50 protein-coding genes are annotated in these 57,671 nt (G+C 50.8%); 34 read left to right on the top strand and 16 right to left on the bottom strand.

The genetic code is table 11. The annotated features are described in order from the left end of the window. The first annotated feature begins 232 nt into the window (after window positions 1-232). The 7 genes from BUE76_RS05110 to BUE76_RS05140 all read left to right on the top strand — a co-directional run bounded on the left by BUE76_RS05110 (window position 233) and on the right by BUE76_RS05140 (window position 5,158). Window positions 233-802: a hypothetical protein gene (locus BUE76_RS05110; protein WP_073047750.1), complete on the top strand. Its 570-nt coding sequence runs from the start codon at window positions 233-235 to the stop codon at window positions 800-802. Between the two features lie 5 nt (window positions 803-807). Beyond that, window positions 808-1,491 (top strand): hypothetical protein, encoded by a 684-nt coding sequence (locus BUE76_RS05115; RefSeq protein WP_073047747.1) that lies wholly within the window; start codon window positions 808-810, stop codon window positions 1,489-1,491. Next, window positions 1,484-1,768 carry a winged helix-turn-helix domain-containing protein gene (locus BUE76_RS05120; RefSeq protein WP_073047744.1) on the top strand — a complete coding sequence of 95 codons (285 nt, stop codon included), beginning with the start codon at window positions 1,484-1,486 and terminating at the stop codon, window positions 1,766-1,768. The genes BUE76_RS05115 and BUE76_RS05120 overlap by 8 nt, the downstream gene beginning before the upstream one ends. Before the next feature lie 98 nt (window positions 1,769-1,866). Then, window positions 1,867-2,310, top strand: a complete 444-nt coding sequence (arr, locus tag BUE76_RS05125) for an NAD(+)--rifampin ADP-ribosyltransferase (RefSeq protein ID WP_073047741.1) — start codon at window positions 1,867-1,869, stop codon at window positions 2,308-2,310. A 330-nt stretch (window positions 2,311-2,640) separates the two neighbouring features. Then, window positions 2,641-3,576, top strand: a complete 936-nt coding sequence (locus BUE76_RS05130) for an ABC transporter ATP-binding protein (protein ID WP_073047773.1) — start codon at window positions 2,641-2,643, stop codon at window positions 3,574-3,576. Continuing rightward, complete coding sequence (locus BUE76_RS05135) at window positions 3,554-4,393, top strand: ABC transporter permease (RefSeq protein WP_073047738.1); 840 nt, start codon at window positions 3,554-3,556, stop codon at window positions 4,391-4,393. Before BUE76_RS05130 ends, BUE76_RS05135 begins: the two co-directional genes overlap by 23 nt. Window positions 4,394-4,468: 75 nt before the next feature. Continuing rightward, entirely contained in the window at window positions 4,469-5,158 is a 690-nt protein-coding gene (locus tag BUE76_RS05140; protein WP_073047735.1) for a hypothetical protein, read from the top strand. 123 nt (window positions 5,159-5,281) lie between these two features. On the opposite strand, the gene BUE76_RS05145 is transcribed toward BUE76_RS05140, so the two are convergent. Both BUE76_RS05145 and BUE76_RS05150 read right to left on the bottom strand, forming a co-directional pair. Beyond that, the gene (locus tag BUE76_RS05145) at window positions 5,282-6,211 is read right to left on the bottom strand and encodes an NmrA family NAD(P)-binding protein (RefSeq protein WP_073047733.1); all 930 of its coding nucleotides are present in this window, start codon (window positions 6,209-6,211) and stop codon (window positions 5,282-5,284) included. Window positions 6,212-6,427: 216 nt separating this feature from the next. Next, window positions 6,428-8,542 carry a heavy metal translocating P-type ATPase gene (locus BUE76_RS05150; protein ID WP_073047729.1) on the bottom strand — a complete coding sequence of 705 codons (2,115 nt, stop codon included), beginning with the start codon at window positions 8,540-8,542 and terminating at the stop codon, window positions 6,428-6,430. Between the two features lie 446 nt (window positions 8,543-8,988). On the opposite strand from BUE76_RS05150, the gene tsaE reads away from it, so the two are divergent. The 7 genes from tsaE to BUE76_RS05185 all read left to right on the top strand — a co-directional run bounded on the left by tsaE (window position 8,989) and on the right by BUE76_RS05185 (window position 17,498). Next, window positions 8,989-9,405 carry a tRNA (adenosine(37)-N6)-threonylcarbamoyltransferase complex ATPase subunit type 1 TsaE gene (tsaE, locus tag BUE76_RS05155; RefSeq protein ID WP_073047726.1) on the top strand — a complete coding sequence of 139 codons (417 nt, stop codon included), beginning with the start codon at window positions 8,989-8,991 and terminating at the stop codon, window positions 9,403-9,405. A gap of 134 nt (window positions 9,406-9,539) precedes the next feature. Further along, window positions 9,540-10,754 carry an alanine dehydrogenase gene (locus tag BUE76_RS05160; RefSeq protein ID WP_073047722.1) on the top strand — a complete coding sequence of 405 codons (1,215 nt, stop codon included), beginning with the start codon at window positions 9,540-9,542 and terminating at the stop codon, window positions 10,752-10,754. 135 nt (window positions 10,755-10,889) lie between these two features. Further along, the gene (locus tag BUE76_RS05165) at window positions 10,890-12,539 is read left to right on the top strand and encodes a flavin monoamine oxidase family protein (RefSeq protein ID WP_073047719.1); all 1,650 of its coding nucleotides are present in this window, start codon (window positions 10,890-10,892) and stop codon (window positions 12,537-12,539) included. A 161-nt stretch (window positions 12,540-12,700) separates the two neighbouring features. Then, window positions 12,701-13,330, top strand: coding sequence for a TetR/AcrR family transcriptional regulator (locus tag BUE76_RS05170; protein WP_073047770.1), 630 nt, complete (start codon window positions 12,701-12,703; stop codon window positions 13,328-13,330). After that, window positions 13,317-14,669: a TolC family protein gene (locus BUE76_RS05175; protein ID WP_073047716.1), complete on the top strand. Its 1,353-nt coding sequence runs from the start codon at window positions 13,317-13,319 to the stop codon at window positions 14,667-14,669. The genes BUE76_RS05170 and BUE76_RS05175 overlap by 14 nt, the downstream gene beginning before the upstream one ends. 42 nt (window positions 14,670-14,711) lie before the next feature. Next, window positions 14,712-15,812: an HlyD family secretion protein gene (locus BUE76_RS05180; protein ID WP_073047713.1), complete on the top strand. Its 1,101-nt coding sequence runs from the start codon at window positions 14,712-14,714 to the stop codon at window positions 15,810-15,812. A gap of 102 nt (window positions 15,813-15,914) precedes the next feature. Then, the gene (locus BUE76_RS05185) at window positions 15,915-17,498 is read left to right on the top strand and encodes a DHA2 family efflux MFS transporter permease subunit (RefSeq protein ID WP_073047709.1); all 1,584 of its coding nucleotides are present in this window, start codon (window positions 15,915-15,917) and stop codon (window positions 17,496-17,498) included. A gap of 623 nt (window positions 17,499-18,121) precedes the next feature. Here the strand turns inward: BUE76_RS05185 and BUE76_RS05190 are convergent. The 4 genes from BUE76_RS05190 to BUE76_RS05205 all read right to left on the bottom strand — a co-directional run bounded on the left by BUE76_RS05190 (window position 18,122) and on the right by BUE76_RS05205 (window position 24,016). Continuing rightward, the gene (locus BUE76_RS05190; RefSeq protein WP_073047705.1) at window positions 18,122-20,701 is read right to left on the bottom strand and encodes a zinc-dependent metalloprotease; all 2,580 of its coding nucleotides are present in this window, start codon (window positions 20,699-20,701) and stop codon (window positions 18,122-18,124) included. 486 nt (window positions 20,702-21,187) lie between these two features. Next, a complete protein-coding gene (locus BUE76_RS05195; RefSeq protein ID WP_073047701.1) occupies window positions 21,188-21,808 on the bottom strand; it encodes an ABC transporter ATP-binding protein in 621 nt (206 codons plus the stop codon). Further along, complete coding sequence (gene lpxA, locus BUE76_RS05200) at window positions 21,798-22,595, bottom strand: acyl-ACP--UDP-N-acetylglucosamine O-acyltransferase (protein WP_073047697.1); 798 nt, start codon at window positions 22,593-22,595, stop codon at window positions 21,798-21,800. The genes BUE76_RS05195 and lpxA overlap by 11 nt, the downstream gene beginning before the upstream one ends. Beyond that, entirely contained in the window at window positions 22,592-24,016 is a 1,425-nt protein-coding gene (locus tag BUE76_RS05205; RefSeq protein WP_073047767.1) for a bifunctional UDP-3-O-[3-hydroxymyristoyl] N-acetylglucosamine deacetylase/3-hydroxyacyl-ACP dehydratase, read from the bottom strand. Before BUE76_RS05205 ends, lpxA begins: the two co-directional genes overlap by 4 nt. Window positions 24,017-24,403: 387 nt before the next feature. Between BUE76_RS05205 and BUE76_RS05210 the strand changes: the two genes are divergently transcribed. Both BUE76_RS05210 and BUE76_RS05215 read left to right on the top strand, forming a co-directional pair. Then, the gene (locus tag BUE76_RS05210; protein ID WP_245798423.1) at window positions 24,404-25,309 is read left to right on the top strand and encodes a helix-turn-helix domain-containing protein; all 906 of its coding nucleotides are present in this window, start codon (window positions 24,404-24,406) and stop codon (window positions 25,307-25,309) included. A gap of 230 nt (window positions 25,310-25,539) precedes the next feature. After that, a complete protein-coding gene (locus BUE76_RS05215; RefSeq protein ID WP_073047690.1) occupies window positions 25,540-26,157 on the top strand; it encodes a hypothetical protein in 618 nt (205 codons plus the stop codon). A gap of 171 nt (window positions 26,158-26,328) precedes the next feature. Here the strand turns inward: BUE76_RS05215 and hemL are convergent, their stop codons facing one another. From hemL to hemA, 7 genes are all read right to left on the bottom strand, one after another. Further along, window positions 26,329-27,627: a glutamate-1-semialdehyde 2,1-aminomutase gene (gene hemL / locus BUE76_RS05220; protein ID WP_073047687.1), complete on the bottom strand. Its 1,299-nt coding sequence runs from the start codon at window positions 27,625-27,627 to the stop codon at window positions 26,329-26,331. A 78-nt stretch (window positions 27,628-27,705) separates the two neighbouring features. After that, window positions 27,706-28,683 (bottom strand): porphobilinogen synthase, encoded by a 978-nt coding sequence (gene hemB / locus BUE76_RS05225; RefSeq protein ID WP_073047683.1) that lies wholly within the window; start codon window positions 28,681-28,683, stop codon window positions 27,706-27,708. Window positions 28,684-28,774: 91 nt separating this feature from the next. Next, on the bottom strand, window positions 28,775-29,773 hold the full coding sequence (gene hemF / locus BUE76_RS05230) for an oxygen-dependent coproporphyrinogen oxidase (protein ID WP_083596688.1): 999 nt from the start codon (window positions 29,771-29,773) through the stop codon (window positions 28,775-28,777). Window positions 29,774-29,820: 47 nt separating this feature from the next. Further along, complete coding sequence (hemE, locus tag BUE76_RS05235; RefSeq protein ID WP_073047679.1) at window positions 29,821-30,885, bottom strand: uroporphyrinogen decarboxylase; 1,065 nt, start codon at window positions 30,883-30,885, stop codon at window positions 29,821-29,823. After that, window positions 30,882-31,622 (bottom strand): uroporphyrinogen-III synthase, encoded by a 741-nt coding sequence (locus BUE76_RS05240; RefSeq protein ID WP_083596686.1) that lies wholly within the window; start codon window positions 31,620-31,622, stop codon window positions 30,882-30,884. The genes hemE and BUE76_RS05240 overlap by 4 nt, the downstream gene beginning before the upstream one ends. Further along, the gene (locus BUE76_RS05245; RefSeq protein ID WP_073047674.1) at window positions 31,579-32,625 is read right to left on the bottom strand and encodes a hydroxymethylbilane synthase; all 1,047 of its coding nucleotides are present in this window, start codon (window positions 32,623-32,625) and stop codon (window positions 31,579-31,581) included. The genes BUE76_RS05240 and BUE76_RS05245 overlap by 44 nt, the downstream gene beginning before the upstream one ends. Then, on the bottom strand, window positions 32,622-33,857 hold the full coding sequence (gene hemA, locus BUE76_RS05250; RefSeq protein ID WP_073047670.1) for a glutamyl-tRNA reductase: 1,236 nt from the start codon (window positions 33,855-33,857) through the stop codon (window positions 32,622-32,624). The genes BUE76_RS05245 and hemA overlap by 4 nt, the downstream gene beginning before the upstream one ends. A gap of 285 nt (window positions 33,858-34,142) precedes the next feature. Between hemA and hemH the strand changes: the two genes are divergently transcribed. From hemH to BUE76_RS05290, 8 genes are all read left to right on the top strand, one after another. After that, window positions 34,143-35,207 carry a ferrochelatase gene (hemH, locus tag BUE76_RS05255; protein ID WP_073047667.1) on the top strand — a complete coding sequence of 355 codons (1,065 nt, stop codon included), beginning with the start codon at window positions 34,143-34,145 and terminating at the stop codon, window positions 35,205-35,207. 117 nt (window positions 35,208-35,324) lie between these two features. Continuing rightward, complete coding sequence (locus BUE76_RS05260; protein WP_073047665.1) at window positions 35,325-35,900, top strand: CopD family protein; 576 nt, start codon at window positions 35,325-35,327, stop codon at window positions 35,898-35,900. A 256-nt stretch (window positions 35,901-36,156) separates the two neighbouring features. Further along, window positions 36,157-38,373 carry a TonB-dependent receptor family protein gene (locus BUE76_RS05265; RefSeq protein ID WP_143157461.1) on the top strand — a complete coding sequence of 739 codons (2,217 nt, stop codon included), beginning with the start codon at window positions 36,157-36,159 and terminating at the stop codon, window positions 38,371-38,373. Window positions 38,374-38,560: 187 nt separating this feature from the next. Next, a complete protein-coding gene (locus BUE76_RS05270) occupies window positions 38,561-39,463 on the top strand; it encodes a hypothetical protein (protein ID WP_143157460.1) in 903 nt (300 codons plus the stop codon). Window positions 39,464-39,683: 220 nt separating this feature from the next. Further along, complete coding sequence (gene ileS, locus BUE76_RS05275) at window positions 39,684-43,088, top strand: isoleucine--tRNA ligase (protein ID WP_073047762.1); 3,405 nt, start codon at window positions 39,684-39,686, stop codon at window positions 43,086-43,088. Window positions 43,089-43,096: 8 nt separating this feature from the next. Continuing rightward, entirely contained in the window at window positions 43,097-44,020 is a 924-nt protein-coding gene (locus BUE76_RS24135; RefSeq protein ID WP_143157459.1) for a TraR/DksA family transcriptional regulator, read from the top strand. A gap of 162 nt (window positions 44,021-44,182) precedes the next feature. Beyond that, entirely contained in the window at window positions 44,183-45,502 is a 1,320-nt protein-coding gene (locus BUE76_RS05285; RefSeq protein WP_073047657.1) for an alkaline phosphatase D family protein, read from the top strand. Between the two features lie 43 nt (window positions 45,503-45,545). After that, on the top strand, window positions 45,546-46,052 hold the full coding sequence (locus BUE76_RS05290) for a YcxB family protein (protein WP_073047654.1): 507 nt from the start codon (window positions 45,546-45,548) through the stop codon (window positions 46,050-46,052). A gap of 153 nt (window positions 46,053-46,205) precedes the next feature. Here BUE76_RS05290 and BUE76_RS05295 read toward each other — a convergent pair whose 3' ends face one another. Further along, window positions 46,206-46,634 carry a GNAT family N-acetyltransferase gene (locus BUE76_RS05295; protein ID WP_073047651.1) on the bottom strand — a complete coding sequence of 143 codons (429 nt, stop codon included), beginning with the start codon at window positions 46,632-46,634 and terminating at the stop codon, window positions 46,206-46,208. Between the two features lie 175 nt (window positions 46,635-46,809). Here BUE76_RS05295 and BUE76_RS05300 point away from each other — a divergent pair, with 175 nt between their 5' ends. From BUE76_RS05300 to BUE76_RS05320, 5 genes are all read left to right on the top strand, one after another. After that, entirely contained in the window at window positions 46,810-47,046 is a 237-nt protein-coding gene (locus BUE76_RS05300) for an acyl carrier protein (protein WP_072835589.1), read from the top strand. Window positions 47,047-47,154: 108 nt separating this feature from the next. Continuing rightward, window positions 47,155-48,408: a beta-ketoacyl-ACP synthase II gene (gene fabF / locus BUE76_RS05305; RefSeq protein ID WP_073047647.1), complete on the top strand. Its 1,254-nt coding sequence runs from the start codon at window positions 47,155-47,157 to the stop codon at window positions 48,406-48,408. 29 nt (window positions 48,409-48,437) lie between these two features. Then, window positions 48,438-49,178: a ribonuclease III gene (gene rnc / locus BUE76_RS05310; RefSeq protein ID WP_073047644.1), complete on the top strand. Its 741-nt coding sequence runs from the start codon at window positions 48,438-48,440 to the stop codon at window positions 49,176-49,178. 222 nt (window positions 49,179-49,400) lie between these two features. Then, window positions 49,401-49,832, top strand: coding sequence for an antitoxin Xre/MbcA/ParS toxin-binding domain-containing protein (locus tag BUE76_RS05315; RefSeq protein WP_073047756.1), 432 nt, complete (start codon window positions 49,401-49,403; stop codon window positions 49,830-49,832). Between the two features lie 3 nt (window positions 49,833-49,835). Beyond that, the gene (locus tag BUE76_RS05320; protein WP_073047641.1) at window positions 49,836-50,288 is read left to right on the top strand and encodes an RES family NAD+ phosphorylase; all 453 of its coding nucleotides are present in this window, start codon (window positions 49,836-49,838) and stop codon (window positions 50,286-50,288) included. Window positions 50,289-50,293: 5 nt separating this feature from the next. Here the strand turns inward: BUE76_RS05320 and mce are convergent, their stop codons facing one another. Further along, entirely contained in the window at window positions 50,294-50,698 is a 405-nt protein-coding gene (mce, locus tag BUE76_RS05325) for a methylmalonyl-CoA epimerase (RefSeq protein WP_073047638.1), read from the bottom strand. A 112-nt stretch (window positions 50,699-50,810) separates the two neighbouring features. Between mce and BUE76_RS05330 the strand changes: the two genes are divergently transcribed. The 5 genes from BUE76_RS05330 (at window position 50,811) to gldG (ending at window position 55,940) form a co-directional block, all read left to right on the top strand. Further along, on the top strand, window positions 50,811-52,028 hold the full coding sequence (locus BUE76_RS05330) for an IscS subfamily cysteine desulfurase (protein ID WP_317041381.1): 1,218 nt from the start codon (window positions 50,811-50,813) through the stop codon (window positions 52,026-52,028). A 102-nt stretch (window positions 52,029-52,130) separates the two neighbouring features. Next, a complete protein-coding gene (gene iscU, locus BUE76_RS05335) occupies window positions 52,131-52,547 on the top strand; it encodes a Fe-S cluster assembly scaffold IscU (RefSeq protein WP_073047635.1) in 417 nt (138 codons plus the stop codon). 106 nt (window positions 52,548-52,653) lie between these two features. Then, window positions 52,654-53,004, top strand: a complete 351-nt coding sequence (locus BUE76_RS05340) for a HesB/IscA family protein (RefSeq protein WP_073047630.1) — start codon at window positions 52,654-52,656, stop codon at window positions 53,002-53,004. Between the two features lie 494 nt (window positions 53,005-53,498). Next, a complete protein-coding gene (locus tag BUE76_RS05345) occupies window positions 53,499-54,218 on the top strand; it encodes an ABC transporter permease subunit (RefSeq protein WP_073047627.1) in 720 nt (239 codons plus the stop codon). Window positions 54,219-54,221: 3 nt separating this feature from the next. Beyond that, on the top strand, window positions 54,222-55,940 hold the full coding sequence (gldG, locus tag BUE76_RS05350) for a gliding motility-associated ABC transporter substrate-binding protein GldG (protein ID WP_073047625.1): 1,719 nt from the start codon (window positions 54,222-54,224) through the stop codon (window positions 55,938-55,940). 98 nt (window positions 55,941-56,038) lie between these two features. On the opposite strand, the gene BUE76_RS05355 is transcribed toward gldG, so the two are convergent. Further along, complete coding sequence (locus tag BUE76_RS05355) at window positions 56,039-57,508, bottom strand: tetratricopeptide repeat protein (RefSeq protein ID WP_073047623.1); 1,470 nt, start codon at window positions 57,506-57,508, stop codon at window positions 56,039-56,041. Window positions 57,509-57,671 lie beyond the last annotated feature (163 nt).

Genomic DNA, 57,671 nt, shown 5'->3' on the forward strand with positions numbered 1-57,671 from the left:
TCCTCTATATAAAAGTATTTCCAATACGATAAAGATGCTGACATGCATCAGCATGACAAGGGTTTGAAAGGCCTGGCTTGCTCCAGATCCAGAACCGTAATATTGCTTATTAGGATTGCATAAAACAAAATGTAAAAGCATGTTGAAAAGGCTTGAATGTTACATCTTGATTTGATCAGTTTATATAGCCATATAGCAGGCACTCATCATTCATCCCTCATTACTCATCATCATGAACGACCAGCTCACACCCCTACAAAGCATTGAACTGATCCAATCAATGATCAGCAAAACTAGGAGCAGCCTCAAGGCAAACAGTTTTTATTTTTTGTTTTGGGGCTGGCTTGCATTTAGTGCATTGTTGGTGCAGTTTGTATTAAAAACAATACTGGACTATCCGCGTCATTACCTGGTTTGGCTGGTGACCATACCGGCAGTGTTCATCACCATTTGGTACGCCCGCAAACGACATAACCCCAGTGCCCGCACCTATATCGGCGAGAGCATGGGGCAATTGTGGATGGGTATTGGCATTTCCTTTTTTGTGCTGTCCATCATCATTTCCGCAGGGCCTTCAGGGTGGCTGTATGCCTACCCTTTTTTCATCCTGTTTTATGGCCTGGGCACTTTTATTTCGGGCAGGCTGCTCCAATTTAAACCTATGATCATTGGCGGCATATTCAATTGGGTGCTGGCAGCTATTTGTCCCATGTTACCTTACGATTATCAGATACTTTTGGCGGCCCTTGCCCTGCTCACCAGTTATATCATTCCCGGCCATTTGCTCAACAGAGAAAACTAGTGTCTATGTCCGAACAGCAACTATCGCAACAGGAAAGCCTGCAGCTCATCACCGAGATGATCCAAAAGGCCAAGAAAAGCATTCACGAAACAGGCACTTCCTCCATCCTTTGGGGCAGCGCCATTGCCGTTTGCGGGCTGGTCAATTTTGCCGAAAGACAATGGCAATTTTCCATTGGCTTTGATGTATGGCTGCTGGCCATGATCGCCATCATCCCGCAGGTATGGATATCGGTAAGAGAAAGTCGCGAACGGAAGGTGCGTACCCATACCCAGGTGGTTCTGAACAACGTGTGGATTGTATATGGCCTGTCCATTTTTGCGCTGGTGTTTTATTTCAACATTGTGCCTGGCGTTACCGAAAGGTTGCTCGCTGAAAGCGGAAGCCAGGTATTCGCCCGAAACACTACAACAGGAATTGAAACACCTTTCCGCTCATTTATTGCCAGCAGTGGATCTCTGCTCCTGCTGCTTTACGCCATTCCTACGCTGATCACCGGTCTTACGCATCGCTTCAAGCCAATGATCATCGGCGCCGTATTGTGTTATGGCTTCTTTATTGCCTCCCTGTTTACCGATACCCGGCTCGACATGCTGTTCAATGGTTTGGCTGCCATCTGCAACTGGTTGATTCCCGGCTTAATTTTGCGCAGCCTTTACCTGAAGGAAAAAGCCGGCCGGAATGTTTAAAGACCTGGACCCTATATTACACTCGCAGCTCCGCCTGGCCATCATGTCGCTGCTCATCGGCGTGAAGGAAGCCGACTTTTCCTACCTCAAGGAAAAGACCGGCGCCACTGCGGGCAACCTTAGCGTACAGGTGCAAAAACTCAAGGAAGCGGGTTATATCGAAGTGGTAAAACAATTCAAAGACAACTACCCGCAGACCCTTTGTAAGATCACCGATACGGGCATCAGCAGGTTCGAGCAATACGTGGCTGATTTGAAAGCCTATCTGGGACAATAGATTTCAGATTTAGGATTTCCGATTTTGGAAAAGGTGAAACAAAGTGTATTGGTGATCCGCTCCTTCATGAATAAGTTATAGCGAAATCAATAGTTCAGATGTCACACAGCGAGAAAGAACTGCAAAGCAATACTGCGCCAAGCCCATTTGCACAAACTTTTTTTCATGGCACCAAGGCCGACCTGAAGGTGGGCGACCTCATTACGGTTGGCTTCAGCGCCAACAACGGGCAGGAAGCACAATTAAGGCATGTATACTTTACTGCCACCCTCGATGCTGCTATCTGGGGTGCCGAACTTGCACGTGGCGATGGACGCGGAAGGATATACCTGGTGGAAGCTACAGGACCCCTTGAAGATGATCCCAACTTAACCAACAAGAAATTTCCCGGTAACCCTACTATGTCCTATCGCTCACAGCAACCGCTGCGGGTGGTTGGCGAGCTTACTGTTTGGCAGGGCCATGCACCGCAGCAGGTGCAACAGATGCAGGATGCATTGGCCAGGCTGAAAGAGCAGGGCCTCGACACCATCGAAAATTAGCAAAGACTACATTGGAGGGAGCAATAAGCACACGATCTTTTTATCAAATGCAGGCTACCAAGCCAATATCAGGTTGCCAATAAAACCGTTGATACAGTTTGAATTTAATCGCTACATGCTGCTAACCCATAGTTTTATCCGTGGGTTATCATATCAATCTTAAGACAATTGTTTACAGCATATCTCTGCGCCGCTTTGCGTTTCCTCAGCGTTCTTTGCGATACGCCTCAATTCCATCCTTCTTAATTGCTCCCCAATCGAAATCTTAAATCGGAAATCCGCGATCCTTCAACGCTTCCGCCTCTTTGTTTGTTTGGTACCTTTATGCACATGAGGGAAACACTGATATCCGTCAACAACCTGGTGAAAGACTTCAAGGGCCTGCGAGCCGTCAACGGGCTTTCCTTTACCGTGCCGCAGGGTGAAGTGTACGGCTTCCTGGGGCAGAACGGTGCAGGCAAAAGCACCACCATCCGCATGCTGCTCACGTTGGTGCAGCCTACTTCGGGTTCCATTCAATTGTTTGGGCAAAACCTTACCACCGAGCGTCATACCATCCTGCGGCAGGTGGGTGCCGTGATTGAGCGTCCCGATCTTTATAAATACCTTACGGCTTACGACAACCTCCGCATCATGGCCCGCCTCAGCGGCGTGAAAGTGGGGCAAAAAGAGCTGATGCGCGAACTGGAAAGGGTAGGGCTGGGACAAAGGGCGCACAGCCGCGTTAAGACCTTTTCGCAAGGCATGAAACAGCGTTTAGGCATAGCCTGCGCCCTCATACACAACCCGCAACTCATCATCCTCGACGAGCCTACCAACGGTCTCGACCCGCAGGGCATTGCCGATATCCGCAACCTCATATTACACCTGGTAAAAAATGAAGGCAAGTCGGTATTTGTGTCCTCGCACCTGTTGAGTGAGATACAGCTGATCGCCGATTCCATGCTCATCATCGACAAAGGCCGCGAGGTAGCGCAGGGCAGGGTAAGCGAACTGCTCAACCCTTCGGAAACCATCGTTCAGCTGCACACCACCGATGATGCTGCCACTACCCAATGGCTCCAAGCATCGCAGTGGCAGCAGCACCTGGCGCCAGCTGCCGATGGCATACAACTGCGCCTGCACAGCAACCGCATTCCCCTGCTCAACCGCGACCTCGTGGGTGCCGGTGTAGATGTGTTGTCGCTGCAAAGCAGGCACTCGCTCGAAGACTATTTCTTATCGCTTACAACTTCCAACCAGCATGTGGCAGCTTACCAGCATTGAACTGTTCAAGATATTTAAGAAACCGCGTACCTATATCTCCTTTGTTGCCATTGCTTCCATCATCCTGCTGGTACAACTGGCCCTGTATGTGGATGGCGAGACCTACCTGTCTTTTGTGATGCAGTCGGTGAACGAAACCTTCAGCATTGAAGGCAAAAGGCTCAACGGATATTTTGTGTGTTATACCATTTTGCAAACCCTGCTGGTGCATGTGCCCCTGCTCATTGCACTGGTTGCCGGCGATATGCTGGCAGGTGAAGCTAACATGGGCACTTTACGTTTACTGGCATCCAAACCCATCAGCCGCAGCGGGCTGGTGCTGAGCAAGTTTGCAGCTACAACGGTATATACCATCGCCCTGCTGGTGTTTATGGCGGCGCTATCTCTTGGTTTATCCATCCTGCTTTTTGGCACTTCCGACCTGATGGTGTTTAAAAGCGATATGCTACTGATCCTGTCGCAAAAAGATGTGCTGTGGCGTTATTTCGGGGCGTTTGGCTTTGCCATGCTGGCCATGACCACCGTGGCTTCGCTGGCCTTCCTGCTATCGGTGTTTGCCGAAAACAGCATCGGGCCCATCATCTCCACCATGAGCATCATCATCCTGTTTACCATCCTCACCACGATGGATATACCGCTATTCAATTCGCTGAAGCCGTTCCTGTTCACCAACCACATGCTCAACTGGAAAGGCTTCTTTGAAGATCCCGTAGATTACCGGGAAGTGTTAAAGTCGGCAGGGATACTGGTAGCGCACATTGTGCTCTTCCTTTCAGTGGTGATCTTTGTGTTTCGCAAAAAAGATATCTTATCATAAAGGACCACAGACGACAGACGACGGACAACTTGTGGTCCGTTGTCTGTCGTCTGTGGTCCGCTCAAAAACATCCGCATGAAAACGATTTTTCTTTCCGCCCTTTTGCTCTTGCAAACAGGCTTGTTGTGGGCACAAAATGAAGCCGCACTGATCAAGGCTGTAAAGGCAAAGCTGGATAAAGTGGCCAATTACCAGGCCAGCGGCAATATGAGTATTGACGCGGCATTTATCAAGGCGCCTGCATCTGCCATAACGGCTTACTACAAAAAGCCCAACCGCTTTGCCATTAAGAAACAGGATGGATTGAATATCCTGCCCAAAGGCGGGGTGAGCATCAATCTTTCTTCTTTGCTAGGTGGTGAAAATGTAACGGCGGTAAGCGCTGGTACCACCGTACTGAACGGTGCACCAGTACGCATCATAAAGCTGCTGCCTTTGGATGACAAAAGCGATGTAGTGCTCTCCACTTTATACATCAACGAAAAGGCGCAGCTGGTGCAAAAAGCGCAGGTTACTACGCGTGATAACGGCTCTTACGAGATGGACATGAAATATGGTAAATATGCCGCCTGGGGCCTGCCAGACAAAGTGGTATTTACCTTCAACACCAAGGAGTACAAACTGCCCAAAGGCATAGCCATGGAGTATGATAAAGGCAATAGCGGCAAGCCGCAAAAACCTGTGGACCGCAAAGGCACCGTAACCATCAACTACACTGGGTATAGCATCAACAAGGGGGTGGATGATAAAGTGTTTGGGAAATGATACGGGTTTCAAGTTGCAGGTTCCGGGTTGCTGGTGCATAGCCGCCGGAACAATCAAAAGGTATACAGCATTGTATGGTTGGTACTGCCAACAAAAAGGCGCTTTTCAAAAGCGCCTTTTTGTTTAGTTCCTGTTGGCTTGTGCAGCGGCCAACACCTCTTGCACACTTGTCCATTTGATACTTGGGTAACGGTCATTATTCAGTGGTGTTAGTTTAGGCAGTCCTGTAAACATGTTGTGCATGTACTGCATGCCCTGCCAGGGTGGAAATATTTCTTTTTGCTGTGGGAACAGTTTGCGGGTAATCCTGATCATGGTTTGCAACGCACCTAAGCCACCGGGCCGCAATAGTTTGAAGGGTTTGTCAAAAACTTTACTGGCAACGGCCTGGAGGCCATGCGCATTTTGCACATCACCGGCAATGCAGAGATAGCGGGGTGCCGTATCATCCAGCGCAGCAAGCGTGGTATATTCGGCGGTGTTGTCAATGGTGGTAAAATCAAGCAACTGATCGGCACTGCCCCAATGCAGTACTCTTTTGATGCCGCTCAAGACTATGGGTGCCTGCCCCGTGAGTAGGTCGGTAAACATGCCGTTAAGGATGGAAGTGGCTTTGATGGGTTGGCTGTCGATGTGCTGGTGAAACCTGCGTCTGAGGTCAAGGTTGCGGTTGCTGCCTTCTGTTAATTTGGTATAATCAATCGAGTAGTCGGATGGAATGAAGCGGGGCACACCGGCATCAATGGCAGCCTGTAGCAGTTGGCTTTGCGCACCAATGATCACATCTTCCAAGCCATTGAGTGCCGACACTACGCAGGCGCCGCCAGCACAGGCTGCAGCCAGTTCGGCGGCGTTGTTATAATCCACTTCCACTATTTGCAAGCCGCTTTTTTGCAGTGACGCCAGGCTGCTGCCATTACTGCCTTTACGGATCAATGCCTTTACATTGGCTTTGTGTTGCAGGAGGTAAGTGGCTATTCGATGCCCCAGGTCACCGGTTGCGCCTGCAAGGATGATCGTCTTAGTGTGCTGCGTTGCGTGTTGTTCCTGCATGATGTGTTTTTGTTGGTAAATGGTACGATCGAGTAATCGAGAAGTATTGTATCGCAAAGCGCGCAAAGAAAACGCAGAGGGCAGCTAAGGTTTTCTTTGCGATCCTTTGCGTTTCCTTTGTGTGCTTTGCGATACTTCCTACTAAAACCTTAGAACGATAAACAAGAAAGCGCCTGCATATGCGGGCGCTTTCTTACATCAAAATATGTAGTAAAACTACCGTTCCACATTCTTAACAAACAACCTGCCCGAATTGATGGCGAGCACTACATCACTCAGGCCCATTACCAATGCACCAAAGGCAGGACTCAGGAAGCCCAGTGCTGCTACGGGTATGGCAACGATGTTGTAGGCAAAGGCCCAGAACAGGTTTTGCTTGATGGTGGTATAGGTGTTGCGGCCCAGGCCCAGGGCCATGGGCAGCTTTTTCAGGCCGCTGTTCATCAGCACCACGTGGGCGCTTTGCATGGCCAGTTGCGAAGCTTCGCTCATCGAAATGCCTACGGTTGCTTTGGCTAGTGCGGGTGCATCGTTGATGCCGTCGCCTACCATTACGGTAGGCGCGGCGGCTGAAAGCGACGCAATCTTTTCCAGTTTTTGCTCCGGTGTCTGTTCTGCAATCACTTCATCAATGCCCAGGGGTTGGGCCAACTGTCGGCACTTCTCGTACCGGTCGCCGGAAAGCAGGATCGTTTTAATGTTTTTGCTTTTTAGATAACGAACTACATCGTGTGCCTCAGGCCTGAGTTCGTCCTGCAAGTCAATCCAGCCGATCAGCTGGTTGTTGCGCAGCACATAGATGTTGTGCTGGTTTTCCGATGTATGGGCTTTGGCGATGTTGTAAGAGCCAGCCAGGTATTCATTACCATCCAAGTCGGTAGCTACCATGCCCTGGCCTTTCACTTCTTCGATCTTTTTCCAGCGGATGGGTGCAGCTACCTTCCAGTTGTCGGTAATGCTTTTTGCCAATGGGTGGTTGGAAAATTTTTCCAATGACCAAACGATGGCCTGGAACTCCTGTTCGTTCACATTCTGGAACCAGTAATTGCTGATGGCAAACCTCCCCGTGGTAAGGGTACCTGTTTTGTCAAATACCACTTGCTTGATATCACTGAACAGCTCCAGGCTGCGGGCATTGCGGAACAAGATGCCGTTGCGGGCACCACGGCCCAGGCCAACGGCGATGGCTGCAGGCGTTGCCAGTCCCATGGCACAGGGGCAGGCAATCACCAGCACCGCGATGCTGCGCATCAGGGCAGGGGTAAAAGCGCCCAGATAAATCCAGTTGCCGATGAGCGTGAGCAGCGCAATACCTACAACCACGGGTACAAAGATGGCAGAGATTTTATCGGCCATTTGTTGCACCGGCGGCTTCTCGCCCTGCGCCTTCTTTACCATGTTGAGGATGCCCGACAAAACGGTATCGTTTCCTGCAGCCGTAACAATGGCTTTCACGGTGCCGCTTTCGAGGATGCTGCCGCCAATCAGCATATCTTTTTTGCCCTTGGCAATGGGCATGCTTTCGCCAGTGAGCAGGGCTTCGTTTACTTCGGCCTCACCCCACAGTATCTTACAATCGGCAGGTACCTGTTCGCCGGTGCGGATCAGCAGCAGGTCGCCGTTTTTCAAAGCGGTGTTTTCCACCGGGAATACATGCTCCTGGTGTTCACCATCGTAGGCGATCATGTTGGCCATCACCTTTTGCGATTTCACCAGGCCTTTCAGCGCACGCTGGGTGCTTTGCACGGTGCTGTCTTCAAGGAACTCGCCAAAGAATACCAGCGTGATGATGGTGGCTGCCGTTTCGAAAAAGAGGTAGTCTTCCGAGTTGCCCAGGAAGATGCCAATCAGGCTGTACACAAAAGCTGCCGTAGCACCGATGGTGATCAGCACGTTCATGTTGGGAATGCCATTGCGCAGGCTTTTGATGGCCGAACGGCCGAAGTGCCGCATACCCACGAGGTACACCGGCAGGCAAAGCGCCAACTGCACCCAGGGGTTCATCAGGAAATGAATGTGCAGGCCTGGTATCATGTGCAGCATCAGCACCAGGGTAAAGGGCAAACAAGCCCAGAACCGCTGGATATTGCTGGACAGAAAAGGTTTTTTCTTTTCAGTGCCTGCGGTTTCGGAGGCTACGCTATAGCCCAGGCCTTCGATGCCTTGGGCCAGTTGCTGGCGGGTGGCCTTGCCGTTGATATCAAAAGACACATCGCCGTCGATGGGGTTCACCGACACGTTTTGCGCGCCTTCTTTTGTGAGGTATTTGTTTATGGTGAGCGCACAGTTGGCGCAGTGTATGCCTTCCACCTTCCATTGTACTTTTTCCATCCTTTCGTCTTTGCTGCAAAGGTAGCAAGGGGTAGGGGGAGGTGCAGGGTTTTAACAGGGCTATCTTTTCAACGGGGTTGCAAAAATGAGTTGCCCGCAACGACGCAACGGGGCCACGGCGCAACGGGCTTTTCACGCAAAGGCGCAGAGGAGCAAAGACGCAAAGATGGGTTGCTTGCAAAGGCGCAAAGGCAAAAAGGAAAGTTTTAAGGGAACGATACAACGAAGCAAAACTGCAAAATAAGATTTACAACCTAGTTGATACCTGCTGTAGAACCAATTGCTTTTACCTTAAAATCCCTTGCGCCTCCGCGTCTTTGCGTGCAACATCACATCATCGTTGCGCCGTGGCTCCGTTGCGTCGTTGCGTGAAAAAACTTTGCGTCTTTGCTCCTCTGCGCCTTTGCGAGAAAATGTTTTGCGGGAAACACAATAGGTTTGCACCCATGAACTACACGGTGGCCCTCAACGAGCTGAACTCCTTTGCCCACACCTTCTGGCAGGCTGTTGGCAATGCCCGGGTTTTTGCTTTTCATGGCGAGATGGGGGCAGGCAAAACCACGCTTATCTCGGCACTGTGCCGCGCAAAAGGCGTGCAGGATCATATGGGTAGTCCCACTTTTTCCATCATCAACGAGTATGCAGATGGCGATGGTAATCCCATTTACCACATGGACCTCTACCGCCTCCGCGACCCCGAAGAGGCGGTGCAGACGGGGGTGGAAGACACCATTACCAGCGGCGACATTTGCCTGGTGGAATGGCCCGAAAAGGCGCCGCAACTGTTTGAAGAAAATACCCTGCACGTGTACATCGCCGCAAATGAAGATGGCAGCAGAAGCATTCGGATTACGGATGTTTGATTTCGGATTTCGGAAACTTGCCACATGAAAGCTTGTGCCCTCATCGGCAGCTTCCGAAATCCGAAATCGTAAATCCGAAATCCTATCCCTGCTTTGTTGTATTTTAACGCCTTCAAAACAGAGGCAAAGGTTACATGTTGCAGCAAAAACCGCTCATCAGCACTTCATTTTCGTATGAAACGCTTGAAGAAACCCTGGATGTAAAACCCAAGGGTGCACAACTCCATATTGGCATACCAAAAGAAACGGCTTTCCAGGAAAACCGGATTGCACTGACGCCGGATGCGGTAAGCGTGCTGGTGAGCAATGGCCACCAAGTAACCATCGAGCACAATGCCGGCGAGGCTGCGCATTTCGCCGACCGCGACTACAGCGAAGCCGGCGCCCGCATCGTATACGAAAAGGAAGAAGTGTTCAAAGCCCCGGTGATCATCAAAAGCGCACCGGTGGTGGAAGATGACCTGCCTTATCTCCAGTTCAACCAGATGATCGTTTCGCCCATCCACCTCAGCGTGCTCAAGGCGGAGCTGCTGCAAAAAATGATGGAGAAACGCATCACGGCCATCTCTTTTGAAAACCTGAAAGACGACAGCGGCAACTATCCCATTGTACGCGGCATGAGCGAGATCGCCGGTTCGGCAGTGATGCTGATTGCAGCGCAATACCTCTCTTCGTCCAACCACGGCAAGGGCGTGCTGCTGGGCGGTATTTCCGGAATCGCACCCACCAAGGTCATCATCCTGGGTGCCGGTATTGTAGGCGAATATGCCGCCCGTGCCGCCATGGCGCTGGGTGCTTCGGTAAAGGTTTTTGATAATAGCGTATATAAACTTAAAAGGCTGCAGAACAACATCGGGCAGCGCCTGTGGACCTCCGTGATGGAGCCGCGCATGCTGGCCAAACAACTCAAAACATGCGAAGTGGCCGTTGGCGCCCTCTCATCCCAAACCGGCCGTACACCCGTGGTGGTGAGCGAGGAAATGGTGAGCAGCATGCGCAAGGGCAGCGTGATCATCGACGTAAGCATCGACCGCGGCGGCTGTTTTGAAACCTCCGAAATTACATCCCACGAATCGCCCATTTTCCTGAAGTACGGCGTGATCCACTACTGCGTACCCAATATTCCATCCGGCTTTGCCCGCACGGCATCGCAGGCCATCTCCAACGTGCTGATGCCCCTGTTGCTGGAAGCGGGCGAGGAGGGCGGATTTGAAAAACTGATCTGGCACAATGTGCACCTCCGCTCGGGTATCTATATGTTTAAGGGCGCACTCACCAATTTTTACCTCAGCGAACGTTTTGGCATCAAGTACACCGACTTGAACCTGCTGATTGCCAGCAGGCGGTAAGCGAAACGGGGTTTGTTGTAGTGCCATTTGTCCGCAATGGACACCACTGGTCGCCGGTTTTTGGCCTGTAAAAGCAAAAGGCTGGTACCTGGAAAAAGCCTGAACTATTTTGGCAGCCACCATTAACCAACTGCCATGACCAAACAAACCCGTGTACCCCTGCTGCAAACCCTGCGCAGGGCATTTTTTCTTTCCAGCGCCGCTGCCCACAAGGGCATGCCAATCCCCGAAGTAACCGCACTGGCCCAGGCCTCCACCCTGCACCGCCGCAAGTTTGTGGGCGATGTTGCCAAAGCAGGACTGGCCTTTTCTGCAGCCGGTTTGCTGCACGGTTGCCGCAAGGCTGCCGACCTGTTGCCTAACGAGGCTCCTCCTCAATCAAACACAATCAAACCCAAACAAAACCAACCCCGTATTGCCATACTGGGTGCGGGCATGGCCGGTTTGAACTGCGCCTACCAGCTTCAAAAGGCAGGGTACAGCGCGCAGGTGTTCGAAGCCTCCAAACGCAGCGGCGGCAGGATGTATAGCAGTAAAAATGTGCTGGCGCCCGACCTGGTTACCGAACTGGGCGGCGAGTTCATTGATACGGAACACAAAGACATGCTGAAGCTTTGCCACGAGTTTGGGCTGCCCCTGCTCGATACCCTTTCGAAAGAAGAAGCTGCCTATACCCGCGACAGTTTTTTCATCAATGGCCGCTTCTACACCGAAGACGAGATTATCGCCGCATTCCAGCCTTTCCAGCAGCGCATTGCCGCCGATATCCGCTCGCTGCCTTCGGTTATGACTTTTGAACAGTACGACAGCCGCACACTGTATTTCGACCAGTTGAGCATACCTGCTTATTTTGATGCTATTGGCCTGGATGGCTTCCTGCGTACCGGTTTGGAAGTGGCTTACCTCACCGAGTATGGCCTGGAAATAGGCGAGCAGTCGGCCATCAATTTCCTGTACCTCTTTGTGGCCAATACGGCGCAGGCCTTCCAGGTTTTTGGTACCAGCGATGAACGCTACAAAGTGGCGGGCGGCAACCAGCGGGTAACCGATGCCTTGCACAACCAGGTAAAAGACCAAATGCAACTGGGGTACCGGCTGGTGCGCATCCGCGAAGGGGCCAATGGCTACCTGCTGGATTTTACCACCGATGGTGCTTCGCTTACCGTACCTGCCGATATCGTGGTGTGTACCATTCCTTTTAGCGTGTTGCGCGAAGTAGAAATCAAGGTGCCGCTGCCGCAGTGGAAAAAGAACGCCATCAACAACCTGGGTTATGGAACCAATTCCAAATTATTCCTTGGTTTCCATAAAAGAGTATGGCGCCAGTATGGGCATAGCGCTTATATGTTTTCCAACAGCGCCATTCAAACCGGCTGGGACAATACCCAGCTGCAGCCCGGCAAGGCAGGCGGGTTTACGGTGTACCAGGGTGGCAAGAAAGGATTGGATCTTGGTGCCGGTTCCCCGCAATCGCAGGCCGGTATTTTCGTGCAGCAACTGGAAAAAATGTGGCCCGGATCTGCCAACGCCTATACCGGGGTGGCCAAACGGATGCATTGGCCCGAACATCCATTTACAAAGGGCAGTTATGCCTGTTACAAAGTAGGGCAGTATACCAGCATCAGGGGTGCCGAAATCAAACCCGTTGGCAACCTGTTTTTCGCCGGCGAACATTGCAGTGCCTATTACCAGGGATTTATGAACGGCGCCGCCGAAACAGGGCGGATGGTGGCAGGGGAAGTACTGAAAGCGGTTAAAGACAAAACCCTGGTGGCAGTCAGCTGATCCGGTTCATTTATTGTTAATAGTAAAATTGAAAAGCAGGCAAAACTTTGCCTGCTTTTTGTTGTGAGAAAGCAAAGGAAAATGCATTAACAAAATATTTTAAACAAACGTTTGATTTAATTAAACAGTTGTTTAATTTTGTGGTCGATTTCCTTTCAACCATGTTTAACGACAAACAATTACAAATCATGGGCACGGCCGAAGACCTCTTTGCACAAAAGGGTTTTGACGGTACTTCTGTTCGCGACATTGCGGAAGCGGCAGGCGTAAACATTGCCATGATTTCTTATTATTTCGGTTCCAAGGACAAGCTGATGCAGGCCCTTTTTGAAACCCGTACCGCTAATGTCCGGATGCGCGTGGAAAGCCTGCTTAAAGACGAACGCCTGGAACCTTTGGAAAAGATGTATGTGCTCATCGACGACTACGTGGAGCGGGCATTTAAAAACCAGCAGTTCTATAAAATCATGATCTGCGAGCAGGTAATGGAAAAGCAAAGCCTGGTAACCGACCTGATGAAAGAACTGAAACTAAAAAACGCCGAAACAATCAGCCTGCTGATCCAGAACGGTGAAGAAAGAGGGGTGTTCCGCAAAGGCGTAGACGTGGTATTGATGATGCAAACCATGATCGGTACCATTTCGCATGCTTTTATAAACAAGAAGTTTTACCGCGCCTTCCACCACCTCGAGCACCTCGACGATACCAGCTTTCACCAGACCCTCAAACAGAAAATCAGCGACCATATCAAGTACATTTTTAAAGCACTATTGACTTATGAAGCATCGTAACCGGGGCATTTTACTTTTTGCACTTACGTTGTTGCTGGGCGCCCTGCTGCCCGCAGCGGCGCAGGAACGTAAAGAGTTGTCCATCACAGAAGCAATTGATCTCAGCATCAAAAACAGCCACACCCTCAAGGGCAGCCAGGCACGCATTGAGCAGGCTACTGCGGCCCTTCGTGAAGCTGTGGAACGCAAACTCCCCGACGCCTCGGTGGCAGGATCTTATGTGCGCCTCAACAATCCCAACGTCAGCATGAAAGTAAAGCTGGGTAGTGGCAACAGCGGCGGCGGCTCGGAAGAGCGGAGTGGCAAGATTTCGCAGGCCATGTACGGCATGCTCAATGCCTCGCTGCCCATCTATGCAGGTGGCCGTATTCGTTATGGCATCGAGTCTTCGCGCTTTCTCGCAGAAGCCACCCGCCTGGATGCCGAACAGGACCGCGAAGAAGTGGTAGGCAATACTATTGAAGCCTTCAACAACCTGGCAAAAGCCAGGCAGGCTGTGGCCCTGGTGCAGGAAAACCTGAAAGACGCGCAGCAACGTGTACAGGACTTCCAGAAGCTGGAGCAAAATGGCCTGATGGCCCGCAACGACCTTTTGAAAGCGCAACTGCAAACCTCCAATACCGAGCTGGCCCTGCTGGATGCAGAAAACAACTGGAAGCTGGCCAATATCAACATGAACCTGATGCTGGGTCTGCCCGATGCCACCGAGATTAACCCCGTGGTAAGCAGCCTTAAAGCCGGGGACAACCTCCTGCCCCTGGAAGACTATGTGCAGCATGGCTTAAAGAACCGTAAGGACCTGGCAGCCCTCCAGCTACGCGAACAGGCAGCCACCACTGGTGTAAAAGCCACAAAGGCAGAGAAGCTGCCCAGCCTGGCACTTACCGGTGGTATGGTAGACCTGCACGTACCCAACCTGATCACCGTTACCAATGCGGTAAACCTGGGTGTGGGTGTGAAATACGACATCGCTTCGCTGTGGAAAAACAAGAGCAAGGTGCAGCAAGCCGAAGCCCGGGTGCGGGAGATAAAAGCCGGAGAAGAAGCCCTTAATGATGGCATTCACCTGCAGGTGGCGCAGGCTTACCAAACCTACCTGAGCAGCCGCAAAAAGATCGAGGTGTATAATAACGCCGTTACACAGGCGGAAGAAAATTTCAAGGTAAACCAGAACAAATACAACAACGGTTTAGCTACCGCTACCGACCTGCTGGATGCCGATGTGGCCCGCCTGCAGTCCCGCCTCAACCAGGCATTTGCCCAAAGCGATGCCGCCGTGGCTTACCACCAATTGCTGGAAGCTGCCGGTTTGCTCACCGCAAATACCAATACCAAGTAAAAACACCAACAACGCTTAACAAACTGATTCAAACCAACAATCATGAACGCTCCCGATAACAACGCGCAAGCGCCCCAAAAGAAAAGTAAAGGCTTCCTCATTGTACTGATCCTGCTGGTAGTGGGCGGTGGTGCTTTTGGTTTTACCAAATACAACCATGCACAGCACCACGAGGAAACCGACAACGCACACATCGAATCCAATATCAGCCCCGTTATTCCCCGTGTAGGTGGTTATATCAAAGACGTGCTGGTAAAAGACAACCAGCGGGTGAAAAAAGGTGATACCCTTTTGGTGATCGACGACCGCGACCTGCAGGTAAGACTGCAGCAGGCAGAAGCCGCACTGGCTACCGCAAAAAGCAACCTGGATGTGGCCCGCGCCTCTACCAGTGCTGCCACTGCCAATATCGCTTCATCCCGTGCCAGCATCGGTACCATCGATGCACAGATTGAAACGGCCAAGGTGAACGTATGGCGCACCACGCAGGATTTCAACCGCTACGAAAACCTGATCAAGGACCACACCATCACCCAGCAGCAATACGAGCAGGCTGTGGCTGCAAAGCAAACCGCCGAACGCCAGCTGCAGGTGCTGCAGGAGCAGAAGCGCCAGGCCACTTCGCAAACAAGTGCCGTGGCTTCGCAAAGCGGTGCTACCTCGCAGCAGATTGGTGTTGCTTCCGCTGTGATCAAGCAGCGTGAAGCGGACATTGCTGATGTAAAAAACCAATTGAGCTATACCGTTATTACAGCTCCTGCCGATGGGTTGATTTCGAAAGTAGGTGTACAGGCAGGACAACTGGTACAACCCGGCCAGGCCTTGTTCAGCATTGTGCTGAATAACGAAAAATGGGTGATCGCCAACTTCAAGGAAACCCAGCTGGACCGCATGAAAGTGGGCCAGAAAGTAACCTTGAAAGTGGATGCTTATCCCGGCGAAGAATTCGAGGCGCAGGTGACTTCATTTTCACCCGCTACCGGTTCCTCTTTTGCGCTGCTCCCTCCCGATAATGCAACCGGCAACTTCGTGAAAGTAGTACAGCGTGTGCCCATCAAAATTGAATTTGCCAACCCCAACAATCCCGAGCTGCAGCAGCTGCGTGCCGGTATGAACGTGGAGGTGGATGTGCATCTTGATTAAGCCGACAAGCAACTGACCACAGACAACAGACGACAGACGACTGACGACGGGGGAAAATGCCGCAGTCCGTCGTCTGTCGTCTGTGGTCCCAAATATTCCCTCATGCAACCTCAAGAATCTCTAATCGAATACGGCTCGCGCAGGGTGATCGTTACCCTTACCGCCATCATTTGCGCCCTGCTCGAGATCGTGGATACCACCATCGTGAACGTGGCGCTGAATGATATGCGCGGCAACCTGGGCGCCACCATGAGCGAAGTGGGCTGGGTGATCACGGCATATGCCATCGGCAACGTGATCATCGTTCCCATGACCAGCTGGCTCTCGCAGCAGTTTGGCCGTCGCAACTATTTCGCAGCCTCCATCATCCTGTTTACCGTTTGCTCCTTTATGTGTGGCAACTCCTCGGTGATCTGGGAATTGGTGCTCTTCCGCTTTTTGCAGGGTGTGGGCGGTGGAGCCTTGCTGGTAACCTCGCAAACCATCATTACCGAAAGCTACCCGCCCGAGAAGCGCGGTATGGCGCAGGCCATTTATGGCTTGGGTGTAATCATTGGTCCCACGCTGGGCCCGCCCCTAGGTGGTTATATCGTTGACCACTTCTCCTGGCCTTATATTTTTTACATCAATATTCCCATCGGTATTATCGCAGCCCTGTTGGCGTTCACCTTTGTGCGCAGCCCCAAGTACACGCAGAAGAGTGCCGCAAAAGATATCGACTGGATCGGTATCGGTTTCCTGGCAATGGCGGTAGGTTCGCTGCAGCTGGTGTTGGAACGCGGGCAGGATGAAGATTGGTTCAACAGCACGGAGATCATTTTATTTTCCATTCTTGCGGTACTGGGCCTGTTCTTCTTTATCTGGCGCGAGCTTACTTTCCGCAATCCTATTGTAGAATTAAGGGTATTGAAAAACGGAACCCTGCGTGTGGGTACGGTACTCTCGTTTATCCTTGGTTTTGGATTGTACGGCTCCACCTTTATCATCCCCTTGTATACGCAGGCCACCCTTGGCTGGACGGCGCAGCAATCGGGTATGCTGCTGGTGCCGGCGGCACTAACCACGGCGTTTATGATGCCCATGATCGGCCGCTTGTTGCAGAAAGGTGTAAAGCAACAGTATATGGTGGCCACGGGTATGTTCCTGTTTTTCCTGTACTCTTTGTGGGGTTATAAGATCATGACACCCGATACGGGCGAAGGTGCATTTTTCTGGATGCTGATTGTTCGGGGTGTTGCCATGGCCTTGTTGTTTATTCCCATTGCCACGCTTTCCCTTTCTTCGTTAAAAGGGCAGCAGATTGGGCAGGGTGCAGCCTTTACGGGTATGATGCGACAACTGGGTGGCTCATTTGGCATCGCCATCATCACTACTTATCTATCGCGGCAAAACATCGTACACCGCAGCGACCTGGTGGCCAGCCTAAACGTGAATGACCCCGATGTGCAAAGCCGTGTAATGGGCCTACAGCATATGTTCCAAAGCAAGGGCATGACTGCGGATGCGGCCCTGCGCAGTGGTTATAAACTGTTGGATTTTTCCGTCATGAAACAAGCCTCCGTATTGTCGTATATGGATGCATTTCTTTGGCTGGGTGTGATGTTCCTGGTATGTGTGCCTTTTGTATTGCTGGTAAAAAGCAAGAAGCAGGCAGGCAAGGTGGATATGTCGGAGGCGATGCACTAATACGTTTGTGATTGGTGATTGGGTATTGGGTATTTGCTCGTCATGGCGAAGCGCCGGCAGTGTTTGGCATTAGGTAACAATTAGCGGCGCTGAAGCAATCCCCTGCTATTACAGGACACCAAAGTTGCTGCTTTTAGTGTGCCACAGCGGCAGGAGATTACTTCGGCGCAACAAGTAAGGCCTTTGTATTAAAACCCTGCTGGCGCCTCGCAATGACGCCCCGTTTTTCATACTTTTTGCCTTTACACAATCACCATAAAAAAACCGCACAGTTACTGTGCGGTTTTTTTATGGTGATTGTGTGTCGCTTAACTTTTCCCTGGCATCCTGAGCGCAGCGAAGGATCTGAAACAAGCAAAAGGTAGGAGTGTTAAAAGCAAGAATAGCTTGCAATTGCATGGCCTGTTTAGTTACTCATACTCAGATCCTTCGCTGCGCTCAGGATGTCAAGCCCGTTGCAAATAGACGCAAACTGATATTGCCAATTAGCCCACGGTTTCAACCGTGGGTGGTAGCAGTAAGAGTTACTACAGCAGAAACCGTTTCAACGGTTTTTATGTGCCAACAAAAAGCCCCTGCAATCACTTGCAGGGGCTTTTTGTATAAAGCAATAAATCTTAAGCTTATTTAGGATCCAGTGCCTGCGCAATACGCTGGCTCAGGTCCTGCAGGTGATAACGGGTAAGCTTATCCGAAGTACGGCCGGCAGCAGCTTTGATCTCCGCCTGCAGTTCGGTAAGGTGACCACGTGCAATAGAAGATACATCGCTGTTGCGGGTATTGGTGATACCGGCAAATGCAATGGCTGCAGCAGGTGCCGAAGTGCTGGCTGTGTTGGGCAGCAGGGCAATCAGGCGCTCTACATAATTCTTCTGCAGGTTGCGGCGGTACAGGTCGGCGGCTTTGCCGGTGCGCAGTTCCTGCCAGATACCGGCTTTTACATCGGCCAGCAGGTCCATGGCATTATAGGTGCCTTTACCAAAGCGGGAAGCGCTTTCCTGCATGCGTACCAGGCGGCTTGCCGACAGTACGTTGTTCAGTGCGCTGTTCTGCATGGTGGCAACGTCGTTACCATTCAGGTCGGCGATCTTGTTGAGAATGCTTGTTTCCAACATCCAGGTAGGCGTTGTAAACACCTGGCGGTTCAGCCAGCTAACGGCTTCTTTTTGCACGGCTTTAGGCGTGGGTTCGTACACACTGCCCTGCTGCTCGATGCTTTTGAAGGTTTCCTGCACGCCACCGATGTTGCGGATCACGTGGTTGGTGTAGCGGTTGAACTGACCCAGCACCTGTCCGTAGATCTCGTTCAGGTTTTCGAAGCGGTCGCCTTCTTCGCGGGTCCACTCGGGCAGGTTCTTCATCACGCGCTTCAGGTTTTTCACGCCGTATTCGCTTGCCTTCATGCTGTTGTCGCCGAGGTCCTCGGTTTGTGCACGGGGATCGTCGTTGCGGCCTTCGCCACCAAACCACAGTCGGGGGTTCTTACCCAGGTTGTCAACGATCATCTTGTTGCCTTCAGCACGGTCGGCTTCTTCGCTCTTATCGCTCCAACGGTAACCCCACTGGATGGCCCAGAGGTCGTACTCGCCGATGCGGGGATAGATACCATCGCGGCTGATATTGTCTTCGGGCTGTGCTACGTAGTTGAAACGGGCATAGTCCATGATAGAAGCAGTGTGGCCATTGGCTTCCACCCACTTCTTATCGCGCAGTTTTTCTACAGGCGTTTTGCTGCTGCTGCCCATGTTGTGGCGCAGACCAAGCGTGTGGCCTACTTCATGCGAAGACACAAAGCGGATCAGGTCGCCCATCAGCGAATCGTTGAACTTCATCTTGCGGGCGCCTGCGTCGATGGCTGCAGCCTGTACAAAGTACCAGTTGTGCAACAGTTTCATCACGTTGTGGTACCAGCCAATATGGCTCTCCAGGATCTCACCGGTGCGGGGATCGTGTACGTTGGGACCATAAGCATTGGGGATATCGGAAGCCAGGTAGCGAACGGCAGAATAGCCGGCCGACTCGAGGCTCATGGTGCTGTCTTTGGGCCATTCTTTACCAACGATGGCGTTCTTGAAACCAGCTTTTTCGAAAGCCTTCTGCCAGTCGTTGATGCCCTGGAGGATATAAGGCTTCCACTTGTCGGGGGTAGCGGGGTCTACATAGTAAACGATTTGCTTCTTGGGTTCCACCAGCTCGCCGCGCTTGTAGCGCTCGATGTCTTCAGCCTTGGGCTCCAGGCGCCAGCGAACGATATAGGTTTCGCTGTTGGCACGCTGCGACGTATCGGTAAACTCGCTGATCTGGTCGGCAAAATAACCCACACGCGGATCGAAAAAACGACGGCTAATGGGGTTTTCCGGCAGGCGGATGAAAGAAGTATTTGTTTCAATAGTTACCGCACCAGCGGCATTGGCGGCAGGCAGGGTAGCTGGCGCGCCTGGTACCGGAACCATGGAAGGAGCAGCAGGTGTAACGGTAAAGGTCTTCACGCTGCGCACCTCGGTGGTGTTGGGATGGCTGCTGATGTTTTCAACATAAGAGCGATCGGCGGCAATTGCCGACAGACCCAACTGGCGCTTGGTGCGTGGGTTGAGCGATACGATTTGGTTGTCGCCTTTGAAAAACTCGGTAACATCGATGATCACACCTGAGCTGTCGCGGTTGAAAGCTTTTACATCAAAAGCAGCTGCAATAGGATCGAGGTTGGAGTTGCGTACCGCCTGGAAAATGGGCTTGGTGCTGTCGGGTGAAGACACCACGTTGAGCACTGTACGGATGAATACCCTGTTCTCGGGACCCCGCTCAAAACGCAGTACGTTCTGGTTGGTCATTTCACCACCATAGAGCGAAGCACCTGCAGTCATCCGCGCAAAACGGGTAACGGTCAGGAGGTCTTTGCCCAAGAGGGTGTTGGGGATTTCAAAGTAATACTTGTCGTCCTGCCAGTAGGTAGGGATCAGGCCTTTCTGGCTGCGCAGTTTGGCAGCGTCAAAAAATGCCTTGAACGATTTGGGAGCGGTGCGTGCCGCAGCAGCGCCGGCGCCTCTTTCGCTACCGGCTGCAGGTGCAGCGGCAGGCGTGGTACCTGCTACCGGTAGGGGCGCAGGTTTGGTGGTTGTTGTTTGCTTGCTTTTGGTGGGCGTAATACAGCTGGTAGCAGCCAGTACCATACCCGCACACACCACGTGTCGAAGTTGCCTCATGAAACTTGCGTGAATTTATAGGTAAAAGGAAAAGAGATGCAGTGCAGGTTACACGCCTGTGCAGGTTGTAGAATGGAAATTTTTCTCATGTTTTAGTAACGCCACAGGCGCCCTTTCGGGAAGTGGGAAGGTAAGGCAAAATGCTGAAGCTGAGCCTTTTTGGTGTTAATAGAGGTTAACAAATGGGATGAGCGGGGAGGCGTGAGTGGTGAATGGGCAATGGTGAATAGTGAGTAGGGAAAGGGCAAGCATGCACAATGGGCACGTCCTTGCGAGGCGCCTGCGGAGTTTTGCAAATAGTAGTCACCAGCGGCGCCGAAGCAAGCTCCTGCTGCTGTAGTAACCCTAAACCAGCACGATTATGAACCCGTAGGTGCAGGGGATTGCTTCAGCGCCACAAACCGTTTCGTAACGCCAGTCACTACCGGCGCTTCGCAATGACGTAGCCTTTTTGATGTCAGCGGCTGCGCATTGAAATGAAGCGCGTTACTGCTTCCAATCCGTTATAGAAAGTACCGTATTGCAAAAGCTGTATTCCACCGGGTCGTTGGAGCATACCAGCACCAGGCGGTCCTTTGTAAAGCGCTCCACTAAGGAATGATAGAGTTCTATGCCTTGTTTGTCGAGGTTGGAGCAGGGCTCGTCCAGCAGCACGATGGGTGCGCTGCACAAAATGGCTTGTGCCAGTTTTACCCTTTGCTTCATCCCCGAAGAGTAATAGCGTATCTGCTTGTGTGCGGCTGCCTGCAGGCCGATGATGTTGATCACTTCCCTGGCGTTGAGGCCGGAAAGGTATTGCTTGAAGGAAAAATGAAAATCGAGAAACTCGGTGAGGGTGAGTTCTTCAATGAGGTCGAGGTAGGGTGCAGTGATGGCAACATGCTGGTGCAGGTCTTCGTCTTTTACCGCTTTGCCGTTGATGGTATAGGTGATCTTGCCTTCGCTGGGCTGGAGCATGCCACCCAGTGTTTGCAGCAGGGTGCTTTTGCCCGAGCCGTTGTGGCCTGTAATAGCATAGGCATTGCCCGAAAAAAAATCGAGGCTGGCACGACGATATATCCATTCCCGGTTAAATCGTTTGCCAGCCCCGCTAAGATTAATATGCATCTTCCGCGTTTTTCGAAAAGCGTTTGATGATTCCGGTTGCGGAAGATTTTACAAAATCAAGAATGAACTGCTTTACCTCGCTGTCGGCCACCTGCTCTTCTACCATTTGCACGGCAACAGAGGTAGGATGTCCCTGTACAAAGAGGATATGGTATACCTGCGAGATGGCTGCAATCTGTTCGGCAGTGAAGTTGCGGCGCTGGAGGCCTACAACGTTTACACCGGCATAGCTCATGGGCTCGCGGCCTGCTTTTACAAAAGGCGGTACGTCTTTGCGCACAACGGTATGTCCTGCGATATAAGTGTGGGCGCCAATGCGGGTAAACTGGTTGGCGCCTGCAAGCCCGCTGATGATGGCATAGTCGCCTACTTCAACGTGGCCGGCCAGCTGCACGGAGTTGGCCAGGATCACATGGTCGCCAATGATACAGTCGTGTGCTACGTGGGCATAGGCCATCAGCAGGCAGTGGCTGCCCACCACGGTCTTCCATTTGTCTTTGGTACCGCGGTTGATGGTAACATATTCACGGATGGTGGTGTGGTCGCCAATTTCCGCGGTGGTTTCCTCGCCTACAAATTTAAGGTCCTGCGGAACGGCGCCGATAACAGCACCGGGAAAGATTTCGCAGTGCTTGCCGATGCGGCTATAAGGCATGACTACTGCATGCGACATGATGCGTGTGCCATCTCCAATGGTAACGTTGTCGTGAACGACAGCAAAAGGCTCGATGGTTACATCAAGACCCAGTTTTGCATTGGGGTGTACAGACGCCAGTGGTGAGATCATACTTTTACTTTAGGTTTCTTGACAATTTGAGCAACCATATCGGCTTCTGCCACCAGTTTGTCGCCCACAAAAATAGTTCCTTTCATTTCACAAATACCCCTGCGCACCGGGTTCATCAACTCCATCTTCAGCACCAGCGTATCGCCCGGAACTACTTTTTGCTTGAACTTACAGTTGTCGATCTTCAGGAAATAAGTGTCGTAATCGTTCTCCGGATCATCGGGGATGGTAAGCAGTCCGCCGGTTTGAGCCAGGGCTTCTACCTGCAGCACGCCGGGCATCACACAGTTGCCGGGGAAGTGACCCTGGAAGAAAGGTTCGTTGTAGGTAACGTTCTTCACGGCAATCACGTACTTCTCCGTCAGTTCAATGATCTTGTCCACCAGCAGGAAGGGGTAGCGGTGGGGCAATTTCTTTTCGATGGCATGCACGTCCATCACCGGCGGCTTGGCCGGGTCGTATACGGGAATATCTTTCTTGTTCTTGTACTTCTTGATGTGCTCCTTGATCTTGCGGGCAAAGGCTACGTTGGAAGCATGTCCGGGACGGTTGGCAATGATATGTGCCTTAAACGGAAAGCCTACCAGTGCCAGGTCGCCGATCACGTCCAGTAGTTTGTGGCGTGCCGGCTCGTTGGGGAAACGCAGGTCCAGGTTGTTGAGGATACCGCCTTCGTTCACCTTCACATTGTCTTTTTCAAAAATCTGGGCAATACGCTGCACCTGTGTTTCGCTCACGGGGCGGTCTACCACCACGATGGCGTTGTTGAGGTCGCCGCCTTTGATCAGGTTATTGTCCAGCAGGTACTCCAGCTCGTGGAAAAAGCAGAAGGTGCGGCAGGGCGCCACTTCTTCGGCAAACTGGCTGATGCTGTTGATGGCCGCATGCTGCGTGCCCAGTACCGGCGAGTTGAAGTCGATCAAGGTATTGATGCGGTACTCGTGGTAGGGGAGGGCCACCATTTCCACTTTCTTGCCTTCGTCAACAAAAGAAATATTGTGCTGCAGGGTGTACCACACTTTGGCGGCGTCCTGCTGTTGGATACCGGTGCTGGCGATGGCCTCCACAAAAGGAGCGGAGGAGCCGTCGAGGATGGGCACTTCGGGAGCGTTCAGTTGTACCACGGCATTGTCCACACCACAACCCACCAGGGCCGCCATCAGGTGCTCGATGGTGCTCACCCGGGCGCCATTGGCTTCGATGGTGGTACTGCGGGTGGTTTCCACCACATTGTCTACATCGGCCTTTACCACAGGCTGGTTGGGAAGGTCCACGCGCTGAAACACGATACCTGTATTGGGCTCGGCAGGCTTGAGGGTCATCTCCACCGTTGCACCCGAATGGATACCCACGCCGTTGATCTGAATGTCGGAAGCCAGCGTATGCTGAAAATCCGTGTTGATTGAATTCTGCAAAAGCATGGCGCGAAAGTAAGACGAACCGGTGATTTGTATGATTTTGAAAGGATTTAAAGGAATGGACCTGCACAGTGCGGCTATCAGGGTATAAAAAACATGGGAAAAGGGGTTCAATTTGTTCTGAATTGTTTTTGTTTTTAGCCTTTATGGTAAATAAAAGGCTTACCTGATTAGCTATTTACTGCAGCAATTATATGGTTCCTGCGCCATTCGTTTGGACCCGCGTTACAAAACCAATGCTTTACCACAGTGAGCTTCTTATCAATCCTTTTAAAATCCTGCCCATCACCGGTTCTTTTGACTTTTCCATGATTGTTAAAGCACGGGTATTAAGACAGGCAGCACGTACCTTTGCAGGCGATGCAAGCAGTGTTAAGTACATTTAAGTGGATGACCGAAGGACCAGAGATGAGCAGTCTGCTGGTAAATGAGTCGGGTAGGCTGATACCGGGCTCCGTTCAGTATGGTATCCGCCGTTATGTAAAACCACAGGGTTGGATGGCCGAAGACACCGGTATGTTGCAATACGTGATTGCGCCGGAAGAAAAAGGCGGCAACCGCCTGGAGCTGCACTTCTGCATCACGGGCAATATGTATTGCAAAGAGCAGGTAGGTGGCTGCAGGGAATGCAAAGCGCATAACACTGCCAACTGCCCCAAGCAGTTTGAAAGTGTAGACCTGCTCACCTTTACGTTTACGCCATCGGTGCTGGCGCAGTTTGTTAAATCAAGAGCCGCCAGCAACACGCTTGCCGATGATGTGCTCACATTCAGGCATACCCAATCCTTCTCACAATTAGTTCCACTTTGCAACCGCATGCGTTCGGTGCTGGATGGCATTACCAGCCACAACTACACCGATACGCTGGAGAACATTTTTGTAAATGCGCAAACCCAGATGCTGTTACTCTACAGCCTGGATTGCATGCTGGGTGAAAAGGAAATAGATGTTATAACCTGTAAGTTCCTGGCCAATGGTGCCGACCGCGATAAGATCCTCAAAGCCCGCGATGTACTGATCGAACATATTGGTGAACCCATCACCATCAAGGAACTGAGCCGCAAGGTGGCCATGAACGAGTGCTACCTGAAAAAAGGCTTCAAGGAAATGTTTGGCACCACCATCTTCGATTTTTACCAGAACCAGCGCATGGAACACGCCAAGTACCTGTTGTACGAAAAAGGCCTGAGCGTAACCGAAGTATCTATGATGCTCGGGTATTCCTCTATCTCGCACTTCTCCACTGCCTTCAAGAAGCATACGGGGCTGAAGCCTTGTGAATTGTTGTTGCGGTAACTGGAACCGCAGATTTAGTATGAACCAGTGATTTGCAGAATTTTGAAAGGATTTAAATGACTTAAATCCTAACTGTATCATGGACTTGAACCTTGTTATTAACCTGTTCTTGCCAATTTTTGTTTCCACTTTTATAATGCCTAAAGTCATTGGTGGTTATATGACCTAAACTATAGCTTGTGCTTCTACATTCTTATTAATCCTTTCAAAATCCTGCAAATCACTGGTTCATGTTTACCGTCATCGCCGGCACCCTTTTACTTGCTTTTGTACATGCATTGATACCCAACCACTGGTTGCCCTTGGTAGCGGTGGCACGTGCCGAGAAATGGAGCCGCAGGGAAGTAAACACTGTTACGCTGCTGGCAGCACTGGCGCATGTGTTGGGCACTGTAGCTTTAGGACTGGTATTAGGGCTTATTGGAAAAGAATTACAAGAGCAATATGGCCAGGTGATCTATGTGATTGGCGCGGTGCTGCTGATTGTTTTCGGGTTGATCTACTTCACTGTCAACCTGCCGCACCACCATCATAGCGGGCAGGAAGATGTGAATGCATTCAAACGCAGCAAGCGTCGTTGGGTCCTGATCTTTATCGTGATGATGTTTCTTTCTCCTTGTTTAGAAGTAGAGAGTTTGTTTCTTTCTGCCGGTGCTTACGGAATGGGGATTGTAAGCTTGATGGCAGTACTTTATGCCATTGTTAGCATCAGTGGTATTTTATTGTTGGTAAACCTGGGTGTAAAAGGTACCAACCTGCTGAGTGCACATTTTATCGAACACAATGAAAAAAGAATTAGTGGGATTGTGCTGATTATTGTCGGTATCGTTTCGTTCTTCTTGCATTGAAACAACACCCCCTGTCCGCCTAAAGGGGAAACTTAGGCCGGAGCGTTCGCCTCCTCTGCTACATACGTTAAGTTGAATTTGTTATAAATAACATCGCCGCTCTGAATAGGAGCGGCGATGTTATAATAGGGTTGTTTGACCTAAGTTCCCCCTTCAGGGGGGCAGGGGGTGTTAAAGTTCCTGCTGTATCTCCAGCAAGCTCTCACCTGCTGCAAGGATTGTCAAATCCAGATCTTCATAGGTCAGTGCATTGTTCAGGAACCAGCTTTCAAATGCCGATGGCGGCAGGTAGATACCACGGCGCAGCATGGCATGGAAGAACTTCGAGAACAGGGCATTGTTGGCCGATGCCGCCGATGCAAAATCAGTAACGGGGCGGTCGCTGAAGTGCACCGAAATCATCGAGCCAATTTGGTTGATCACGTAAGGAATACCGCTCTTGCTGAACACGCTGTCGAGACCACCACGGAGGTACAGCGTTTTTTCATCCAGCTCGTTATAGTGCGTTTGGGTTTTGTTCAATTCGCTTAGTAAGGTGTAACCTGCCACCATCGCCAGCGGGTTGCCGCTAAGCGTACCTGCCTGGTACACATTGCCCAATGGCGCGATGTATTCCATGATCTCACGCTTGCCGCCAAATGCACCTACAGGCATACCGGCGCCTATCACTTTACCATAGGTAACAAGGTCGGCATCCACCATCAGGCGTTGTTGCGCGCCGCCGGGTGCCAGGCGGAAACCGGTCATCACTTCATCAAAAATGAAGACGATGTTTTCCTGTGTGCACAGTAAACGCAAACCTTCCAGGAAGCCGGGCTCGGGAAGAATACAACCCATGTTGCCTGCTACAGGCTCGATAATGATGGCTGCAATTTCGTTTTTGTTTTCCGCTACCAATCGCTGCACTACTTCAAGGTCGTTATAAGGTGCAACCAAAGTATCGTTGGCAACGCCTGCCGTTACACCGGGCACTTGTTGAATATTAAACGTAGCCAACCCACTGCCTGCTTTCACCAGGAAAGAATCGGCATGACCATGGTAACAACCTTCAAACTTGATGATCTTGTTTTTGCCGGTGTAGCCACGTGCCAGACGTACTGCACTCATACAGGCCTCTGTACCCGAAGAGGTCATGCGGATCAGGTCCACGTTGGGCGCCATGCTCTTGATCAGTTCGGCCATGTCGATCTCCAGTTCGGTAGGCGTACCAAACGATGTAGACTCGGTTGCTTTTTGCTGGATAGCTTGCACCACCAAATCGTGCGCATGACCCAGGATCATCGGACCCCAGGACGCGATGTAATCAATGAAGCGGTTGCCGTCTTCATCGTAGAGGTAAGCACCTTTCGCACGCTGTATGAATACGGGTGTACCACCTACGCTTTTAAATGCGCGAACAGGAGAGTTCACACCACCGGGAATCGAGGCTTGGGCTTTTTCGAATAATGTTTGGCTTTTAGTAAAGTTCATCTTCTTTATTTTTTTGCCACAAAGACGCTAAGGCACAAAGCAACACAAAGTCTTTGTGCATCTTTCTGTCTTTGTGCCTTAGTGGCCTAATATTCTTACTGCATCTTTTGCAAAGTAGGTCGCAATCAAATCGGCGCCTGCGCGCTTCATAGAAGTAAGCGTTTCTATGATGGCTTTCTCTTCATTAATCCAACCCATTTTCGCAGCTGCTTTTATCATGGCGTATTCACCGCTGATGTTGTAACAGCTTACCGGTACATCCACCGCGTTCTTTACTTCGCGGATGATATCGAGGTAAGACAGTGCGGGTTTAACCATAACAATATCCGCGCCTTCTTCCACGTCCATGATGGTTTCCTTCACCGCTTCCAGCCGGTTGGCATAATCCATCTGGTAGGTCTTCTTATCACCAAAGCCGGGAGCACTGTCCAGTGCGTCGCGGAAAGGACCATAAAAACAGGATGCGTATTTAGCGCTATAGGCCATGATGCCCACCTTGCTGAAATTGCTTTGCTCCAGTGCCTGGCGAATGGCTGCAATGCGGCCGTCCATCATATCGGAAGGAGCTACAAAATCCGCACCTGCTTCGGCATGGCTCACACTCATCTGTGCCAGCACTTCAACGGTGGCATCATTCACGATCTCGCCGTTTTCTACTATGCCATCATGGCCATAAGAAGAGAAGGGATCTAGCGCTACATCCGTCATTACCAGCATGTCGGGGCATGCATCCTTGATAGCACGGATGCTGCGTTGCATTAGGCCATTGGGGTTGATGGCTTCGGTGCCTTTGTTATCTTTTGTTTCGTCTTTGGCTTTTACAAAAAGCAGTACGCTTTTCAGGCCCATGCTCCACAGTTCCTTCACCTCCTTAACGGTGATGTCAAGGGAGTTGCGGTAATAGTTGGGCATAGATGCGATCTCTGAATGTACGTTCTCGCCTTCATCAATAAACAGCGGTACAATGAAGTCGTTCGGGGTCAGTTGTGTTTCAGCAACCAGGCTGCGTATTGCGGGAGATTGCCTAAGAATTCGATTTCTCCTTTGTAGAAACATGGCTTTTATGTTTTTGCCACAAAGACAGAAAGGCGCAAAGCGGCACAAAGCCTTAGTGCACCTTTCTGCCTTTGCGACTTAGTGGCTAAAATCAAACCCAATCCCGTGGATGCAAACAGGCATCCAGCAAGTCAGCTTCGGGGCTGCCGGGCTGGGGTTGGTAGTTGTATTCAAAACGCACGGTTGGCGGAAGGCTCATCAGGATGCTTTCAATCCTGCCGTTGGTCTTCAACCCAAATAGGGTGCCGCGATCGTGCACGAGGTTGAATTCGGTATAACGTCCGCGGCGGATCTCCTGCCAATGCTTGTGTGCATCAGTGTAAGGCATATCCTTGCGTTTGTTCACAATAGGAACATATGCTTGTACAAATGCATCGCCGCAAGCCTGTCCGAAGGACATCCAGAAGTCCATTCCACGGGCCCCTGCGGTGGAGGAGGATTGAGCAGCACTTAACCTGCCTTGGTAATCGTAGAAGATACCGCCAATACCACGTCGTTCGTTGTTGCGGTGGTAGTTCACAAAGTAATCATCACATACTTTCTTGAACGTCGGGTAAAATGAAGGGTCAAACTGATCGCACACCGTTTTGTATGTTCCATGAAAATGCCTGGCATCTTCTTCAAACAAATAATAAGGGGTAAGATCGGTACCGCCACCAAACCAGCGGTCAATGGTTTCGCCCGCTTCGTTATACAGTTCGAACATACGGTAGTTGCAATGCACCGTAGGTACAAATGGATTCAAAGGATGAATCACTAACGATAAGCCACAGGCAAACCAGGAGTGCCCGTTGATTTTGAGTTGGGTGCGCATGGCGTCTGTTACTTCACCAAACACTACAGAGGTATTGACGCCGCCTTTCTCAAATACATCACCACCTGCAATCACCCTTGTTTTGCCACCGCCACCTTCGGGGCGTTCCCATTTGTCTTCTATAAACTTGGCCTTGCCATCCGATTCTTCCAATGCCGAACAGATGCGGTTTTGCAAGTCGTAGATATAGGCGATCCATTGGTCTTTAACGGCCCCTCCCCGGCCCTCCCCGGTGGGGAGGGAGTTTGAGGCAAAAGCTTGACTATTTTGTTCCATCACAAGGTTCGACGTTGCTGAATGTTTGATAAAAGTCGGAGTGTTTTTTATACTCCCTCCCCACCGGGGAGGGCAGGGGAGGGGCTGCTGTATTCCTTCACCGCCTCCACAAAGGCCTTCGCATGATCTACGGGTACATTGGGCGTAATGCCATGGCCCAGGTTGGCAATGTAGCGCTGGGTGCCGAAGCCGTCGATCATTGCCTTAACGCTCTTCTTGATCTCTGGAACCGGTGCCAGCAGTTTGGCGGGATCGAAATTGCCCTGCAAAGTGATGTTGCCACCAGTCCACTCACGGGCCAGTTTGGGATCAATGGTCCAGTCGAGGCCAATGCCCGAGGCACTGCTTTGCGACAGGTCTTTTAGTGCATACCATGTGCCCTTAGGGAAGAGGATTACCGGTGCATGCTTGCTCACCGCATCTGAAATCTGGATCAGGTAAGGCTTCGCAAAAGTGTTGAAATCGGCGGGGCTCAGCGAACCTGCCCAGCTATCAAATACTTGTACAGTATCCGCACCTGCTTTGGTTTGCGCAATCAGGTAGTCGATGGTGATATCCGTTATCTTCTGGAGCAGCTGGTGTGCCAGTTGGGGCTGTGTGTAGGCAAACTGCTTCGCCTTATCCCATGTTTTACTGCCTTTGCCTTCCACCATGTAGCAGAGGATGGTCCAGGGGGCACCGGCAAAACCGATCAGGGGTGTGCGGCCGTTCAATTCTTGCTTGGTCAGCGTCAATGCATCCAGCACATACTTCAGGCTTTCTTCAGCGCCTGTTGTAATCAGCGCGTCGATGTCGGCCTGTGTTTGCATCACCTTGGGCAGCGAAGGGCCCTTGCCTTCTTCCATCAGCACTTCCACACCCATGGCTTGCGGAATCACGAGGATATCGGAGAATATGATGGCTGCATCAACACCCACCTGGTCGATGGGCTGCAGGGTAATCTCGGTTGCCAGTTCGGGCGTTTGTACGCGGGTGAAAAAGTCGTACTTGGCTTTCAGCTTCAGGTAGTCGGGCAGGTAGCGGCCGGCCTGGCGCATCATCCATACGGGAACACGTTCTACTTGTTCGCCACGCAGGGCACGCAGCAGCAGGTCATTCTTCAGGTTGCTCATTCGTTGGGCTGTTTAGGGTTGCGGTAGTAGTCCATCGCATCGCGAACAAGCTGTTCTTTCGACGGACTATCGGCAACGTATATGCGATTTGTTGTGTACGTGTTCAGTGCCGCGGCAGTGGTGGTGCCAATGGCAAAAAGATCGGTGCTTTCAGGGAGCTGTGAATTGCTGTTGAAAAAAGCATGCACTGCGCTGGGGCTGTAAAACAGGATGCCGTGGTAGGCCTTGTCCAGTACATGCGGTGTTTCGATGGTGCGGTAAACCATCACCTCGTTCAGTTCAATGCCGGCTTCCTTTAGTTTGTCGGGCAGCTCATCGCGGCGGATATCGCCACAAAAAAAAGTGACTTCCTTTTCGCCTCGGCTAATGATGGTATCGGCGAGCGCTCCTGCATTGTCGGCGGTACCGGCAATGGTACCTAAATGCGCTTCGGCCAGCAGTTTGGTGGTGTTGCCGATGGCATAAATACGCCAGCCGGGTTTTTGCCCCAGGTAATGGTGTACGGCTTCAACGGCATTCATGCTGGTAAACACCACGGTGGTATATGCGGTGGCCGCCTTTATTTGCACCTCCACTTCATCGTTAAGGATGGGCTCGGTATCAATAAAAGAAAGGCAATCGATGTGAAAGCCTTTGTGTGCCGCTTCTTCCAGCAGGGATGCCGGAAGGGGCCGGGTACTCAGTATGGTAAACTCAGGATTTTGCATTGCGTACTTGCTGAACAATTTCGTTGACATAAGGTTGGTTCAGCAATTCATTGGCCAGCAGCACACCCAGGGTTTGCGAATGCTCAGATGCAGATTCTTTTTCCACTTCCACCATGCGGCTGCCATCGGGAGCACAGATATTACCCCGCAGCCATACTTTTCCCCCGCGCATTTGCGCCAGCGCACTGATGGGCGTGGAGCAACCACCCATAAGGGTGCGGAGGAAATCACGTTCGGTTTTTACACAGAGGGCGGTATGCTCGTGGTGAAAGCTTTGGCAGGCATCAAACGCGTAGTTGTCATCTTTACGGCAAACCACCATAATAGCGCCCTGTGCGGGTGCAGGCAGCATCCAGTCGAGGTCAATGCTCTTTTCGGGGCGGAGGTTGATGCGCTCCAGGCCGGCACCGGCGAAGATGGCGCCGTTCCAGTTGCTTTCGGCCACCTTGCGCAGGCGGGTATTTACATTGCCGCGCAGGTTTTCGATAGTATGAGTAGGGTAGCGGTGTTTCCACTGGGCGATGCGGCGGATGGAGGAGGTGGCTAAGGTGAATGGTGAATGGTGAGTAGTGAATGGTTGATCGTGAATGGTCAATGGTGAATGGTGAATCGCTGCCGTTGATGGCTCATTCACCATTGATGATTGCCCATTGCCCATTGCCCATTGGCCATTCACAAATCCCAGTTGCTCCAGGTCCGAATCATTTTTATACACAAAGATGTCTTTATGCGAAGCACGCTCCAGCACGGCGGCCTGTTGCAGGCCATTGGCCAGCTGGGTAGGCACGTCCTTCATGGAGTGTACGGCGATGTCGATGGTATTGTTGAGCAGGGCAATGTCCAGCACTTTGGTAAATACACCGGTAACACCTATTTCGTATAGGGGGGTAACGAGGTTGATATCACCCTCGCTTTTCATATACACCAGCTCGGAAGCGATGCCGGCGGTTTTGAGTAAATCCTGCACTAAAGTGGCCTGCCACACAGCCAGCTGGCTGTCGCGGGTACCAATACGAAGGGGTTGTGAGCTCATGATTGGGCGGTGCCGGTGGTCATAAATTTATTGATGGCCTCGAAGAAATGACAGGCTCCGCCGTTTTTTAAACGGATCTTACCAGCCATATCATTGATCACCCGCTGGATGCGGGCATCGGCCTCCTTGCTGCAGCCGGTGCTGGAGCAAATAAAGTCGGGGTTGTTGTGGATCTCCTTCAGCTTGAGCTTGGTGGTTTTCAGCAGGGGCGCATGACGGCGCATCTGCTGCCACTCTTCAAACTCGCACATGCACTCGGCGATGATGGCCTTTGCCTTGGGGACTTCGGCTTCCCGCTTCTTCAGGGTTTCGTCCTTGAGTTTGGAGAGTTCATCCACGTTCACCAGATGTACGTTGGGCAGCACCTGTGCGTCGTCGGCAACATTATAAGGAATAGAAAGATCGATGATCAGTTTGTCGGTACCGCCTTCCAGGTGCTCTTTGCGGATCACCGGGTCGGTGGCATTGGTAGCCACCAGGATGATATCGGCTTTGGCGATCTCTTCACCCAGGTTTTCCAGCAGGGCGTATTTCAGACCCAGCTCACCGGCCAGCTCGGCAGCCTTTTCGGGCGAGCGGTTGATGAGGGTAACGTTTTGGGTTTCAAGATAGTCCACCACGTTCTTGCAGGTATTGCGGCCTATTTTGCCTACACCCAGCAAGAGGATATTTTTTTCGGAAGGCTTTGCGATTACGTTGCGGATATACTGCACCGCGGCAAAAGCCACCGAAACGGTACCGCCACTCAGTTCGGTATTGTTCTTGATCAGTTTCGACGATTGCAGCGCGGAGTTGAGCAGGCGTTCGGTGAAAGCGCCGATAAACCCGCGGTCTTTGGCAAACTTGCAGGCCAGCTTCATCTGTCCAACGATCTCGTAATCACCCAAAATCTGGGAGTCGAGACCGGCAGCTACCGAGTAAAGGTGCTCGATGGCTTTGTGGCCATTTTTGATATAGGCGAGTTTGGAAAAGGTTTCAGCAGAACCTGCGGTTTGCGTGCACAGCAGGTGGATGAGTTGCCCCGGGTGGTGGGCGAAACCGTACACTTCGGTACGGTTGCAGGTGGAAAGAACAAACAGTTCGCCCAATCCGGAAGCCTTGGCTGTGTGCAGCAAAGTTTCGTACTGGTCATTGTTAATGGCAAACTGTCCGCGGATGGATGCATCCGTTTTCTTATAGTTAATCCCTACAATGAAGAAATTGGTGATGTGCCTGTATTCGTTCGTTTCCATTCAGTGTATCTCGTCGGTGAAATCGCACAGCAAAGGTACTTGGGCACCATCCAAACTGTGCATCGTTCTGTCATTGATGTGTCATTTCAGCGTCTGATTTTCATCAGGTTGTAACCTGCTATGTGTCAATTGAACAATTTGGCGCATCAACTGTCTATGGGATTTCGGATGTGGGATTTCAGATTTCGATATTTGCCGGTTGCGTAAGCTTACTGCTGTCAACAGCCTCCGAATTCCAAAATCCCACATCCGAAATCAGTTTACTTTTGTCACACGAAATTTTCTATGAAAAGAGCTGTTGTTTTAATGAACCTGGGTTCGCCCGACTCTACCGAAGTAAAGGATGTACGGCGCTATCTCGACGAGTTTTTGATGGACGAGCGGGTGATTGACAAGCCCTTATGGTTCCGGCGGCTGTTGGTGAAAGGCATTATTGTGCCGTTTCGTTCGCCTAAATCGGCTAAAGCGTACAAGAGCATCTGGACTGAAGAAGGCTCGCCCTTGCTGGTGATCAGCCGCCAGCTGCAGGATGCGCTGGATAAAGAAATCGATGAGCCGGTGGTACTGGCTATGCGTTATGGCAACCCTTCGCCCAAGGCGGCTTACGACAGCCTGGTGGCCCAAAACCCCGACCTGGAAGAGGTGATCCTGGTGCCCCTGTACCCGCATTATGCCATGAGCTCTTACGAAACGGCCGTGGAATATGCCAAGGAGCAGCACCGCACGGGTGGCTACAAGTTTAAGCTCACCACCATTAAGCCATACTACGACGACGATACCTACCTGCATGCCCTTTGCGAAAGCATCCGGCCGCAGCTGGAGCAGGACTACGACCAGATCCTGTTTTCGTACCACGGCGTGCCCGAACGGCATATAAAGAAAGGTGACATCACTGGCCAGCACTGCCTGCAGGTGGCCGGCTGCTGCGACAAGCCTTCGGCAGCGCACCAATATTGCTACCGGCACCAGTGCTGGGCTACTACCAAAGAAGTGGCCAGGCGCCTGAACATACCCGATGGCAAATGGGGCTTTTCGTTCCAGAGCCGCCTGGGCCGCGATCCCTGGCTGCAGCCTTATACCGCCAAGCGCCTGGAAGAGCTGCCTAAAGAAGGGGTGAAGAAACTGCTGGTGGTTTGCCCAGCCTTTGTGAGCGACTGCCTGGAAACCCTTGAAGAGATTGCCGAAGAAGGTAAGGAAGAGTTCATGCACGCCGGCGGCGAGTCGTTTGAAATGATTCCCTGCCTCAACGTACACCCGCTTTGGGTGGGCGCCCTCAAAAAATGGATCGGTGAACTCAGTTCCGGCGACAAAACCATGGAATTGGGGAAGATGTTTCATGAAAGAGCTTAGGGTAAGTTCAAAGTCAAAAGTTCAAAGTCAGGGTCATGAGTAATCCCGGCTTTGAACTTTGAACTAGCAACCTTCAACTCAATACTGGCAGCAATTCCTTCACTTCAACCTCCACGCTTGTACCTCTACCTTAAAGCCCTCCACATCATTTTTATTGTTACCTGGTTTGCCGGGATGTTCTACATCGTACGCCTCTTTATATATAATACTGAAGCGCAGGAGCGGGGTGAGCCTGAGCGGGGCATTTTGCAACGCCAGTTCCGAATCATGATCAAAAGGTTGTGGCTGGGCATCACCTGGCCATCGGCAGTTTTGACCCTGATTCTTGGGCCAACGGTGATGTACCTGGGCGGCTGGCACAACCAACTGGATGAAACGGCAGGTAAGTGGCTGCTGGTCAAGTTGTTGTTTGTGGCTGGGTTGTATGCTTACCATTTTTCCCTTCATGCCATTTACAAACAGGAGTTGGCGGGAGTGTTCAAATACTCCTCCGGAAAGCTGCGGGTGTGGAACGAGGTAGCCACCATTTTCCTGGTGGCCATCGTAATGCTGGCAACGGTAAAAAGCAGTGTTTCCTGGGTGTATGGGTTGGCGGGGTTGATTGGGCTGGTGGTAGTGTTGATGAGTGCGATAAAGATTTATAAGAACCTCAGGCAAAAAGAGGCGCCGGCAGCAATTGACAATGCAGGGTAAATAATTGATAGCTAAACCAGGCCCGGGCGCCTGGTTTTTATTTTTGATTAAAAAAGTGTTGCAACCAGCTGTTCTCCAAATACAGTATTTGATCCTATGTGTAAGCTTTTAGCCTCACCGGTGCCACAAAGTTGAATAAACTGCCTTGGTGCTACAACCTGTGGTTGTATTTCCCGATACCGTAACCCCATTTCCTGAATCCGTAAACGCTTCCATTTGCTGCGGCGCACCTTTGCACCCCAACGATTTGAAGATTATGCGCACCAGAATCCTGCTCTCCCTTAGCCTGTTTTGCTCCCTGGCTGCCTCAGCCCAGGTAGTGACAAATACCCCATTTTACGACGACTCCACTGCTCCCCGCACCAAGAATCTTCCCGAAATCACCATTGTGGGCCGCGGCTCCAAAAGCGACTACCAGGCCCTGCCCGAAATTGTGGGTACTTCTATCTATGCCGGTAAAAAAAGCTCCCTGATTGTGCTGGACAATGTGCAGGGCAACGTGGTGACCAATACCATGCGCCAGGTGCTGGCCAAAGTGCCCGGCATCCATGTATGGGAAAGCGACCCTTCAGGGATACAGATCGGTATCTCGGCCCGTGGGCTGAGCCCCAACCGAAGCTGGGAATTCAATACCCGCCAGAACGGTTATGATATTGCTGCCGATCCTTTTGGCTACCCCGAAGCATATTATAACCCGCAATTGCAGGCGGTACAACGCATCGAAATCATCCGTGGACAGGGCTCGCTCCAATACGGGCCCCAGTTTGGTGGTATGGTCAACTATATCCTGCGCAACGGCTCCGAAATCACCAAGCCTTTTGAGTTTGAAACCCAGCAGACTGTGGGTTCCAATGGCCTGTTCAACTCCTATAATGCCATAGGCGGTAATACGGAAAAAGTGCATTATTACGCTTTCTTCGACCACCGCAACGGCGATGGCTGGCGCCAGAACAGCCGCTACAACAGCAACTCGGGTTTTGCCACCATTACTTATAAGTTTAATCCCAAGGCAAGCCTTACCGCCGAGCTGATGCGCTACCACATGCGCAGCCAGCAGCCGGGCGGTTTGACCGATTCCCTGTTCAAGATTGATGCACAGCAGAGCCTGCGCAGCCGCAACTGGTTCGACATTACCTGGACCACGCCTGCGCTGATTTTCAATTATAATTTCAACGCCACCACCCGCTGGAACACGAAGTTGTTTGCCACCATCGGCGACCGCAACTCGGTGGGCTTTTTCCCTGCAGCCGGTATCATTGTGCCCGATACCATCAATGCCGCTACCCGCGAGTACAACAACCGGGTGATCAACCTCGACCAATACCGCAACTATGGACTGGAAAGCCGTTTCATCACCGATTACCGGCTGGCTGGTTTGAACCATACATTTTCGGGCGGCATCCGCGCCTACACCGGCACCACGCACCGGGTGGCCGATGGCAAGGGTTCTACCGGTACGGGCTACGATGTAAACGTGATAGGCCGGTACCCCCGCGATGTGGAGTTTGTAAGCCACAACCTGGCGGCTTTTGTTGAAAACATCTTCCGTATCAACGACCGCCTGTCGGTAATTCCCGGTATCCGCTACGAGTGGCTGGAAGGGGCTGCCTCGGGCCGCAACAGCATCAATGCACAGGGACAGGATGTGATTTTGCAAAATGTTTCCCGCAGCCGTGGCTTTGTGCTGGCCGGCGTTGGCGCCGAATATGATGTGACCAAAGGCACCGAGCTGTACGCCAACTGGAGCCAGGCTTACCGCCCCATCCAGTTTGCCAACCTGCAGGCACCGCCCACTACCGATATTGTGGATCCGAACCTTGCGGATGCCCGTGGCTACAACCTCGACCTGGGTTACCGTGGCAAGGTGGGTAATTACCTCCAGTGGGATGTAAGTGCCTATCGCCTGCAGTACAACAACCGGGTAGGTACCATCACCCCTGTTGCCGGCGGCCCCCGCCTCATTACCAACGTGGGCGCCAGCACCAGTAAGGGCATCGAAAGCTATATCGAGTTCAATCCCGTACGTGCTTTTTCACAGAGCCGCTATGCCGACCTGATCCTTTTTGGTTCGTATGGTTATACCGATGCCCGCTACAGCGGCAACCATAAAGATGCTACTACCAAGGACAAGAGGGTAGAGAATGCCCCCCGCAATATTTTCCGCGGTGGTATTACGGCCGGTTACAAAGGCTTTTTGCTCACCGGCCAGGTGAGCCATGTAAGCGATGCCTACAGCGACGCCAACAATACGGTGCTGCCTACTGCCAACGCCAACAATGGTCTGATCCCGGCTTATACCATTACCGACCTGACGGCTACTTATAAATTCAACAGCAACCTGAACCTGAAAGCAGGTATCAACAACCTGTTTGATGAGCGCTACTTTACCCGCCGTGCCGGTGGCTACCCCGGCCCGGGATCGCTTCCCGCCGATGGCCGTACCTTTTTTGTAGGTGTAGGTGCTAAGTTTTAAATGCATAAGCCCAAAGATTTGAGCCCTGGCAATTAGCCGGGGCTTTCCTTTTTTATATGGGAGGGCCATGAACCTTGCCTGTACCCAACAAATTAGGTGGGATGTATGGCATACCTGAGTTGGCAGCCGGGTAAATACTATCCGGATGGGTTGGTGTTGGAATATGGTGAATACCCACATTTGTATCATGCCCAAACTGTTCGTTTTCCTGTATTTTCTGTTTCTTCATTTCCGAGGCGTTACCCAACCGCTCGACGTGAACTATTCCGGAGTATGGGGCTTTATGACACAAGCAGGTGTGAACTGGTTCTTTGGTGATATTGGTGGCATACGCGGTGTGGGTCAACCTTTTGCAAAGGACTGGAACCTGAAGGGCACCACGCCCAATGTTGCGGCCAGTGTGCTGTACAATGCAACCAATAGAATGGCTTTCCGGCTGCAGGTTAGTGCCGGCAGTCTCAAGTCGGACGATAAATACCTGCCGCTTGATGATAACAGCGGGCGCCGCGAACGCAACCTGAACTTCCGGACCTCGCTGTTTGAGGCATGCGCCGGTGTCCAGCTCAACTACCGCTATTTTGTGGATTATGCCGTTGACAACGAGCCTACAATAGGCCGGTTTTACCCACATGCATTTGTAGGGATTGGCTTGTTTTATGCCAATCCAAAGGCGCTGTATGAGGGCAGTTGGGTGGCCCTGCGGCCCTTGCGCACCGAAGGGCAGGGTATGGCCGAATATCCCGACAGGAAGCTGGTAAAACCCATCAACCTGTACTTCCCCGTTTCGCTGGGACTCAATTACAACTTTAATGAAGGATTGGGCATGCACCTGGAGTGTATGTGGCGCAAGTCGAGTACCGACTACGTGGATGATGTCAGCGCCCGGTATATTAATCCCGCGCTGTTTGACAAATACCTGACCCCGGAGCAAACTAAAATCGCCAGGGCCCTCCACGACCGGAGTGGTGAACTCAATAACGGGCGAAGTATCAACAAGGAGGGCGACATCCGCGGTTTGCCTGATAAGGACAGCTGGGTGAGCTTTAACCTGGGGATTACCTACAACCTGTGGAGAAAGAAATATTATTAATAGCAGCCAAGGGGTTTGTTCTCCTGTATTCCCAAGCTTGCGATCTGCAAGTATGCCCCTAAAACCCGCATTTCTTTCATTGTATATTATAATTATATAAGAATGCTTTTCGGTTTTGCTCCTCTTTGTATCCCGCTTCGCTAAAAAAGGACCTGCCTATTATGAGCCCCGGTATTCTTACCCTTCACTTTCCGTACCTTTAGCCCCATTTTTTAGCAATATGACCGCTCGATATAAAGAATTTAAATACCTGAACCTTCCCTCCATCGAAAAAGAGATCCTTCGGAAGTGGGAGGAGGAGCAGGCTTTTCAGAAAAGCGTGGAGCTGCGCCAGGGCGCTCAGCCCTTTGTATTTTATGAGGGACCGCCTTCGGCAAATGGTATGCCCGGCATTCACCACGTTATTTCGCGTACGCTGAAAGACCTGGTATGCCGCTACAAAACCATGCAGGGCTTCCAGGTGCAGCGCAAGGGTGGTTGGGATACCCACGGTTTACCGGTTGAGTTGGGTGTGGAAAAGGAGCTGGGTATCACCAAGGAAGACATCGGCAAAACCATTTCGGTGGCCGACTACAACCAAAAATGCCGCGAGGCCGTACTGCGGTACAAAGACAAATGGGACGACCTGACCACCCAAATGGGTTATTGGGTGGACCTCAAGAATCCGTATATCACCTTCACCAACGAATACATCGAAAGCCTGTGGTGGTGCCTGCAGCAACTGTATAAGCGCAACTTGCTGTACAAAAGCGTATCCATCCAGCCTTATTCGCCCGGCGCCGGCACCGGTTTGAGCTCGCACGAGCTGAACCAGCCCGGTACTTATAAAATGGTGAAAGACACCAGTGCAACCGTGGTGTTTGGTTTAAAAAAAACCGAGCATTCGGCATTCCTTTTTGAAAAAGTAAGCGGCGAAGCAGTTGGCATCCTGGCCTGGACCACCACGCCCTGGACCCTTCCTTCCAACCTCGGCCTGGCCGTGGGTGGAAATGTGGATTATGTACTGGTAAAAACCTTCAACCCCTATACCCACCAGCCGCAGAACGTGGTGATGGCTAAGGCGCTGTTGCATAAATACTTCAAATCTGAGGGCGAGAACGCCGATTTTGCCGCCTATAAAGAAGGTGACAAGGTAGTGCCCTACCAGATACTGTCTGAGTTTAAAGGCGCTGAGCTGGAAAATCTGCCCTACGAGCAGTTGCTGCCTTATGAGGCTAACTCATTAGAAGCAGTTCGGGCCATAACGCCTGATGCGAAACCTTTCCGCATCATGGTAGGCGATTTCGTAACCACGGAAGATGGTACCGGTATCGTCCACATCGCCCCTGCCTTTGGCGCAGATGACTTTAAGGTGGGTAAGAAATACGGCATCGGCATCCTGACCCTGGTTGACCGCGAAGGCAAATTCGTGGACGGGCTGGGTGAGTTCAGCGGCCGTTTCATCAAAGATTATAAGAATGAACAGGGATATGTAGACGTGAACGTCGACATATCCGTAAAGCTCAAGAAAGAAGGCCGTGCCTTTAAAGTTGAAAAATACGAGCACAGCTATCCCCACTGCTGGCGCACCGACAAGCCGGTAGTGTACTACCCGCTGGATGCCTGGTTTATACGTACCACTGCGCTGAAAGAACGTATGGTGGAGCTGAACAAGACCATCAACTGGAAGCCTGCCGCTACCGGTACCGGCCGTTTCGGCCAGTGGCTGGAGAATATGGTGGACTGGAACCTCAGCCGCAGCCGCTACTGGGGTACGCCCCTGCCCATCTGGCGCACGGAAGATGGTTCGGAAGAAAAATGCATCGGCTCTATTGCCGAGCTGAATGCCGAAATCCGCAAGGCTTCCGAAGTGCTGGGTGGCGAGACCAACAAGCATTACCTGCACGATGGCATCCTGGACCTGCACAAACCTTATGTAGACGAGGTGGTGCTGGTGTCGGATAGCGGCAAGCCCATGCACCGTGAACCCGATCTCATCGACGTGTGGTTCGACTCGGGTGCCATGCCTTATGCGCAGGCGCATTTCCCTTTTGAAAACAAGGAGTTTTTTGCCAATAATTACCCCGCCGACTTTATCGCCGAAGGCGTGGATCAAACCCGTGGCTGGTTTTATACCCTCCATGCCCTGGGTTCCATGCTCAAGGAATCGGTACACGAGGAATTGAAAGCTGCAGGTTTCAAAGGCGACTTTGAGGCCAAGTACCCCGGCTTGGCTTACAAGACCGTTGTATCGAACGGACTGGTGCTGGACAAGAACGGCAACAAGATGAGTAAGCGCCTCGGCAACGTGGTGGATCCGTTCAAAACCATCGGTGATTTCGGCGCCGATGCCACCCGCTGGTACCTCATTACCAACGCATCGCCCTGGGACAACCTCAAGTTTGACCTCGAAGGCATCAAGGAAGTGCAACGCAAATTCTTTGGTACTTTATATAATACCTACCAGTTCTTCGGCCTTTATGCAAACGTGGACGGCTTCTCGTACAGCGAGGCCCCGATCCCGGTAAAAGAGCGTCCCGAGATCGACCAGTGGATCCTGTCGAGTCTGCAAACCCTGGTGAAAAAGGTAACGGCAGCTTTCGACGACTACGAGCCTACAGTTGCCGGCCGCCTGATCGAGGATTTTGTAGACGAGCACCTCAGCAACTGGTATGTGCGTCTTTGCCGCCGCCGGTTCTGGAAAGGGGAGTACGAGGGCGACAAGATCGCTGCCTACCAAACCCTGTACGAGTGCCTGGAAACTGTAGTAAGATTGATGGCGCCTATTTCGCCCTTCTTCAGCGACGAGCTGTTCCGCAACCTCAATGCCGTTACCGGCCGCTTTAGCGAGGAGTCGGTACACCATGTGTTGTTCCCGAAAGCCGACGAGGCCTTGATCGACACCCTGCTGGAAGAACGCATGCAACTGGCGCAGGACGCTTCCTCGCTGGTACTGTCGCTGCGTAAAAAGGTGAATATCAAGGTGCGTCAGCCCTTGCAAAAGATCCTGATACCGGTTCTGAGCAGTGGTATGGAAGCGCAGTTGCGCAAAGTAGCCGACCTGATCCTGGCAGAAGTAAACGTAAAAGAGCTGGAGTACCTTACCGAAACAGAAGGCTTTATCAAGAAAAAGATCAAGCCTAATTTCCAGGCTTTGGGTAAAAAACTGGGCGCCAGAATGAAAGTGGTATCTACTGCTTTGGCAGAATTTAGTCAGCACGACATTACTTTATTTGAAAAAGAAGGACGATATTCACTCCCCATTGATGGTATTTATGTAGAGCTTACTTTGAGTGAAGTGGAGATCATCAGCGAGGATATTCCGGGTTGGACGGTGGCCAGCAAAGGCGCCCTTACCGTGGCGCTCGACATCAACGTTACACCCGTGCTGGAGCAGGAAGGCAATGCCCGTGAGTTTGTAAACCGGATTCAGAAGGTGCGTAAGGAAAGCGGTTTTGAACTTACCGACCGGATTGCTGTTACTGTAGGTGGCAGCAACGGGCTGGAAGCTTCGCTGCAGCAGTTTAAGTCTTATATATGTGCGGAAATTCTGGCAGACAAGCTGGAGTTTGTGCCCCAAATAATCGATGGCATAGAAATAGAAGTAAACGAAGAGAAGCTGAAGGTCATCGTTTCTAAAATGTAGCGTATTGTATGGCAACAAAGAAAGCTGCCCCCAAAAAAGCCGCCGCCAAAGCCGCAAGTCCGGCAAAAAAGGTGGCCGCACAGCCTGCTAAGGCTGCAACTAAGACTGCTGCGCCAAAGGTAGCACCTGCCAAAAAGGCGGTGGAGACAAAAGCTGCGCCTAAGAAGGCTGCCGAAAAAATTACGGCTGCCCCTGCAGCCAAAAAGGTTGTAAGCGCGTCTAAGCAAGCACCGGCCCCTGTTCAAAAGGTAGCCGCTAAGGCTGCTCCTGCCAAAAAAGAAGCAGAAGCAGAAAAGCCTATGGCAACAAAAACTACCGCCGCTAAAACCGGCAAAGAAGCACCTGCAAAGGTCACAGAGACCGAAGTGGTAAAGCCCGCAGTGGCCGCCCCCAGTACCGAAACTGTGAAGCCTGCAATAAAGCCCCTGGCCAAGCCTGCCAAAAAGGAAAGCGCTAAGCCTTTTGTAGTACCCAAAACCACCACAACCCGGTCGGTTAAGTATGAACCCGAGTTCACCAAATCTGTTTTAGACACATCAACCCCCCAGGAGCCTACAGGACCAAGTATGAGATATTCTGATGCCGAGTTACAAGAGTTCAGGGATCTGATCAACCGCAAGCTGGATACAGCCAAAAAAGAACTGGCTTACCTTCAGGGCCTGATCACCCGCAAGGACGAAAGCGGCGACCTCGACGAAGGCCGCTACATGACCATGGAAGACGGCTCGATGAGCATGGAGCGCGAACAGCTGAGCCAGATGGCCAGCCGCCAGATCCAGTTTATCGACCACCTCGAAAAGGCGATCATGCGCATCGAGAACAAGACTTATGGCGTTTGCCGGGTTACCGGAAAGCTGATCGACAAGGCCCGCCTGCGTGCTGTACCCCACGCCACGCTGAGTATCGAGGCCAAGCAAATGATGAACAAATAAGCTTTCTTTCAAACCTATAAGGTTTCTAAAACCTTATAGGTTTTTAGAGATAACCAGCCCCGCAACTGCGGGGCTTTTTTGTGCCTGCTCTAAAAAAACCTTGAAGGATTTTGGAAACATTCAAGGTTTGGGCCAACTGCTACCTTTACCAAAATTTTGAACATGCGTTTTTGCCTTACCCTTTTGTTTTCCTGCGTTTTGCTGTTGTGCAAGGCGCAATTGGTTGCCGGTCCCATGCTGGGCCAACTGGAGCTCCGCACCGCCAGCATCTGGCTGGAAGTGGCCCTAGGGGTAAAGGCGGTTGCGTTGCGCTATGGGGTGAAAGGCGCCCTGCAAAAAACACAAAGCTATAAAGGCGAACTGGGCAAGGAGTTTAATCCCATCCGGATTGACCTGGGCGGACTGGAGCCCAACACTACTTATGCTTATACCATCATTATTGATGGCAAATCAATACCCGGCGGCAGCTTTACCACCAAGGAACTGTGGCAGTGGCGCAAACCGGCACCTGATTTCTCCTTTGTTACCGGTTCCTGCAATTATGTAAACAACCCGGTGTACGACCGTCCCGGTAAACCCTACGGTGCCGACTCTTCCATTTTCCAGGCCATGGCAAAGGAAAAATCCGCCTTTATGCTGTGGCTAGGCGACAACTGGTACACCCGCGAAGTGGATTATGCTGCTCCGTGGGGATTGTGGGCCCGCGCCAGCCGCGACCGCAGCCAGCCTGTTTTGCAGCCTTTCCTGAAGGCTATGGCACATTATGCCAACTGGGACGATCATGACTATGGACCCAACGATGTGGGTGGGAATTATATACTGAAGGAAGAAGCGAGGAAGGTGTTTCAAAGCTACTGGGCAAACCCATCCTATGGCATGAAAGGGGAGGGGATTTACACTCAGTTTTCCTGGAGTGATGTAGATTTCTTTGTTACCGACGACCGTTGGTGGCGTGCGGCTGATAACCTGCCCGACTCGGTTGATGGCAAGCCAAACCCGGAGAAAACCTTTTTGGGAAAAGAACAACTTCAATGGCTGAAAAATGCACTGGCATATAGTTCGGCAACTTTTAAAATAATAGTAGTGGGCAGCCAGGTGCTCAACCCTGTGCTGGACAACGAATCTTTGCATGACTACCCTGCCGAGTACAATGAACTGGTGCAGTTTATTACCAGCAATAAGATCAAAGGCGTGCTGTTTCTATCAGGTGATCACCATCATTCCGAGATCATCAAAATCAACCGGCAGGGTACCTATCCTTTATATGATATCACAGTGTCGCCGCTCACTTCCGGGTTGCGTGCTTTTGCAGGCCCCGAAGTAAATAATCCGTACCGGGTAGCAGGCTTCGATCATATCCAGAATTATGGTCGGTTTAGCTTTAGCGGCCCCGCCGGGCAGCGCAAGTTGACGGTAAGTTTTCACGATCCGAAAGGAACCCAAATTATGGAGTGGCAGATTAGCGAAAACGAGTTGAGATAAGCGATCATTTGATATCTTCAAATGCACCATTGATACTTGAATAATGACGATCAGTTTTACATATAAGAAGCCGCAGGTAATACAGGCCTTGCGCTACCATTTTTTGGCCAAAAGGGAGATCCGCCTGATGATCATCCTGGTAAATGTCTTTGCTTTTTTGTCGGCAGCACTTTTTTACTTCAAGAAAGTAACGCCCATGGCTTTCCTGACAGGCTCGCTGTTGTGGTTTATCCTGATGCTCACCTTTTGGTTCTTTCTGCCGGGAGCGGTGTATCGCAGGGCCAGCACTTTCCGTGATCATTTCACCATGAAATTCGGTGAGCAGGACTTTTCGGTAGGCAATGAAAGGGGCTCCCGCTCCTGGTCCTGGCAGGCATTGCAAAGCTTCCTGGAAACCCCTAACTTCTTTCACCTGTATTTCGACAGCCGCTCTTTTTTCCTGGTGCCCAAGGATGGGTTTAGCAACAGCGATGAAGTATGGGAAATGCGGCAGTTGCTAAAACAGAAAGTGGGGCCCATCCTAAGTCCTTCCCGAAGGGAAGGACTTTAGAGAACTGCAGCAGCTAGCTTCCTTTCTATTACACAACAAAGCCTGCAACAATTTGGGTGTTGCAGGCTTTGTTGTTTGTTCGGAACCAGTAGGAAACCAAATGTTGTAGGATATCAAAGTCCTTCCCTTCGGGAAGGATTTAGGATGGGCCCCTCATAGTTCTTTTTCCATCACCACGTGCGGTATCGTTACTTCTTCAAACTCGCCGCCCTGTACGTTGTAGCCCATCTTTTCGTAAAAACCAACAGCGTTTTTGCGGGCATGCATGGTAATGCGGCGATAGCCATGATCGCGGGCCAGGTTTTCGGCAAACTGGATGAGTGCCTTACCTACGCCTTTGCCCTGCAGGTCGTTGAGTACGGCCATCTGGCGCAGCCTTACCGTTTGCGGAGCTTCTTCTACCAGCATGCAGCAACCCAGTATTTTATCGTCTTCGTAAGCACCGATCATCAGGTTGCTTTTTTCTTTTTCCAGTTCTTCGGGCGTGAAAGTTAAGCCCAGCGGTTTGCGCAAAATATCCTCCCGAAGGCGCACCATATTGGTATAGTCGGGTGTGCCGTGATCAATGATCTTTAATGCCATGCTAATGGGTTGAGTGGGATCAAGTTACAATAATTGGCGAAACGCACCAATCAAAAATCATTGGCTTACAGGCGCAAACGCCCTGTGGAAAAGGATTTTGGCTAAATCTTGAGCTGAAAGTTCTTTTAATTGTAAAACTTCTATTTTTGCACCACTATAACCAAACTTTTACATCATGTCAGACATCGCAGCAAGAGTAAAAAAGATCATTGTAGACAAACTGGGCGTTGATGAAGCTGAAGTTACCAATGAGGCTTCCTTTACCAATGACCTGGGTGCCGATTCGCTCGACACAGTTGAACTGATCATGGAATTCGAAAAGGAATTCAACATCTCTATTCCTGATGAGCAGGCTGAAACCATCACTACTGTTGGTCAGGCTGTATCTTACCTGGAAGAGCACGCTAAATAAGGAAACACTTTTTTTATCCGTCCCAACCGGAATAAAATCTTTATCCGCCTTTGACTGTGCGAGCAGCAAAGGCGGTTTTATCTTACAAAAACCACGGTGCAAGGCAATATGCAACTTAAGCGGATCGTAGTTACGGGTATGGGTGCCCTCACGCCAATCGGTAATAATATTACTGAGTTCTGGAACAACCTGCGCAACGGTGTTAGTGGCGCCGATACCATCACCAACTTTGATGCGACCAAGTTCAAAACCCGCTTTGCATGCGAGGTGAAGAACTTCGATGCCACCAGTTTCATCGATCGAAAAGAGGCCCGCAAAATGGACCGCTTTACGCAAATGGCCATTGTGGCTTCCGACCAGGCCGTGCAGGATGCCGGTATTGGCGATGACAATGTAAACCCCGACCGCGTAGGTGTTGTATTTGCCTCGGGCATCGGTGGTCTCATCACCTTCCAGGAAGAGGTTACCAACTTCGCCAAAGGCGATGGCACACCCCGCTTCAATCCTTTCTTCATCCCCAAGATGATTTTGGATATTGCCGCAGGCCACATCTCCATGCGGCATGGTTTCCGTGGCCCCAACTTTGCGGTGGTGAGCGCCTGTGCTTCTGCTACCAACGCCATGATGGAAGCTTTCAACCTCATTCGGTTGGGCAAGGCTGATATCATCATTACCGGTGGTGCCGAAACCGTGATCTCCGAAGCCGGTATTGGTGGTTTTAATGCCATGAAGGCCCTCAGCGAGCGCAACGACGATCCCAAAACCGCCAGCCGTCCCTACGACAAAGACCGCGATGGATTTGTGATGGGCGAAGGTGCCGGTGTACTGGTATTTGAAGAACTGGAACATGCCCTGGCTCGTGGTGCCAAGATCTATTGCGAAATTGGCGGCGCCGGTGCTACTGCCGATGCGCACCACCTTACCGCTCCCCATCCCGAAGGACTGGGTGCCCGCAACGTAATGCTCCAGGCACTTGATGATGCCGGTATGACCATTACCGATATCGACTATATCAATACCCATGGTACCTCTACTCCGTTGGGTGATATTGCCGAAGTAAAAGCCATACAGGCTGTGTTTGGCGGCCATGCATACAACCTCAATATCTCTTCTACCAAATCCATGACAGGCCATTGCCTGGGTGCTGCTGGTGTGATAGAGGCTATTGCCTGTATTCAGAGTGTGCAGCACGATATTGTGCCGCCCACCATCAACCACTTCACCGATGATCCGGAACTGGATCCCAAACTGAACTTCACTTTCCATACTGCGCAAAAGCGGGTGGTAAATGCAGCCCTCAGCAATACATTCGGTTTTGGTGGGCACAATGCTTGCATGATCTTTAAAAAATATTCTGCTTAATTTCAACGGCAGGATTTATACATTCAAGCATGTCCTTTGTGGGATTTTGGTCGGCACTCTATAAAAAGCGTTCGGGGTCGTCTTTCAAGAAAAATCTGAAAGCCGTGCTGGGCTTCTCGCCTGGCAGCCTCTCGCTATATAAAACTGCCCTTACCCATCGTTCCATCAAGGAAACATCGGATGCTAACAACGAACGCCTCGAATACCTGGGCGACGCTATTCTCTCCGCTATTATTGCCGATTACCTTTTTAAACGCTATCCCTACAAGGAAGAAGGTTTCCTGACCGAGATGCGCAGCAAGATGGTAAACCGTTCGCAGCTGAACGATATTGCCATCAAGATGGGCCTCAAGAAGATTACTGTATTCAACAAAGCCGACAACTCGCTCAAGGTGAGCCAGATTTTTGGTAATACCCTTGAAGCCCTCGTTGGTGCTGTGTACCTCGATAAAGGGTATAAAAAAACCAGCAAGTGGGTAGGCGAGCAGATCATCATGCCCCACATGTTTGTGGACGACCTGGAGGTGCTGGAAATTAATCATAAAAACAAGCTCTATGGCTGGGCCAACAAAAACGGCAAGCAGTTGGAGTTTGAAACCATGAACGAGCAGATGCAGGGCGGCCGCCGTCTTTTCACCATTGGCGCCGTTGTAAATGGAAAAGTAATTGCCGAAGGCAAGGCTTACAACAAAAAAGACGCTTCGCAAATTGCCGCCCAACTGGCTGTGGAAAAGCTGGGCATCATCAATGGGGAGGCAACACAGCCTTAAACCTGTTGCTTCATCGTATTACTCATTTCGGTGTAGTCTGCGCTATTTTCTTCCTTTCAGAATGAGTTATTCTTCTATTTGCTTTTGAAGCTCCACTTCATATTCATCCTTAAAGGCTTTTGCTATACCAAAGCAACTTGTATATTAATGTTTAGGGGAAATATGCCTTTTTGAAAAGACAAAATTGCCCATTTTTTGTACCTTGTAGGTAAATGCAAAGCCATGATTAAAACGGCTGAGGCCGCATTTTTGGTTTTATCGGAAATGCCCGGCCAAATAAATGACAGCGAAATTTTGGATTTATTGTACACCCGCGAGTTGGATTGGAAGTACATGGATGCAATCAAAAGTCTGACTGCGTTCAGCGACGAAACTATTTCCGATTGGTTCAATATCAGCGTAAAAACTTTGCGGGAATACCGCAAGCCAGGTAGTTCTTTCAAGAACAACGTAAAAGAGCAACTCCTGCTGCTGCTCACCCTAATTAAACATGGCACCTCGGTTTTCGGGTCGCATACCGCCTTTGACAATTGGCTGCGTACACCCAACTTCTTTTTCGACCAAAAAGTTCCGGCCTCTTTTCTCAACACCGTTACCGGTATCAGGTTTGTAAACGACCGGCTCACAGCCATGGAGTATGGCGATAACGTCTGAGGGATGGAAGTGTTTCGGATCACAAAGCAATCCTTTGCCGGTGCCCTTACCGCTTCGGGTAGTGCCAATCGCTGGAATGTAAAAGGACAACAGGTATTGTACACCGGCGGTTCCCGGTCGCTTGCCACCCTTGAACTGGTGGTGCACAAGGGCGCCATCGTGCCAACTGATTTGTATAAAGTGATGGTTATCTCTTTGCCGGATGCGGACCATTTTTATACGCAAGTACAAACGCGGGATTTGCCCCAAAACTGGCAATCCATTGCGGCTTATGCCACCCTGCAGCGCCTTGGTTCCAGCTGGGTGGAGCAAGCAGCATCATTGATTTTAAAAGTCCCTTCTGCGGTTATTCCGTTTGAATACAATTATATCATCAATACCGAGCATCCCGATTTTACAGAAAACGTTAAGTTGGTAAGAACAGAACCTTACTTCTGGGATTACCGGTTGTTTTAAAGGCATTATAGTTTCTTTTCCTGGCACAACTCGATCAACACTCCGTTCGTATCTTTTGGGTGTAAAAAACAAACGAGTTTATTGTCTGCGCCTTCCTTGGGTTGCGGGTTAATCAGGGTAAAGCCTTCATCCTGCAACCGGTTCATCTCTGCATGAATATCGGCCACCTCAAAAGCAATGTGGTGGATGCCTTCCCCCTTCTTTTCAATGAACTTTTGAATAACCCCATCAGGTGTGGTGCTTTCAAGCAGTTCGATCTTGGTTTCGCCTTTTTGGAAAAATGCGGTGCGTACTTTTTCGGAGGCAACTTCCTCCTGTTTATAGCAATTGGTATTCAATAACTTAGAAAATAAAGGAATGGCTTTTTCAAAAGAGCTAACTGCTATACCAATATGCTCAACTTTTAACATGCGCCTTTGTTTATGATTATGGTAAAATTACCGTCATAGATAGGTTCTATAAGGATAGATTGGTGCATTATAGGTAAATTTGCTATCCGAAACGAAAACAAATACATATTGTATGCTGAAACTTCCCATATATCTTGATCATAACGCTACTACGCCCTGTGATCCACGTGTAGTAGAAGCCATGATTCCCTACTTCACCGAGGCTTATGGAAACGCTGCCAGCCGCAACCACCCATTTGGATGGAAGGCTGAAGAAGCTGTGGATTATGCCCGTGAGCAGGTAGCCAAACTAATCAACGCCGATCCTAAAGAAATTATTTTCACCTCCGGTGCCACCGAAGGCGATAACCTGGCGATCAAAGGTGTGTTTGAGATGTATGCTACCAAAGGCAACCACATCATCACCTGTAACATCGAGCACAAAGCCGTGCTGGATACCTGCAAGCACCTGGAGAAAGAAGGTGCCGAGGTTACCTACCTGGAAGTAAGCGATAAAGGCCTGGTTACCCCCGAGCAGGTGGAAGCCGCTATCAAGCCCAACACCATCCTTATTGCCCTCATGTATGGCAACAACGAGATTGGTACCCTGATGCCCATCCGCGAGATCGGTGCCATTGCCCGCAAGCATGGTGTGCTGCTGTTCACCGATGGTGTGCAGGCAGTAGGTAAAATCCCCGTTGACGTGAAGGCCGACAATATTGACCTGATGGCCTTTACCGCACACAAGATGTACGGTCCCAAGGGTGTAGGCGCCCTATACGTTCGCCGCAAGAACCCCCGTGTAAAAGTTACTGCCCAGATGGACGGTGGCGGACATGAGCGTGGCATGCGCAGCGGTACCCTCAATGTGCCTGGTATCGTTGGTTTTGGTAAAGCCTGCGAACTGGCCATGAACGAAATGCAGCAGGATGCCGAGCGCCTGAGCAAGCTCCGCGACAAACTGGAAGGTGCCCTGATGCAACTGGAAGAGGCATACATCAACGGCGACCCCGCACACCGCCTGCCCCATGTTACCAATATTTCTTTCAAGTACGTGGAAGGTGAAGGCCTGCTGATGGGCTTTAATAAGGACATCGCGCTTTCTTCCGGTTCGGCTTGTACTTCTGCTTCACTCGAGCCATCTTACGTGCTGAAAGCACTGGGCCTCGGCGACGATCTGGCACACAGTTCGCTCCGTTTTGGTCTGGGCCGCTACACCACCGAAGAGCAGATCGATTATACCATCGAAGCCATTTCCAAAACAGTAACCAAGCTCCGCGAGATGAGCCCGCTGTGGGAAATGTACAAAGAGGGTATCGACCTGAATACCATCGAGTGGGCACACCACTAAACATAATCTGCCAATCAGCTAATGTGCTAATTAGCTGATTGGCATCACTCTTTTCATAACCGGTACGTAATTAGCACAATAGCTTATTATCAAATTACCACTATGGCTTACTCTGACAAACTGTTGGACCATTACAATAACCCCAAGAATGTGGGTACCCTCGACAAGAGCAAAAACAATGTAGGCACCGGCCTGGTAGGTGCTCCTGAGTGCGGCGACGTTATGCGCCTGCAGATCGAGGTGGACGAGAACGGCGTGATTGCCGATGCCAAATTCAAAACCTTCGGTTGTGGTTCGGCCATTGCTTCTTCCTCGCTGGCTACCGAGTGGCTGAAAGGCAAAAGCATTGAAGACGCCATCAAGATCGACAACATGGTGCTGGTAGAAGAACTAAACCTGCCCCCCGTTAAGATCCACTGCTCGGTACTGGCCGAAGACGCCATCAAGGCTGCCGTTAACGACTACCGCAAGAAGAACGGCCTGGAAGAAATCCAGTTCGAAGAGAGCGTAGTACACTAATTAATTAGCTAATTAGCCAATATGCTAATGTGCTAATAAGGTAATCTGTTACATCAGTTTGCCTTTTTAGCACATTAGCATATTAGCACATTATCACATTAGCATTATGGTTGGAACAGACAACGCCATATTCGTAAGCGATAAGGCAAAAGAAAAAGTAAGTCAGCTGATGCAGGACGCTGGTATTGCCGGCGATGGTTCCTATTTCCTGCGGGTGAGCGTGGTAGGCGGAGGTTGCTCGGGTTTGAGCTATAAGCTGGACTTCGACAACGAAAGCAAACCCATGGACCAGGTGTTTGAAGATAATGGGGTAAAGGTGGTAACCGACCTAAAAAGCTTCTTGTACCTGGTGAACACCGAGCTGAAATTCTCCGATGGCCTGAATGGTAAGGGTTTTTATTTTGAAAACCCTAACGCCAGCAGAACTTGTGGTTGCGGTGATAGCTTCGCCGTGTAAGCAGGAACCGGTGATTTATAAGATTTTGAAAGGAATTGTATGATTGGGTCGTTTAAGAATTGACCTGTTCATCAATGTTATAAGACCTCGCTTTGGCGGGGTTTTGTTTTGACCGGTGATGTGTAGGATTTTGGAAGGATCGGTAGGATGGGTCGTTTACAATTTCACCTGTTGACTAATTTGAAAAAATCTTGCAATGCTGGCTTCGTTTTTACTGCAAGAAGTTGTTATAACATGGTTGGCGTTTATTAGCCCACGGCTTTAGCCGTGGGGCATAGCAAGAACGAATACGATAAAACGGTTTCAACCGTTTCTGTGAACTGAAGCAATGCATGCTGCATTGGCGAGGTGCCAACATTTTGTGAATACGATCTTATCTACATACACTGTAGATGCCCTTCAATCGTTTACAACCAACTTTAAACTTTTGACTCCCAACTATCCCCTATTTTGCACCTACTTCGTACTTCCCACTTCTAACTTCGTACTTACTGATGTGGTCAATTTGTAAAAAAGAGTTCAGCCAGTTTTTCAGCAGCCTAACGGGCTATATCGCCATCGTGGTGTTTTTGCTGGTAAACGGGTTGGTGCTGTTTGTATTTCGCAACAACATACTGGAAAGCGGTTTTGCCACGCTCGACCAGTTCTTTGCTTTTGCACCCTGGGTGATGCTGTTCCTGACGGCCGCAGTTACCATGCGCTCCTTTGCCGATGAGTACCGCGGGGGCACCTTCGAGGTATTGCGCACCCGGCCGCTCACGGCAGGCCAGCTGGTGGGCGGAAAGTTCTGGGGCAGTTTTGCTGTAGCGGCAATTGCACTGCTGCCCACACTGGTATATTTCTTTTCGATCAACAGCCTGGCAGCTACTTCTGGGATTGATGCCGGTGCTGCTGCTGGCTCTTACCTGGGCTTGCTTTTTCTTACCGCGGTATTTACGGCCATCGGTATTTGCGTTTCCTCGTTTACCAATAATGCCGTTGTTGCCTTTATCATCAGCATCGTGGTGATGGTGTTGTTTTACTTTGGCTTTGAGGCTTTGAGCCAGTTGCCCCTGTTTAATAATGGCGCCGGTTATTACATCGAAATGTTGGGCATCCGTTATCATTATACCAGCATCAGCCGCGGCGTGCTCGATACCCGCGACCTGGTGTACTTTATCAGCCTGGTACTTTTTTTCCTGCTCATCACCCGTCAAAACCTGCAGCACCGATAAGCTATGAACAAATTGTTTGGCAATAAAAAGATTGGCTGGATTGTATTGCTGGTAGCATTGGTGCTGGTAAATGTACTGGCTTCGCTGCTGCATGTGCGTGCCGACCTTACCGAAGAAAAACGCTACTCGCTGAGTGCGCCTACAAAAGAGCTGTTGCGTGGGCTGGACAGCACCGTTCAAATAGATGTATTGCTCGAAGGCGATGACCTGCCCGCTGTTGTGCGCAGGTTCCGCAATGCGGTGGGTGAGTTCTTGTTTGAAGCCAAACAATATGGCGGCAACAAGGTCCAGTTCCGTTTTATTAATCCATATGCCGATGCAAGTGATACGGCTGCAACCCGCAGGCTGGAAGATTCCCTGCAATACTACTATGGCCTCAATGCCGTACTTTTTAATGCGCCGGAAAAAGTGGGCGATGAACTGGAAGTAAAGAAACTGGTGCATGGCGCCGTGGTGCGTTATGGCGATAAAGCAGTGGGTGTTGACTTCCTGAAAGGTGCCCGGTCCTTTGGTACCGAGGCTGAGCAACTTGCAGCCCTTTACAACAACGTGGAAGCTTCGCTGGAATATAATTTTGGTTCGGCCATACAAAAGGTGACAGCTAAAAAGAAACCAACGGTAGCGTACATGCTGGGCAACGGTGAAAGCTGGGGACCAACCGTTGATGATGCGGTGCGTACGCTGTTTACAAATTATTACGCCGATACACTCAACATCCGTGAGTTTCCCTACATACCTAAGCAGATCGACGCGCTGGTATTTGTAAAGCCAACCATACCCTTTTCTGATGCCGAAAAGCTGAAGATCGACCAATATGTAATGAACGGCGGCAAGGTGTTGTGGATGGTGGATAATATGTATGCCGAGTTCGACAGCTTGTACAAATCGAATGGCTTTGTTGCTTATGATCGTGGATTGAACCTGGAGGATTTGCTGTTCAACTACGGTGTACGCATCAACCAAAGCCTGCTGCAGGATATGCAGGCCGACCAGTTGCCACAAGTGAGCGGCGAAGGTCAGGGACAGCAACAGCGTTTTGTAAGCTGGCCGTTTTTTCCCATTCTTAATGGCACCAACCATCCCATCAGCAAAAACCTGGATGGTGTACGCAGCATGTTTCCAACGACGCTCGACACGGTTGCCGCATCAGGGGTGGCCAAGACCTTCCTGCTGCACTCCTCCAACAATGCGCGGGTGCTGCCCGCACCTGCAAAAATTGATTTTACCTTTTTGCAAATAGCGCCTGAGGAAAAAGAGTTCACCCAACGGCAGGTACCTGTAGCGGTATTGCTGGAAGGCGATTTCCGCAGCCTCTACACCGGCCGGGTGCCCCGTGCGGTTGCCGACTCGCTGGCCGCTGCCGGTATGCCCGTCAAATACAAGGTAGGCGGCAACAACAAGATAATCGTGGTGGCCGATGGCGATATTGCTATGAACCAATACAGCCAGTTCTCCGGTCCCCTGCCCATGGGCCAAAACCTGTTTACTCAGTACACTTTTGCCAACAAAGACTTTTTCCTCAACAGCCTCGAGTACCTGGTGAACCCTTCCAATATTTTACAAACACGGGCCAAAGAGTTCAGCCTGCGCTTGCTCGATCCTCGCAGGGTGAAGGCTGAGCAAACTACCTGGCAACTGGTTAACGTGGCGCTGCCTATTGCGCTGATGATCCTGTTTGGATTTGTGTACCAGCAGTTACGCAAAAGAAAATATGCAAGATGAGCACCTGTTTTCCAGATGCTTTATTAAGTTGACCTTTCATAATAAATCCCGCCATTGCCGGCGGGATTTATTATGAAAGGAATAAGTGATCATTGGGTTTATAACTTTTTTCTTACTTCGTTTCTGATCAGGGCATTACCTATATCATTGAAGTTAAAAGCAGCCAGATCTTTGTACAGGGCCTTCGCCTTTGCTGTATTGCCTTGCCCTTCGTATGCTTTGGCCATCCAATACATGGCATACCGGTCTTCTTTACTAATTTTTTCAAAATGTGCAATTGCCTGCGCATAGTCTTTTTGGTGCAGGCTGGTGTATCCACGCAAAAAGATACTTGGCGCCAGCTTACGCGGGTTTTTGATTGGCTCCAGCAATACTTTCATTTCGTCTGCATTTTTTTGCGTCCCTGTAAAATCCTTTTCCAGTGTTTTGACTATGCCTTCCCAAAACAGCATATCTGCTTTGCTTTGCAGCTTTGCTTCTGCTGTGCCGGTTTGGTTGCTCACAGCTAATGACACAGGTTTATAGCGGGCAATTATTTCTTTTAGTTGTTGCACATCGCCTGTATGCATGCATATGAATGCAGCCTGGTAATAAAAATTATCTTTTACAACCATGGCCTGTGGTGCCTTCATATTTGTGGTAATGGTTTCGGCATCGTTTAACAGGGTCTGTACTGCTTTCTCCGGCATACCCTGATACACGAATGTTGTGGCATAGTAGCTGTGCGCATTGATGGGAACATCGTCTATGGTGCCGGCCTGTTGGTAATCGGCCCGCGCTTTGTCAAAATTTCCGGAGAAGGTATAAGCATGCCCCCTTTTGATGTAAAGTTGTGGCAGTGCGGCATCCATTTGAATACCTTTTGAGTAAACCTCAATGGCTTTTGTAAAATCATTTTGCGCCCGGTATACATCTCCCAGCATCACGTAAGTAGACCCTTCGGGTGCGATGCTGACCAGTTTCTTTGCATTTTTTTCGGCCTGTTTGATATCTGTTGGATTGCGCAGCAAATAAGAAAAGGTCAACTGCATGTAAGGAGCCGCCCATGCAGGTTCCATTTCGATGGCTTTCTGGTAATTACTCCTGGCTTTTTCCGGTTCATCAGCCTGGTTGTAGGTATCGCCCAACAGCAGGTAGGCTCTTGCCTTGTCGGGGTACTGTGCTACCATTTTCTGGGCAGTTGCCAGGCGGGTTTCCCAGTCATCTTTCAGGAAAGTTTCGGCGTATGTATAGTACAGCTTTTCAAACTCATTGGCAGTTTCCAAGTTTTCTTTTGCTTTTTGCAGGTACAAGGAAAAGTCCTCTGGCGAGGGGGAGACCAGGGCCCGGTAAACATTGGCCATGGCATGTCTTGGGTCCTGTTCCTTGGTTTTTTGAAACGACTGGCGCGCCTTATTGACATTACCCATATCATAGTGGTAGACGCCCTGCTGGAAGGCAGAATAAGAAGGCTGGGCAGAAACAGTAAACAATGTGCCGCCACCAGGCTGAACGGTTTGCGCATGGGAGTGAAGATTGGCTGTTGCCAATAAAAGGCCAGCCAGCAAGCATGAAAACAGCTTTTTCATAAAAAAAGTTTAGGCGTGAAAAATCGGGTCCAAAAGAAAAAGTGATTTCGCAGGATGCAGAAAGCCGGTTAGTTGCAGTTGATGGTAAGAATTGAAAAGGGAACGAACCAGGATGAATGGCGGGATGCGATTAATGTACAACAGTTGGTGGCCAATTCAAAGC

Origin of the sequence: Cnuella takakiae, from assembly GCF_001953305.1 — a bacterium.
In the GTDB taxonomy this organism is placed as follows: domain Bacteria; phylum Bacteroidota; class Bacteroidia; order Chitinophagales; family Chitinophagaceae; genus Flavisolibacter; species Flavisolibacter takakiae.

Coding starts and splice junctions, on each gene's coding strand:
- BUE76_RS05110 (WP_073047750.1), top strand. CDS start 233: ATGAACGACCAGCTCACACCCCTACAAAGCATTGAACTGATCCAATCA.
- BUE76_RS05115 (WP_073047747.1), top strand. CDS start 808: ATGTCCGAACAGCAACTATCGCAACAGGAAAGCCTGCAGCTCATCACC.
- BUE76_RS05120 (WP_073047744.1), top strand. CDS start 1,484: ATGTTTAAAGACCTGGACCCTATATTACACTCGCAGCTCCGCCTGGCC.
- arr (WP_073047741.1), top strand. CDS start 1,867: ATGTCACACAGCGAGAAAGAACTGCAAAGCAATACTGCGCCAAGCCCA.
- BUE76_RS05130 (WP_073047773.1), top strand. CDS start 2,641: ATGAGGGAAACACTGATATCCGTCAACAACCTGGTGAAAGACTTCAAG.
- BUE76_RS05135 (WP_073047738.1), top strand. CDS start 3,554: ATGTGGCAGCTTACCAGCATTGAACTGTTCAAGATATTTAAGAAACCG.
- BUE76_RS05140 (WP_073047735.1), top strand. CDS start 4,469: ATGAAAACGATTTTTCTTTCCGCCCTTTTGCTCTTGCAAACAGGCTTG.
- BUE76_RS05145 (WP_073047733.1), bottom strand. CDS start 6,211: ATGCAGGAACAACACGCAACGCAGCACACTAAGACGATCATCCTTGCA.
- BUE76_RS05150 (WP_073047729.1), bottom strand. CDS start 8,542: ATGGAAAAAGTACAATGGAAGGTGGAAGGCATACACTGCGCCAACTGT.
- tsaE (WP_073047726.1), top strand. CDS start 8,989: ATGAACTACACGGTGGCCCTCAACGAGCTGAACTCCTTTGCCCACACC.
- BUE76_RS05160 (WP_073047722.1), top strand. CDS start 9,540: ATGTTGCAGCAAAAACCGCTCATCAGCACTTCATTTTCGTATGAAACG.
- BUE76_RS05165 (WP_073047719.1), top strand. CDS start 10,890: ATGACCAAACAAACCCGTGTACCCCTGCTGCAAACCCTGCGCAGGGCA.
- BUE76_RS05170 (WP_073047770.1), top strand. CDS start 12,701: ATGTTTAACGACAAACAATTACAAATCATGGGCACGGCCGAAGACCTC.
- BUE76_RS05175 (WP_073047716.1), top strand. CDS start 13,317: ATGAAGCATCGTAACCGGGGCATTTTACTTTTTGCACTTACGTTGTTG.
- BUE76_RS05180 (WP_073047713.1), top strand. CDS start 14,712: ATGAACGCTCCCGATAACAACGCGCAAGCGCCCCAAAAGAAAAGTAAA.
- BUE76_RS05185 (WP_073047709.1), top strand. CDS start 15,915: ATGCAACCTCAAGAATCTCTAATCGAATACGGCTCGCGCAGGGTGATC.
- BUE76_RS05190 (WP_073047705.1), bottom strand. CDS start 20,701: ATGAGGCAACTTCGACACGTGGTGTGTGCGGGTATGGTACTGGCTGCT.
- BUE76_RS05195 (WP_073047701.1), bottom strand. CDS start 21,808: ATGCATATTAATCTTAGCGGGGCTGGCAAACGATTTAACCGGGAATGG.
- lpxA (WP_073047697.1), bottom strand. CDS start 22,595: ATGATCTCACCACTGGCGTCTGTACACCCCAATGCAAAACTGGGTCTT.
- BUE76_RS05205 (WP_073047767.1), bottom strand. CDS start 24,016: ATGCTTTTGCAGAATTCAATCAACACGGATTTTCAGCATACGCTGGCT.
- BUE76_RS05210 (WP_245798423.1), top strand. CDS start 24,404: ATGACCGAAGGACCAGAGATGAGCAGTCTGCTGGTAAATGAGTCGGGT.
- BUE76_RS05215 (WP_073047690.1), top strand. CDS start 25,540: ATGTTTACCGTCATCGCCGGCACCCTTTTACTTGCTTTTGTACATGCA.
- hemL (WP_073047687.1), bottom strand. CDS start 27,627: ATGAACTTTACTAAAAGCCAAACATTATTCGAAAAAGCCCAAGCCTCG.
- hemB (WP_073047683.1), bottom strand. CDS start 28,683: ATGTTTCTACAAAGGAGAAATCGAATTCTTAGGCAATCTCCCGCAATA.
- hemF (WP_083596688.1), bottom strand. CDS start 29,773: ATGGAACAAAATAGTCAAGCTTTTGCCTCAAACTCCCTCCCCACCGGG.
- hemE (WP_073047679.1), bottom strand. CDS start 30,885: ATGAGCAACCTGAAGAATGACCTGCTGCTGCGTGCCCTGCGTGGCGAA.
- BUE76_RS05240 (WP_083596686.1), bottom strand. CDS start 31,622: ATGTCAACGAAATTGTTCAGCAAGTACGCAATGCAAAATCCTGAGTTT.
- BUE76_RS05245 (WP_073047674.1), bottom strand. CDS start 32,625: ATGAGCTCACAACCCCTTCGTATTGGTACCCGCGACAGCCAGCTGGCT.
- hemA (WP_073047670.1), bottom strand. CDS start 33,857: ATGGAAACGAACGAATACAGGCACATCACCAATTTCTTCATTGTAGGG.
- hemH (WP_073047667.1), top strand. CDS start 34,143: ATGAAAAGAGCTGTTGTTTTAATGAACCTGGGTTCGCCCGACTCTACC.
- BUE76_RS05265 (WP_143157461.1), top strand. CDS start 36,157: ATGCGCACCAGAATCCTGCTCTCCCTTAGCCTGTTTTGCTCCCTGGCT.
- BUE76_RS05270 (WP_143157460.1), top strand. CDS start 38,561: ATGCCCAAACTGTTCGTTTTCCTGTATTTTCTGTTTCTTCATTTCCGA.
- ileS (WP_073047762.1), top strand. CDS start 39,684: ATGACCGCTCGATATAAAGAATTTAAATACCTGAACCTTCCCTCCATC.
- BUE76_RS24135 (WP_143157459.1), top strand. CDS start 43,097: ATGGCAACAAAGAAAGCTGCCCCCAAAAAAGCCGCCGCCAAAGCCGCA.
- BUE76_RS05285 (WP_073047657.1), top strand. CDS start 44,183: ATGCGTTTTTGCCTTACCCTTTTGTTTTCCTGCGTTTTGCTGTTGTGC.
- BUE76_RS05290 (WP_073047654.1), top strand. CDS start 45,546: ATGACGATCAGTTTTACATATAAGAAGCCGCAGGTAATACAGGCCTTG.
- BUE76_RS05295 (WP_073047651.1), bottom strand. CDS start 46,634: ATGGCATTAAAGATCATTGATCACGGCACACCCGACTATACCAATATG.
- BUE76_RS05300 (WP_072835589.1), top strand. CDS start 46,810: ATGTCAGACATCGCAGCAAGAGTAAAAAAGATCATTGTAGACAAACTG.
- fabF (WP_073047647.1), top strand. CDS start 47,155: ATGCAACTTAAGCGGATCGTAGTTACGGGTATGGGTGCCCTCACGCCA.
- rnc (WP_073047644.1), top strand. CDS start 48,438: ATGTCCTTTGTGGGATTTTGGTCGGCACTCTATAAAAAGCGTTCGGGG.
- BUE76_RS05315 (WP_073047756.1), top strand. CDS start 49,401: ATGATTAAAACGGCTGAGGCCGCATTTTTGGTTTTATCGGAAATGCCC.
- BUE76_RS05320 (WP_073047641.1), top strand. CDS start 49,836: ATGGAAGTGTTTCGGATCACAAAGCAATCCTTTGCCGGTGCCCTTACC.
- mce (WP_073047638.1), bottom strand. CDS start 50,698: ATGTTAAAAGTTGAGCATATTGGTATAGCAGTTAGCTCTTTTGAAAAA.
- BUE76_RS05330 (WP_317041381.1), top strand. CDS start 50,811: ATGCTGAAACTTCCCATATATCTTGATCATAACGCTACTACGCCCTGT.
- iscU (WP_073047635.1), top strand. CDS start 52,131: ATGGCTTACTCTGACAAACTGTTGGACCATTACAATAACCCCAAGAAT.
- BUE76_RS05340 (WP_073047630.1), top strand. CDS start 52,654: ATGGTTGGAACAGACAACGCCATATTCGTAAGCGATAAGGCAAAAGAA.
- BUE76_RS05345 (WP_073047627.1), top strand. CDS start 53,499: ATGTGGTCAATTTGTAAAAAAGAGTTCAGCCAGTTTTTCAGCAGCCTA.
- gldG (WP_073047625.1), top strand. CDS start 54,222: ATGAACAAATTGTTTGGCAATAAAAAGATTGGCTGGATTGTATTGCTG.
- BUE76_RS05355 (WP_073047623.1), bottom strand. CDS start 57,508: ATGAAAAAGCTGTTTTCATGCTTGCTGGCTGGCCTTTTATTGGCAACA.